This is a genomic window from Kitasatospora sp. NPDC004289 (assembly GCF_053602875.1).
The window spans coordinates 1-56,271 of the sequence record NZ_JBSGEL010000005.1 but is presented as its reverse complement, the minus strand read 5'-3'; the positions used below and the strand labels follow the sequence as shown (position 1 = coordinate 56,271).

The window sequence follows — 56,271 nt, the reverse complement described above, 5'->3', positions numbered from 1 at the left end:
GCCGAAGTACGGCACCGGTGCCACCGATCGGCCCAACTCCTCCAGCACCACCGCCACTTCGCGCACCGAGGCGCCGGCGCCGCCGAGCGCCTCGGGTGCCTGGAGCCCGGCCACCCCGAGGCCGTCGGCCAGGCCGCGCCAGAGCCGCGGGTCGTAGGGCTCGGTGGTCTCGACGCGGCCGAGCACAGCGGCGGGCGGGCAGTGGTCGGTCAGGAAGTCCCGGACGGCGGAGCGGAGTTCCTCCTCCACCTCGGAGTAGAGCAGATCGCTCATCGGCGCAGGTCCTTCCACGGCAGGTCCTTGTCGGTACGCGGCTCCGAGGGCAGGCCGAGCACCCGCTCGGCGATCACGTTGCGCAGGATCTCGGAGGAGCCGCCCTCGATCGAGTTCCCCTTGGCCCGCAGATAGCGGTACCCGGCGTCACGGCCGGTGAAGTCGACCACCTCGGGGCGGGTCATCGCCCAGTCCTGGTAGACGAGCCCGTCCTCGCCGAGCAACTCCAGCTCCAGGCCGCTGAGTTCCTGGGCCAGCCGGGCGAAGGCCAGCTTCATCGCCGCGCCCTCCGGGCCGGGCTGCCCGGCCGCCAGTTGCTGGCGCAGCCGCTCACCGGTCAGCCGCAGCAGCTCCGCGTCCGCCCAGCCCTTGAGCAGCCGCTGGTGCAGTTCGTGGGTGCGCAGCTCGGGCCGCTCGCGCCAGGTCCCGGCCACGACGCCGATCATCCCGCCCTCGCGCGGGGTGGCCTGGCCGCCGATCGCCACCCGCTCGTTGTTGAGGGTGGTCTGGGCGATCCGCCAGCCCTCGCCCACCGCGCCGATCCGGTGTGCGTCGGGGATCCGCACCCCGGTCAGGAACACCTCGTTGAACTCGGCCTCCCCGGTGATCTGGCGCAGCGGCCGGACCTCCACCCCGGGGTCGGTCATGTCGCAGACGAAGTAGGTGATCCCCTGGTGCTTGGGCAGGTCCGGATCGGTGCGGGCGAGCAGGATGGCCCAGCGCGCGGCGTGCGCGATCGAGGTCCACACCTTCTGGCCGTCCACCACCCAGTGGTCGCCCTCGCGCACCGCCCGGGTAGCGAGCGAGGCGAGGTCGGAGCCGGCCCCGGGCTCGCTGAACAGCTGGCACCAGACCTCCTCGCCGGTCCAGAGCGGGCGCAGGAAGCGCCGCTTCTGCTCCTCGGTGCCGTGCCGCAGGACGGTCGGGGCGGCCATCCCGAGGCCGATGCCGATCCGGCGCGGATCGTTGTCCGGGGCTCCGGCGGCGGCCAACTCCTCGTCCACCGCCGCCTGTCCGGAGCGCGGCGCGCCGAGGCCGCCGAGCCCGGGCGGGAAGTGCACCCAGGCGAGGCCGGCGTCGAAGCGGGCCCGTAGGAAGGCGGTCCGTCCGGTCTCGGCGGGGTCGTGGGCGGCGAGGAACTCCCTCGTCCGTGCGCGCAGGTCCATGGTCAGCCCTCCTGGTGGCGCCGCAGCTCCCGGCGGGCCAGTGACCGCCGGTGCACCTCGTCCGGACCGTCGGCCAGCCGCAAGGTGCGGTTCCCCGCCCAGAGTTGGGCCAGCGGGGTGTCCTGGCTCACCCCGGCCGCGCCGTGCGCCTGGACGGCCTTGTCGAGCACCCACTCCGTCATGGCCGGGACGGCGATCTTGATGGCCTGGATCTCGGTGTGCGCGCCCCGGTTCCCGACGGTGTCCATCAGCCAGGCCGTCTTGAGCACCAGCAGCCGGGCCTGCTCGATCCGTACCCGGGACTCGGCGATCCACTCCTGGACCACACCCTGGGCGGCCAGCGGCTTGCCGAAGGCGACGCGTTCGCTCACCCGACGGCACATCAACTCCAGGGCCCGCTCGGCGATCCCGACCGCCCGCATGCAGTGGTGGATCCGTCCGGGGCCGAGCCGGGCCTGGGCGATGGCGAAGCCGGCGCCCTCCTCGCCGATCAGGTTGGCGGCCGGGACGCGGACGTCCTCGAACAGGATCTCGGCGTGCCCGCCGTGGTCCTCGTCCCGGTAGCCGAAGACCGTCATGCCCCGGCGGACCGTCACCCCGGGGGTGTCGCGCGGCACCAGGATCATGCTCTGCTGGCGGTGCGGGTCGGCCGTCGGATCGGTCTTGCCCATCACGATGAAGACCTTGCAGTCCGGGTTCATCGCCCCGGTGATGTACCACTTGCGGCCGTTGACCACGTACTCGTCGCCGCGGCGCTCGATGCTGGTGGTGATGTTGGTGGCGTCCGAGGAGGCCACCTCCGGCTCGGTCATCGCGAAGGCCGAGCGGATCTCGGCGCTCAGCAGCGGCTCCAGCCACTGCTTGCGCTGGGCCTCGTCGCCGAACTGGGCGAGCAGCTCCATGTTCCCGGTATCGGGCGCGGCGCAGTTGAGCGCGGCGGGGGCCAGCAGGATCGAACGGCCCGTCAGCTCGGCCAGCGGGGCGTACTGGAGGTTGGTCAGCCCGGCGCCGTGCTCGCCCGGCAGGAAGAGGTTCCACAGGCCGCGCGCCCGGGCCTCCTGCCGGAGCTCACGGATCACCGCCGGGACGGTCCACTCGGTCCGTTCAGGGTCGGCGAGTTGGGCGGCCAGCACCGGCTCCGCCGGGTACACCGCCTCGTCCAGGAAGGCGGCGAGCTGCCCGCGCAGCTGCTCGGTCCGGTCGTCGTAGGCGAAGTCCACGGTCAGCTCTCCTTGAGTGCGGTCAGGCCGAACTGCACGAACAGCGGCACCAGTTCGCCCACCCGGTCGAAGCCGGAGCCGACCGTGCGGCCCTGGGCGTGCCGGAAGTGGATGCCCTCCAGGACGACGGCGAGCTTGAACGAGGCGAAGCCGACGTACCAGCCGAGCGTCGAGACGTCCCGCCCCGAGCCCTCGGCGTAGCGGCCGACGAGCTCCGCGGCGGCGGGGAAGCCGGGGGCCAGGGCGGCGCCGGGCAGGATGCCGTCGTACCGGCGGGCCAGCTCGGTGTACATCACCAGCAGGCCGAGGTCGGTGAGCGGGTCGCCGAGGGTGGACATCTCCCAGTCCAGCACGGCGGTGATCCGGTCGTCCGGGCCGACCAACACGTTGTCGAGGCGGTAGTCGCCGTGGACCAGCGCCGGGGCGGGGGAGCCGGGGAGGGTGTCGGTCAGACCGGCCCGCAGCTCGGCGATGCCCGGCACCTCGCGGCTCCGCGAGCTCTCCAACTGCCGTTCCCAGCGCCGCAGCTGACGTTCCAGGAAGCCCTCCGGCCGCCCGAAGTCCGCCAGGCCGACGGCCGCCGGGTCGACGGCGTGCAGGGCGACCAGGGTGTCGGCCAGGTGCAGCCCGAGCGCGTGCACCCGCTGCTCGCCGAGCGCCGCCAGCGCGTCGGCGTCCCGGTGCGGCGTCCCGGCCACGTGCTCCATCAGGTACCAGGGAGCCCCCAGCACCTCCGGGTCCTCCACCAGCAGCAGCGTCTCCGGCACCGGCACGGCGGTCGGCGCCAGCGCCGTCATCACCCGGTACTCCCGGCCCATGTCGTGGGCCGTCGCCAGCACGTGCCCGAGCGGTGGCCGCCGCAGCACCCAGGTCGAACTGCCGTCCCCCACCCGGTAGGTGAGGTTCGACCGCCCGCCCTCGATCAGTTCTGCCCGTAGCGGTCCGGCGACCAGCCCGGGCCGCTCGGCGTCGAGGTGCTCCCGCAGCCGGGCGAGGTCCAGGCCGGGCGGATCGGGGAAGTCATCGCTCATGGGGCAGTCCTCACGGGTGGGTGACTAAGCGCTTGCTTAGCATCGCCGTGAGGTCTGCCCCTGTCAACGCCCCGCACGGGGCCCGGGCTCAGCCGCTGAAGGCCGCCGGGCCGAAGCGGCCCCAGGCCACGAAGGCGGCCAGCGCCAGGTAGGCCAGGTCCACGCCCACCAGCTTGATCTCCCCGCGCCGGTACCGGACCACCGCCGCGCCGGCCATCAGCAGCACCAGCCCGAGCGCGGCCAGCGGCGCCAGGACGGGTGCGACGCCCACCGCGGCGGGCAGCACCAGCCCGATCCCGGCCAGCGCCTCCAGGGCGCCGATCGCCTTCACCCCGCCCGAGCTGAAGTCCCCGACCCACTGCGAGCTGGGCCCGAACGCGGCGATCCGCGCCTTCGGCAGGACCAGCTTGAGGCCACCGCCCGCGAGGTAGGCGACCGCGAGGAAGCCGGCGACGATCCACAGGGCGATGTTCATGGGGTGCTCCTCCGGGGCAGTGGCGGCGCTGTTCGCCGTTCCACCCCTGGGACGAGAGGGCCGGCGCCCCTGTGACACCAGCCGACGTGACCCCGGTCACACCGGCCGCACGACGGCCGCCCCGGGAGGGCTCCCGGGGCGGCCGTGGGGCGGAGGGCGGGCGCTATCCGCCGTTGACCTTGGTGGCGATGCGGTCGCCGAGGTCCTTGTCGACGTTGCGCCAGTAGTCGAGGGCGCGGGCCAGGACCGGGGCGGAGACGCCGTTCAGGAGGTGGCCGCTGACGTTGGAGACCAGGCGGTCGCGGGCGGCGTCGTCGAGGACGGTGCGGACCAGGGTGCCGGCCTGGCCCCAGTCGTCGTCCTCGCGGTGCAGGGGGTAGGCCTCGCGGACCATCCGGCCGGCCACGTCCCAGCCGAGCGGGGAGCCCCAGAGTTCGGGCCGGGCCGCCGGGCCGCCGTAGGAGTTGGGGGCGTAGGGAACCTCGGCCCGGGAGGCCTCGAAGCGCATCGGGCCGTCCTTGGCGTAGGAGTGCACCGGCACGTGCGGCCGGTTGGGCGGCAGCTGCGCGTAGTTGGGGCCGATCCGGTACCGGTGGGTGTCCGGGTAGGAGAAGATCCGGCCGAGCAGCATCTTGTCCGGCGAGACGCCGATGCCGGGCACCAGGTTCGAGGGCTCGAAGGCGGCCTGCTCGATGTGCACGTGGTAGTTGTCGGGGTTGCGGTTGAGCGTCATCCGGCCGACCTCGATCAGCGGGTAGTCGCCGTGCGGCCAGACCTTGGTGAGGTCGAAGGGGTTGAACCGGTAGTCCCAGGCGTCCTCGAAGGGCATCACCTGGACGTGCAGCGTCCAGCTCGGGTGGTTGCCGTTCTTGACCGCGTCGTAGAGGTCGCGGATGTGGGCGTCCGGGTCCTGCCCGGCCAGCGCGTCCGCGTCCGACTGGGTGAGGAAGTCGATGCCCTGGTCGGTCTTGAAGTGGTACTTGACCCAGAAGCGCTCGCCGCCCGCGTTGACCCACTGGTAGGTGTGCGAGCCGTAGCCGTTCATCTGGCGCCAGGTCTTCGGGATGCCGCGGTCGCCCATCAGCCAGGTGACCTGGTGGGCGGTCTCGGGGTTGAGGGTCCAGAAGTCCCACTGCATGTCGTTGTCGCGCAGGTGGGTGTCGGGGCGGCGCTTCTGGGAGCGGATGAAGTCCTGGAACTTGATCGGGTCCCGGACGAAGAAGACCGGGGTGTTGTTGCCGACCAGGTCGTAGTTGCCCTGCTCGGTGTAGAACTTCACCGCGAAGCCGCGCGGGTCGCGCCAGCTGTCGGGGGTGCCGAGCTCGCCGGCCACCGTGGAGAAGCGGATCAGCAGCTCGGTCTTCTTGCCGGGCTGGAAGAGGTCCGCCTTGGTGAACTGGCTGACGTCGTTGGTGACTTGGAAGAAGCCGTAGGCCCCGCCGCCCTTGGCGTGCACCACCCGCTCGGGCACCCGTTCCCGGTTGAACTGGGCCATCTTCTCGATCAGGTAGTGGTCGTGCAGCAGGATCGGGCCCACCGGCCCGGCGGTCAGCGAATCCGAGTCGCTCTCGACCGGGACACCGGCGTTGTTGGTGGTGTACGGGACGTGTGCTTCGGACATGGGGTAGGGCCTCCTAGCGGTACGCGCGTACCTCTCGGCCGGCGGTCGGCCCGCGACGGCCGATACCCACTCGAACACCGACCGCGCCGTCCCACAACCGCAGCGCTACTCCTCGGGGGCCCACGCCGCGCGTCCGCCGCCGAGCCACTCGACCAGCTCGGGGTCGTCCAGGTCCGGGTCGTCCACCCCGGCCCGGCGGATGAACTCCGCCACGTCGGCCTCGCCGGTGGCCTTGCCCACCAGGCGCCCGTAGATCTCCACCCGCCGGTAGGGGCGGGCGCCCTTGGTGGGGGCCCGCACCACCACCGGGGGGTGGAAGATGTCACGGCTCATGGTTCCAGTGTCGCGCGGTCAGTCGCGGACCAGCAGGACGACGCCGGCCGTGATCACGGCCAGGGCCAGTGCGGCGAGGCCGTACACCAGGCGGTGGCGGTTCAGGACGGGCACGAAGGAGTCCGCCGAGTAGCGGCCGGGGCCGGTCAGGGTGAGCGCGGTGAAGGCGGCGAGCAGCATGATCACGTACTCGGGGCCGTCGGGGGAGAAGAAGGAGCCCGTCCAGGTGACGGCGAGGGCGTTGAGCATGGTGCCGACCACGGCGGCGCCGGCCAGCGGGGTGAGCAGGCCGAGGGCCACGCCGAGGCCGCCGAGGGTCTCGGTCAGGGCGGCGACCACGGCCATCGCGTCGGGGGCGGGGTAGCCGACGGAGGCGAAGAACTGGGAGGTGGCGTCGAGGCCGCTGCCGCCGAACCAGCCGAACAGCTTCTGCAGGCCGTGGCCGGCCATGGTCAGGCCGAGGCCGAGGCGCAGCACGAGCAGGCCGAGGTCGTAGGCGGGCAGGGTGGTGACGCCGGGGGCGTCGGCGGTGACGGGGGGCGTGGGGGAGGTGGTCGTCATGACGGCAGGTCTCCGGTCTCGGGCGGCCTGGGCAAGGGGAAGCGCGGTTCGAATTTGAACCACTTGGGTGACCGTACCTGACATTTCCAATTTGAACAACGAGCGCGAACTTGCCTGATGAACTGTCAAGTCCCTTGGCCCTCGCGGAAGGACTCGCGGACCACCTCGTGCGCCTCCTTGTCCTCCCGCAGTCCGAGGAAGCGCGGGTGGCGCAGCCTTCCCTCCCTGGTCCAGCCGGTAAAGGCGCACTGGGCGACCAGGACCGGCTCCACCCAGTGCGGCCTCCGCTCCGGCACCGGGCCGTCGAACGGCGAGCCGGGCCGGACCAGGTCGTCCAGCCGGGCCCGCAGTCCGTGCAGCACGGCGGTGGAGAAGCCGGTGCCGACCTTGCCCGCGTACCGCAGCGGCCCGCCGCCCTCCGTCAGGTGGGTGCCGAGCAGCAGGGCGCCGAAGCCCGCCCGGGAGCCGGCCGGGTCGGTGAAGCCGCCGATCACCAGCTCCTGGCCGGCGGTGCACTTGAGCTTCAGCCAGTCCGAGGAGCGGCGCTGCTGGTAGGCGCCGTCCGCGCGTTTGGCGATCAGGCCCTCCCAGCCCCGGGCGCAGGCCTCGGCCAGCGGCACCGGCCCGTCCGCCACCCGGTGCTCGGTGTAGCGCAGCGGGCCGTCGTACCGGAGGGCCCGGGCGAGGACCTGCTTGCGCTCGGAGAGCGGGAGGCGGGTGGTGTCGTACTGCTCCAGCTGGAGCAGGTCGAAGAGGTGGTACGTGACCGCCACGCCGGTGGCCAGGGCGCGGCGCGGATCGCGCAGCTGCATGCGCTGCTGGAGCCGTTCGAAGCTGGTCGCGCCGTGCTCGTCGAGGGCGACGATCTCGCCGTCCAGCACGAAGCGCTGCACCGGCTGGGCGGCCAGGGCCTCGGTCAACTCGGGGAATCCGGGCGCCAGTTGCTTGCCCGTGCGGGACTCCAGCCGGACGGTCGGGCCGTCCCGGTAGGCCAGTGCCCGGATGCCGTCGAGCTTGCGCTCCAGCAGCCAGCCCGGGCCGAACTCCCGGCGCTCGCTGGAGCTCGCCAGCATCGGCGAGAAGCGGAGCAGTGTCACCCCTCCAGGGTGGCACCGGGAGGGGGACCGGGCCCGGGGTCCGCGGCGGGGGCTCAGGCCAGGCGGCCGCCGCCGTCGACGTGCAGGACGGTGCCGGTGACGTACGGGTTCCCGATCGCGTACAGCACCGCGCGGACCAGGTCGGCGGGGGCGCCGACCCGGCGGGCCGGGTTCTTCGCGGCCACGCCGGCCAGGAAGGCGTCCTTGCGCTCGGCCAGGCCGTCCCAGGCGCCGGAGTCGACGATGCCCGGGGAGACGGCGTTGACCCGGACGGGTGCCAGCTCCACCGCGAGGGCCTCGACCAGGAAGGCCAGGGCGCCGTTGGTGGTGGCCATCACCACCCGCTCGGGGGCGGGGCGCCAGGCGGCCACGCCGGAGAAGAAGGTGAACGAGCCGCCGGGCCCGGCCTGCCCCGCCAGGTGCTTGGCGAGCAGCAGCGGACCGAACACCTTGGCGGCGAACGCCCGCTGCACGTCGGCCAGTTCGAGGTCGCGCACCGGCCCGTTGGCCGGCATGGCCGCGGTCGAGACCAGGTGGTCGAAGCGGCCCGTGCGCGCGGCCAGCGCGGCGATCGAGGCCTCGTCGGCCAGGTCGACCGGCTGCACCAGGGCCGGGCCGGGCAGCTCGGCGGCGGTGGCCGCCAGCCGGGCCCCGTCCGGCCCGGCCAGCACCAGCTCGGCCCCGGCCGCCGAGGCCGTCCGGGCCAGCTCGCGGCCGATGCCCGAGCCCGCGCCGATCACGACCAGGCGGCGGCCGTCGAGGGTGTCGTCGCTCATCTGTCTGCTCCTCCAGGGGGAAGTGGATCTCTCTCGACGAGCCTCCGTCGGCCGGACACCCCCTGTCCAAGACATGCTTCCTCCGCCGGCCATAAACTCCGTGCATGGCTACGCTCCGTCAGTACGAGTACCTGGTCACCGTGGTGGAGACCGGCTCCTTCACCCGGGCGGCCGAGCTGCTGCACGTCTCCCAGCCGGCCCTCTCGCACCAGGTGCGGGCGTTGGAGCGGGAGTGCGGCGGGCCGCTGCTGGAGCGGCTGCCGCGCTCGGTGCGGCTCACCCCGATGGGCCGCGAGGTGGAGCCGCACGCCCGGGCCGCGCTGGCCGGAGCGGAGCGGGCCAGGGCCGCCGCCCGGCGGGCCGCCGGGCTGGACGGCGGGGAGCTCCAGCTGGCCGTGGTGTACTCCGTCGCGCTCGGCGTGCTGCCGCCGGTGCTGCGGGCCTGGCGGGCCCGCCATCCGCAGGTGCGGGTGCGACTGCGCGAGTACCCGCACGCCGGGGCGCTGGCCGCCGCGATGGCCGAGGGCCGGGCGGATCTGGCGGTCGGTCCCCGTCCCGCCGAATGGGCGGGCCCGGTACGGGAGTTGGGGCAGGAGGAGTTCGTCGTGGTGCTGGCCGGGGACGACCCGGCCGAGGCGCCCGGCGGGCGGATCGCACTGGCCTCGCTGGCGGGGCGGGAGTGGGTGCACTACGCGCCCGGCAACGGCCTCGCCGAGGTGCTCGACGCGGCCTGCGCGGCGGCCGGATTCCGCCCGGAGGCGGGCGTGCGGACCGAGCAGACCGCCGCCGCCCCGCTGCTGGCCGCCGCCGGGCTGGGCCCGGCCCTGGTGCCGGGGAACCTGCTGCCGCCCGGCTTCGCCGCCCGGGTGCTGCGCCCCGACCCGCCGGTCCGCCGGACCCTGGCCGGCTACACCCGCCCCGGGCCGGACCGGATCACCGCCGCCTTCCTGGACGTGCTGGCCGGGCACGCCAGGGTGGGCGAACCTGGAGGGCAAGGGGACGCAGGCGTCGGCTGAGGAGGCCCGGATGGCCAGGGCGATGTGGTCGGGGACGTTGAGCTTCGGGCTGGTCACCGTGCCGGTGGCGCTGTACTCGGCCACCGAGGACCACAGCGTGCGGTTCCGCCAGCTCCAGCGCGGGACCTCCGACCGGGTGCGCAACCAGCGGGTCAACGAGCGCACCGGCGAGGAGGTGCCCTACGCCGACGTGGTGAAGGGCTTCGAGCTCGCCGAGGGCGAGTACGTGGTGGTGGAGCCGCAGGAGCTGGAGGAGATCTCCCCCGGACGGTCGAAGACCATCGAGATCCTCGGCTTCGTGGAGCTGGAGCAGGTCGAGCCGATCCTCTTCGACAAGACCTACTACCTGGGCCCGAAGGGCAAGGAGTACACCAAGGTCTACGCCCTGCTCAGGGAGGCGCTCAGCCGCACCGGCAAGGCCGGGATCGCCAAGTTCGCCATGCGCGGCCGCGAGTACCTGACGGCGGTGCACGTCGAGGGCGACACCCTCACCCTGCACACCATGCACTTCGCCGACGAGGTCCGGGATCCGCACAGCGAGGTGGACAACCTGCCGGAGGCCGACGTCACGCTCCAGGAGCGGGAGTTGAAGGCGGCCGAGCAGCTGATCGGGATGCTCGCGATGGACTGGAACCCGGAGGACTACCGGGACGACTACGAGGACCGGGTGCGCGAACTGGTGGAGGCCAAGGTCGAGGGCCGCGAGATGGTCCGCTCCGAGGAGCCGGCCGTGGCCACCAACGTGGTGGACCTGATGGAGGTGCTCAACCGCTCGATGGCGGCGGTGGGCAAGACCCCCGCGCCGGTGCGGCCCGAGGCTCCGGCGAAGGAGGACCTCACCGCCATGACGAAGGCGCAACTCTACGAGCGCGCGACCGAGTTGGACATCAAGGGTCGCTCATCGATGACCAGGGACGAGCTGCTGAAGGCGGTCACCAAGGCCGTGAAGCCGAAGCGCCGCCTCAAGTCGGTCTCCTGAGCAGCGGTCAGGGGTTCCCCAGCCAGACGGTGGTGACGTTGCAGAACTCCCGGATGCCGTGGCCCGCCAACTCCCGTCCGTAGCCGGAGTTCTTGACCCCGCCGAAGGGCAGGGCCGGGTGCGAGGCGGTCATCCCGTTGAAGAACAGCCCGCCGGCCACCAGCTCCCGCAGGCAGTACTCGCGCTCCTCGGGGTCCTTGGTCCAGATGTTCGAACTCAGGCCGTACGGCGTGGCGTTGGCCAGCTCCACGGCCTCCGCGAGGTCGTGCACCCGGTAGAGGGTGGCGACCGGGCCGAAGGTCTCGGCGGTGTGGACCAGCATCTCGGGGGAGACCTCGGTGAGCACGGTCGGCGGGTAGTACCAGCCCCGTTCCGGGACGCCGGCCCGGTCGCCTCCGGTGTCGGCGGTGGCGCCGTGCCGCAGCGCGTCCGCCACCAGGGCGGCCAGGTCGTCGCGGCCCTGACGGGTCGCCAGCGGGCCGAGGTCGGTGTCGGCGTCCATCGGGTCGCCGACCTTCAGCGCGCGCATCGCCTGGGTGAAGGCGGCGGCGAAGCGCGGGTAGACCGCCTCGTGCACGATGAACCGCTTGGCGGCGATGCAGGACTGGCCGTTGTTCTGGATCCGGGCCTTCACGGCGGTGGCCACCGCGGCATCGACGTCGGCGCTGGGCAGCACCAGGAACGGGTCGCTGCCGCCGAGCTCCAGCACGGTCTTCTTCAGCGCGTCCCCGGCCGCCGCGCCGACCGCCCGTCCGGCGCCCTCGCTGCCCGTCAGCGTCACCGCCGCCACCCGGGGGTCGCGGATCACCTGCTCGACCTGGTCCGAGCCGATCAGCAGGGCCTGGAAGACCCCGGGCGCCGCGCCGGCCCGGCGGAACAGGTCGGCCAGGGTGAGGGCGGTGCGCGGCACGTTGGAGGCGTGCTTGAGCAGTGCGACGTTCCCGGCCATCAGGGCCGGGGCCAGGAAGCGGACCACCTGCCAGAGCGGGAAGTTCCACGGCATCACCGCGAGCACCACCCCGAGCGGGCGGTAGCGGACGTACGCGAAGGCGGCCCCGGAGTCCGCCACGTCCTCGTCGGCGGGGCGCTCGTCGGCGATCAGCGCCGCGCCGTGGTCGGCGTACCAGCGCAGTGCCTTGGCGCACTTGGCGGCCTCGGCGCGGGCCTGGGCGAGCGGCTTGCCCATCTCGGTGGTGACGGTGACCGCGATCCGGTCGCGTTCGGCGTCCAGCAGCGCGGCGGCCCGGCGCAGCAGGCCGGAGCGCTCCTCGAAGCCGGTGGCCCGCTGGAGCACCGCCGCCTCGGCGGCCCGGCCGAGGGCCAGTTCGAGCGCGTCCCGGCCCAGCGGCTCGAAGGTCTCCAGGGTCTCGCCGGTGGCCGGGTTCACGGTCGCGATCACCATCGCGCACCTCCGTGGGGCGTCAGGGGGATCAGGGGGCTCAGGCCGGGTGGTCGGCGATCCGCTCGGCGGCCTCCCGGGCGCGGGCGCCGCTGCGGGTGCGGCCGGGGGCCACGTGGCGGTACGGGAAGCGGCGGACGTACTCGGCCTCCAGCTGGCCGCAGCGGAGCGTGTGGCGGCTGAGCGCCTCCTCGGAGCCGTACAGGAAGGTCTCGTGGCGGGTGCGGTGCAGCTGCTGGAGCTCGCGCAGCAGCAGGCCGGTCTCCAGCTCCGCGGCCGGGACGCCGAGCGGGCGGGGTTCCCGGGCGGCGTGGGGGTGGTGGGCGTCGGGGCGGGTGTCGGGGTGCAGCATGGACGGCCTCCTCGGCGTTCGGCCCCCCTGGGTACCGACTGCCCCCGTCCCACACCGGGAAACCGGGCAAGTGGGTGCAGAAGGTGCAGAACCAGTTTCCCCGCCAGCCCCGGAGGGCACCAGCAGCCACATGGATCCCGTGCGGGCGCTGGAGCGGATCGCCTACCTGCTGGAGGTCGAGCAGGGCGAGGCCTACCGGGTGCGCGCCTTCCGCCAGGCCGCCGAGGCGGCCCGGGCCTTCCTCGCGCAGACCCCCGACCCGGCCGCGCTGGCCGCGAAGGGGAGCGGGCTGCCCGGCATCGGGACCACCAGTGCCCGGGTGATCGCCGAGGCGGTGGCCGGGCGGACGCCGACCTACCTCGACGGGCTGGAGCGCCGGGTGACGCCGCCCCGGGCAGCGGACGGGGCGGCCGCCGATCTGGCCGCCGCGCTGCGCGGGGACTGCCACCTGCACTCCGACTGGTCCGACGGCACCGTGCCGATCGAGCGGATGGCCCGGGCCGCGATCGAGCTCGGCCACGAGTGGGCGGTGCTCACCGACCACTCGCCGCGGCTCACCGTCGCGCACGGCCTGAGCGCCGAGCGGCTGCGCCGACAGCTGGACGTGGTCGCCGAGTTGAACGAGACGTTGGCGCCGTTCCGGCTGCTCACCGGCATCGAGTGCGACATCCTCGACGACGGCTCGCTGGACCAGGAGGACGAACTCCTGGACCGGCTGGACGTGGTGGTCGGCTCGGTGCACTCCAAGCTGCGGATGGACCCGCTGCCGATGACCCGGCGCCTGCTGGCCGCCGTGCGCAACCCCCGGATGGACGTCCTCGGGCACTGCACCGGACGGCTGATCGGGGCCAAGCCGCGGCCGGAGTCCCGCTTCGACGCCGAGAAGGTCTTCGCCGCCTGCGCCGAGAGCGGCACCGCCGTCGAGATCAACTGCCGCCCCGAGCGCCGGGATCCGCCGTCGCGGCTGATCGCGCTCGCGGTCGAGGCCGGGTGCCTCTTCTCGATCGACACCGACGCGCACGCCCCCGGCCAGCTCGCCTGGCAGCCCTACGGCTGCGACCGGGCGGCCGCCGCCGGGATCACCGCCGAACGGGTCGTCACCACCTGGACGGAGCGTCAACTGCTGGACTGGACCGGGGATGCCTGAGCAGCCCGAGGTGGTGCACACCGAAGTCGACGGGCGGCGGCTGCGGTTGACCCACCTGGAGAAGGTGCTCTACCCGGCGGTCGGGTGGACCAAGGCCGAGGCGGTGCACTACTACGCCTCGGTGGCGCCGAGGGCGCTGCCGCACCTGGCCGGGCGGCCGGCCTCCTTCCTGCGCTTCCCCGAGGGCGTCACCGGGCAGCGGTTCTGGGCCAAGCGGGTGCCCGGCGGGGCACCGGACTGGCTCACCACGCTGGACGTCGAGCACCGGGAGGGGACGTTCCGTCAGGTGGTGGTCGCCGACCTGCCGACGCTGGTCTGGGCGGCCAACCTCGGGGCGCTGGAGCTGCACGTCCCGCAGTGGCGGGGCGGGCCCGACCGGCACGACCGGCTGGTCATCGACCTGGACCCGGGGCCGGGGATGACGGTGGTGGAGTGCTGCGTGGTCGCCCTGGCGGCCCGACGGCTGCTCGCCGCCGACGGGTTGACGGCCTTTCCGAAGACCTCCGGCTCCAAGGGGCTGCACCTGCTCGTCCCGCTGCACCCCGCGCCCGAACGGGCCGCCACCGACTACGCCCGGCGCCTGGCAGGGCAGCTGCGGGCGGCCGCGCCGGGGCTGGTGGTGGATCGGATGGAGAAGTCGCTGCGCCGCGGCCGGATCTTCGTCGACTGGTCCCAGAACACCAGCGCCAAGACCACCGTCGCGCCCTACTCCCTCCGGGCCGGCGAGCGTCCTCTGGTCTCCACCCCCGTCCCCTGGACCGCCGTCGAGTCCTGCCGCCACCCCACTGAGCTCGAGTTCACCCCCGAGCAGGTCCTCGCCCTCCCCGAGGACCCGATGGCCGCCCTCACCGCCCCTCGCCACCTGGGCCGACTGCCCGGTGCGTAGCGCGGCTTGTGTGAGGGGACGAACGCGCGTCGGTCGGCTGGTGGGGCGGGGCCGGCTGGTGGACTGAGGGGATGTCAGAGCGACGGGCGACGTGGATGTTTCCGGAGGGGCACGCGAAGGCGCGGCTCGGGCCGGTGCTGTTGGTGCTGACCTTCGCCGGGGGGCTGGTGGACGCGGTGAGCTTCCTGGACCTCGGGAAGGTGTTCGTGGCCAACATGACCGGGAACGTGGCGTTCCTGGGGCTGGCGCTGGCCGGGGTGTCGGAGCTGTCGGCGCCCGCGTCGGGGACGGCCTTGGGCGGGTTCCTGGTGGGGGCGGCGGTGGCGGGCCGGTGGGGCGGGGAGCGGCTGGCGCTGGTGGTGTGGGTGCAGGCGGGGTTGGTGGCGGTGTCGCTGGGTGGGCTGTGGCTGGACGGCGGGCGGTACGCGGTGCTGGTGCCGCTGGCCCTCGGGATGGGCCTGCAGAACGGCGTGGTGCACAAACTCGCCGTGCCGGACCTGGCGACCACGGTGGTGACCAGGACGCTGGCCGGGCTGGCCGCCGACGGCGCCGGGGCGGCGGCCCGGCGGCGGGTGCTGAGCGTGGTCGCGCTCTTCCTCGGGGCCCTGGCCGGCGGCCTGCTGCACCTGTGGGTGGACCCGCGGGCGGCGCTCGGCGGGGTGCTGGTGCTGCTGGTGGGAGTGGCCGCCTGGGAGACGACCGCGCCCCGGCGGACCGGGAGGTCGGCCGGGGCGGCGGGCGGGACGACGGCGCGTCAGAGCAGGGTGGACCAGTAGTACCAGAACCTGTCGAGGATCAGCAGGGCGATCACCGCGTACCAGAGGGCCGGGACGGCCCAGTGGTAGCGGGCGGCCTCGCGGACCACCGGCTTCAGGGACTTCGGGACGGGGATCACGCCGCTGCGCAGGTTGTGCAGGGTGGTGTACCAGAACAGCGGGATCATCGCGGCCCAGACCACCATGCAGTACGGGCAGAGCGCGCCGATGGAGTAGAGCGTCTGCGTCATCAGCCAGGTGACGAAGCCGATCCCGAACAGCACCCCGGCCTGGAGCCCGAGCCAGAACCAGCGCCGGTAGGCCGCGCCGGCCAGGATGCCCGCGCCGACGGCGGTGACCACCGCGAAGGCGGCCAGGCCGATCAGGGAGTTGGGGAAGCCGAAGACCGAGGCCTGGTCACTGGTCATCACCGAGCCGCAGCTGATGATCGGGTTGATCGAGCAGCTGGGGACGTAGGACGGGTCCTGGAGGATCTTGATCTTGTCCAGGGTCAGTACCGCGGAGGCGGCCAGCCCGAGCAGTCCGGTGACGACGAACAGCCAGGCGAGCTTCCGGCCCGCCGCGACCGGGGCCGTCACTTGGCCGCCGTGGTCTGCTCGACCAGGGCCTTGAAGGCGTCGCCGGTGATCACCTTGTTGTCCGGGAAGACGTTCAGCTGCTTGCCGTCCAGCAGCACCGAGGGGGTGCCGGAGACGCCGGAGTCGTCGAAGGCCTTGGAGACCTTGGCGACCCACGGCAGGTAGGTGCCCTCGTTGACCGCCTTCACGAAGGCGTCGGTCTTCAGGCCGGGCACCTTGTCGGCCAGGTTGAGCATCGCCTCGGCGGAGCCGAAGCCGTCCTTGCTCTCGTCGGGCTGGTTGGCGTAGAGCACGTCGTGGAAGGCCTTGAACTTGTCCACGCCCTCGTTCAGGGCGGCGGCCGTCGCGTTGAGCGCGGTCTTGGAGCCCTTGCCGCCGAGGTTGCGGTCCAGGAACGTGGCGAAGTGGTACTCGATCTTGTAGGTGCCGTCGTCGGCCAGCTGCTGGATGGTCTTCCCGGCGCTGGTCTCCAGCTTCTCGCAGATCGGGCAGCGGAAGTCCTCGTAGACCGCGAGGGTGTGCGGGGCGTCGGCCTTGCCGTAGGTCACCACGGTGCCGTCGCCGGTCGCGTTGGCGGGGACCACCAGCGGGCCGCTCGCAGCGGAGGTGTCGGAGGAGCCGCCGGTGGAGGCGACGGCGGCGGCGATGCCGCCGACCAGGGCGAGCACGAGGGCGGTGGAGACGCCGACCACGACGCGGCGGCGGGTCTTCGCGGCCTTCTGCTCGCGGGCGTGCTGCTCGCGCATGCGGGCGGTGGCGGACTGGTTCTGCTTCTTCTGCTGGTTGCTGCTCATGGCGGTGCGTCGGTTCCTGTCGCTGCGGAGGTCCTGGGGCGGGCGCGCCGGTCGTGCGGAAGGGCGCGCGGGGCGAGGGCCTGCGGGTGACGGGACGTCAGGGGTGACGGGTGGTCAGCAGGCCGGGGCGCACACCGGGGGGCCGCGGCGCAGCGCGGGCCTCAGCAGGACGTCCTCGGCCGGGATCCGTTCGCGGGTCGAGGAGGGGATGGGCAGCCGGAGCACCGGGCGGGCCGGGAGCGGCGTCACCAGGCGGAGGAACCGCCAGGCGCCGGCGAGCAGTTCGCCGAGGGTGCGGCCGGCGGCGGCCTGGCCGCGCAGGGCGGACTCGCCGAGGCGCAGCGCCCAGGCGGCCAGCACGGCCACCAGCAGGTGGCCCGCGAGCACCGGGATGCCGGCCAGCGGGGCGGGGGTGGAGCCGGGGGCGAGCAGGAACTCGCCGATCGAACCGCCGGAGCAGACCAGCGGCTTGAGGCCGCCGAGCGGCGGTGCGCCGGGGCCGGTACAGGCCTGCTGTCCGAGGTCGAAGACGGCGCCGACGGCCAGCTGGGTGGGGAGCAGCACCGCGAGGATGCGCGCGAAGCTGCGGTTGGAGCCGATGAAGGCGTGGCCCACGGCGTAGACGGCGGCCGCGGCCACCGCGACGGTGGTCACCGGCAGGGCCCGGCCGGTCAACAGGACCTGGCCGAGGGCGGCGAGGGGCACCACGAGTGCGGTGAACACCGCGGCCCGCGTCGCCCTGGTCGCCTGACTGCCCTTCATGAAGATCGAGTCTGCCATGCGGCGGGGGCCTCGCGGGGCGTCTGTGAGTGGCTTCACGGTTGTTCGCTGCGTATAAGGACGGGCGGCGCTGACCTGCGGGAAGGTGCCCGGCCGGGCCGCGTAGGATGGCTCGATGCCGATTCCCAAAGCCGAACTGCACCTGCACGTCGAGGGCACCCTGGAGCCCGAGCTGGCCTTCCGGCTGGCCGAGCGGAACGGGGTCGAGCTCCCCTTCGACGGGGTCGAGGAGCTGCGGGCCGCCTACCGCTTCGACGACCTCCAGTCCTTCCTGGACCTCTACTACCGGCTGATGGACGTCCTGCGCACCGAGCGGGACTTCACCGAGCTGGCCGAGGCCTACCTGGAGCGGGCCGCCGCGCAGGGCGTGCGGCACGCGGAGATCTTCTTCGACCCGCAGGCGCACACCGCCCGGGGCGTGGACATCGGCACGGTGATCAGGGGGCTCGGCGCGGCGCTGGACCGCAGCGAGGGCCGGTACGGGATCACCACCCGGCTGATCCTCTGCTTCCTGCGCGACGAGAGCGCCGAGTCGGCGCTGGCCACGCTGGCCGCGGCCGAGCCGTACCTGGACCGGATCACCGCCGTCGGCCTGGACTCGGCCGAGGTGGGGCACCCGCCGGTGAAGTTCGTCGAGGTCTACCGCCGGGCCCGCGAGCTGGGCCTGCGGGCGGTCGCGCACGCGGGCGAGGAGGGCCCGGCCTCGTACGTGTGGGAGGCGCTGGACCTGCTGCGGGTGGAGCGGATCGACCACGGGCTGCGCTGCCTGGAGGACGAGGAGCTGGTGGAGCGGCTGGTGCGGGAGCGGATCCCGCTGACGGTCTGTCCGTTCTCCAACGTCCGGCTGCGCTGCGTGGACACGCTGGCCGACCATCCGCTGCGGCGGATGCTGGACGCCGGGCTGGTCGCCACCGTGAACTCGGACGACCCGGCCTACTTCGGCGGCTACGTGGACGAGAACCTGATCGCGACGGCGCAGGCGCTCGGTCTGACGGTGGACCAGCAGTACCTGCTGGCGCGCAACTCCTTCGAGGCGAGCTTCCTGGACGAGGAGACCAGGGGCCGCTACCTCGCCGAGCTGGAGGCCCACCGGAGCGCCTCGCGGTAGCGCTTGGGCCGAGCGGGTGAAGACCGCGCGCGGCGCGGGTGTCGCGCCCTCGGCGGTGCGGCGGGCCGGTCTACTGTGGGCGCATCGCCCGGTGGAGTGGCCGAGTGGCGAGGCGACGGCCCGCAAGGCCGTTCACAGGGGTTCGAATCCTTTCTCCACCTCGGACGCGTGATGGTGGGCCGCCGGCCGTGCGGCCCACCATCGGTGCGTCCGGGCTCAGTGCGGGACCACCTCAGTGCAGGACCAGCTCAGTACAGGACCACGGAGAGCCGGGCCGGGCCGGTCGGGGTGGTGGTGTCGCAGAAGTAGTTGACCGCGCGGTGGCTGTCCACGTACGCCTGGCCGGCCGCGTGGCAGGAGGCGGCGGTCGGGTAGACGCCGACGTAGGTGTAGCTGAACGCCTGGGCGGCCGGAGCGGTGAGCAGGGCGGTGCCGGTGGTCAGGATGCCGGCCACGGCGACGGTGGAGAGTGCCTTGCGGAGCGACATGAGTGGGTTTCCCTCCCTCGGGTGAGCGCCGGGGTCCTCGTCCCTGCGCTTCGTCGAGGAGCCTCCTCCGAATGTGAAGACGGAGCAATGGTAGAGACCAATTCCGACCGGAAGTATGCGGTGGTTCGGTGAAGGTGCAGGTCGCGGGGGTGCCTGACGGGAAGACGATCATTTTCCGGACAGTTCTTGCACTGTCCGGCACCTGACAGACCGTCAGCAAGGGCCCTCGGTTAAATCCGGTGCGCCGGGCCGGACGCGCTCGCTAGGCTCGCCGCACTGACCGGGCGTCAGCCCGCTCCGCGCGGGCGGCGCCAGACCGCACACGAGGGGAGCCACGGCCATGCGCGAGCACGCCGCCGTCCACGCTCCCCGGGTCCGGTCCACGGTGATCCTGGTGTCTCGCGCCGTCCGGTGCCGGCTGCGCGCCCCGCACCGCAGGCCCGGGACGACCCCGGCCCGCCCGCACGCCCGCTGAGGCCTGCGGCCGGCCGCGTCCGGGCGAATCGCGCCGTCCTGTCCGGGAACTCCCCGAAAGGCCAACGGCCGTGCGAACCGAGCGACTTCACCACACCGAGCATGACCTCACCACCGTCCGCAACCTGGGCATCCTGGCCCACGTGGACGCCGGGAAGACCACCGTCACCGAACGCGTCCTGTACGCCACCGGCACCACCCACCGGCGCGGCGAGGTCCACGACGGCACCACCGTCACCGACTTCGACCCGCAGGAGCGGGACCGCGGCATCACCATCTTCGCCGCCGCCGTCACCTGCACCTGGGCCGGCCACCGGATCAACCTGATCGACACCCCGGGCCACGTCGACTTCGCCGACGAGGTGGAGCGCTCGCTGCGCGTGCTGGACGGCGCCGTCGCCGTCTTCGACGCGGTGGCGGGCGTCGAGCCGCAGAGCGAGGCGGTCTGGCGGCAGGCCGACCGGCACGGCGTGCCCAGGATCGCCTTCGTCAACAAACTCGACCGCACCGGCGCCGACTTCGACGCCGCCGTGGCCTCCATCCGGGACCGGCTGCACACCGTCCCGTTGCCGGTGCAGCTGCCGATCGGCCGCGAGGGCGGCTTCGCCGGCGTGGTGGACCTGCTGCGGATGACGGCGCTGCTCTGGGCCGACGGGGCCGAGGCCGCCGCGCAGGTCGAGATCCCGGCGGAGCTGCGCGCGGAGGCGGAGCTGCGCCGCCGTCAACTGGACGAACGGGTGGCCGAGTTGCACCCCGGAGCGTTCGAGGAGTACTGCGTGGCGGGGGAGTTGGGCGTCGGGACGCTCACGGCCGCACTGCGCGACCTCACCCGTGAGGGCACCGCCGTGGTGGTGCTCGGCGGCTCGGCCTACAGGAACCGGGGCGTGGAGCCCCTGTTGGACGCGGTGGTGGCCTACCTGCCCTCACCGCTGGACGTCCCGCCGGTGCGCGGCACCGTCGACGGCCCGGACGGCCGCGGCACGGCCGTCCGGCCGCCCGATCCGGCGGCGCCGTTCGCCGGGCTGGTCTTCAAGGTGCAGGCGGCGCCGACCGGTCGGCTCAGCTACCTGCGGATCTACTCCGGCACCCTCAGGAAGGGGGACACCGTGCTCGACACCACCACCGGCCGCACCGAACGGGCCGCCCGCATCCTGCGGGTCCGCGCCGACCGGCACACCGACACCGCCGAGGCGGTGGCCGGGGACATCGTGGCGCTGATCGGCCCGAAGGCGGCCCGCCCCGGTGCGACCCTGGCCGCCCCGTCGGCGCCCCTGGTGCTCGAACCCCCGCGCACCGCCGAGCCGGTGGTCTCGGTGGCGGTCGAGGCGCGGCTCGGCGCCGACACCGACCGGCTGGCGGCCGCGCTGGCCAGGCTCACCGAGGAGGACCCGTCCCTGACGGCGCGCACCGACCCGGAGACCGGGCAGACGGTGCTCTCCGGCATGGGCGAGCTCCACCTCGAGGTCGCGGTGGAGACGCTCCGGCGGGTGCACACCCTGGACGTCACCGCCGGGCGGCCCCAGGTCGCGTACCGGGAGACGGTCGGACGGGGCGTCAGCGGCCAGGTGCACCGGCACGTCAAACAGGACGGCGGATCGGGGCAGTTCGCGCACGTGGTCCTGGACGTCGAACCGCTGCCGGCGGGGGAGGGGCCGGGCTTCGAGTTCCGCTCCACCGTCACCGGAGGGCGGGTGCCGGCCGAGTACGTCCGGGCGGTGGAGGCCGGCTGCCGGGACGCCCTGGTGGACGGACCGCTCGGCGGCCACCCCGTCACCGGTCTGCGGGTCACCCTGACCGACGGGGCGACCCATGTGAAGGACTCCTCGGAGCCCGCCTTCCGCACCGCCGGGCGGAACGGGCTGCGGGAGGCCCTGCGGGCCTGCGCGATGGTCCTGCTGGAGCCGGTCGCCGAGGTCACCGTCACGGTGCCCGAGGAGGCCGTCGGCACGGTGATCGGCGACCTGTCCGCCCGGCGCGGCCGGGTCACCGGCTCCACCGCGCGGGCCGGGACGGCGGTGGTCACGGCCGCCGTGCCGCTGGTCGAACTCTTCGGCTACGCGACGCGGTTGCGCAGCCGGACGCAGGGCCGCGGCTCCTTCACCGCGCGTCCCGACGGCTACGCACCGGCCTGATCGGGGGCAGGGGCGCGAGGAACTGCGCGAATCGGAAGAAGTAGACCGTGTGCCGGGTGCGGAGATCCAGTTGCAAGTGGTTCGCCGCACCCGGCACACGGGTCCGTGACTCCCGCAGCGCGCAGTTCCTCGCGCCCCCGGGGGCAGCCACTTTCGCCGGCCCCGCCGCGTCAGGCCGGGCGGGGCACCCAGCCGGCCTCGTCCCAGGCGCGGAGCTGGGCGGCCTTGGGCGTGGCGGCGAGGGCGGCCACGGCCGGGCCGCCGAGCAGCAGGGTGCTCGGGGTGTCCGGGCGGAAGGCGGGCCAGGTGAGGGAGTTCGGGCTGCCCGGGTGGCCGTGCCGGGCGAAGGAGGCGATCAGGTCGATGAAGGTGTCCGAGACCCGGCGCTCCAGCGGGCCGTCGCCGAACTCCGGTGCGTTGGCCGGCGAGGCGAAGGTGCCGAACAGGAACGGCGAGGTCGCCTCGTGCGGGGTGCCGAACCACGGCGCCCGCACCGGGTGGGTGAACTCCAGCCGGTGGTGCGGGCGTTCGGAGCGCTGGGCACGGCGCTCGGCGAGACGGACGATCAGGTAGCGGAACAGGCCGTCGCCGTGGATCTCGGTGAGGAGCGCGAGCGGGTCGGCGGCCCGGCCCTCCGCCGTGGCGGCGGCCCGGTAGGCGGCGACCAGCTGCTCGGCCAGGCCGGCGGGCGGTCGGGCCGCACCGCGGAGCAGGTACCGCCGGACGGTGTCCAGCAGTTCGGCATCGGTGGTGGGCGTCGGCACCGGGGTCGGGGAGCCGGGGCCGGTGAAGAAGGAGCCCTCGGTGGCGGCGTTCACCGAGAGCACCGGCAGCCCCGGGTCCGGGAGCTGGTGGTCGTAGCCGCGCATCCAGCGGCCGTCCACCACCGGCCCCCGGTACTCCCGGCCGCTGGCCAGCGCCCGGGAGTCGGCCGGACCGGCGAACAGGCCGTCCCAGGCGTCCCGCAGGGCCGCGGCCGGCACCTCCCGCAGCCCGGGAACGGTGGTGCCCAGCTCGGCGGCCACCGTCTCGAAGGCGGCCCGGGAGTCCTCGGGGGTGAGCGCCAGGGCCGGGGCCCAGACGTGCGCGGCGCTGATCGGCACGATCCGGCGCAGCAGCGGCCGGACCTCCGGCAGCAGGGCGAGCTGCCAGGTGGAGGACCCTCCGGCGGAGGTTCCGACCAGGGTGATGTTGCCCGGATCGCCGCCGAACGCACGGGCGTTGGCCGCCACCCAGCGCAGCAGGGCGGCCTGGTCCTGGAGGCCCCAGTTGGCGAACGACCCGGTGCGCGGGTCGTCGAGCCGCTCGTGCAGGCCGAAGCCGAAGACGCCCAGGCGGTAGTTGAAGGTCACCACCACCAGATCGCCGCGCTCGGCCAGCCGCGCCCCGTCGTAGGTCGGCAGGCTGCCGGACCCCAACTTCCAGCCGCCGCCGTGCACGTAGACCAGCACCGGGCGGGCGCCGGTGACCCCGGGGGTCCAGACGTTGGCGTACAGCGAGTCCTCGCTGCTGCCCGGCAGCACGGTCTGGAAGGAGGGCGCCGAGAACGCGGTCGCCTCCCGCACGCCGTCCCAGGGCTGCGGCGGGCGGGGCGAGGCGAACCGCAGCGGCCCGACCGGGGGTTGCGCGTACGGGACGCCGCGGAAGACCGCCACGGCGCCGGCCGCCGCGCCGCGCACCCAGCCGGCGGTGGTGCGGGCCAGCGGGACCGCGGTGGCGGTGGCCAGCTCCTCCTCGGACTCGGCGGCCGCGGGCTGCGAGGTCACCGTCGCGACGGCCGTCGTGGCGGCGGCGGTGGCGAGGGCGCCGGCGGACAGGAAGGTGCGGCGGGACGGGCCGGGCGATCGCATCACGGGCTCCTCGGGCGACACGGTGACCCGGCCGAGTCTGCGACGCCTCCGGCGGGAGCTCCATCGGCACCGGGGCACTCCGTCAGATCCCGCGGGCCGCCCCGTCCACGAGGCGGCCCCGGGGGAGAGAGCGAGGGCTCACGGCACCGCCGGGGCGGTGACGCCCGCGTGCCGGGCGTACCCGTCGTCGCCGTCGCTGTCGGAGTTGACGCTGGTGGTGATCGAGGAGGCGCCGTAGGCGACGATGCCCAGGATGATGAAGACCACCAGCAGGGCCCGGCCCGAACTGCCCATCACCAGCGGGCGGGTGGCCGAGACCGGGCCGCTCCCGGGCACCGTGTCGAGGGCGTCCTCGCCGAACAGGCCCTTCGGGTAGGCGGAGCTGAGCATCAGGAAGTAGGCCTGATAGCGGAACCGGTAGCGGGTGATGGCCGCGGTGGCCTCGAAGAGCGGCCGCGGCATCCGGCCGAGGACCAGCACCACCAGCCAGCTGATGAAGCCGACCGCCCACCAGCCGCTCATCAGCACGCCCTGGATGATCGCGGCCGGGATCACCAGGACGATGCGGAAGAAGACCGCCAGCCGGTTCAGCTCACCGGGCCGCACCTCCGTCCGGACGGGGTGCTCCGGCGCGTCGAAGCGGAACGGCGGGTAGGAGTCCACCAGCAGCATCAGGTACGACTCCAGCCGGACGCCGTACGCCACGTACCCGGAGAGGAAGCCCGCCGCGAACTCCGGCAGCCGGCCGGTGAACAGGGCGCCGAACCAGCCCAGCACGGCGACCACGAAGGCCACGATCGACAGCAGCCAGTACACGATGAACTGCGGGATCAGCAGCAGCATCCGGAAGAACACGGTGAGCCGGCTCTGCCGCCCGGGCTCCGGCACGTCCATCGCGGGCAGCCACTCCCGGCCGCCCGCGGGCAGTGTCGCGGATGCGTCCCACATGCTGTCTCCCTGAGGCCTCGTCAGCTTCCCCCTGCTCCGAACATCGCAGGAGCGGAGGCCGCCCGCCCGCCGGACTGGCCCGAACGGGCTCGGCGGGGCGAGGCGGTGCGGGGCCGGGTGGGGCCGGATGGGGCCGGGCCGGGTGGGGCCGGACCCGGTGGGCCTCAGGAGTGCCCGGCCTCCAGGTCCAGCAGCTGCCGCTTGCGGTCGAGCCCGCCCGCGTAGCCGGTGAGCGAGCCGTCCGCGCCCACCACCCGGTGGCAGGGGCGGACCACCAGCAGCGGGTTGGCGCCGATGGCCGCGCCGAGCGCGCGGACGGCGGCCCGGGGGAGGCCGGCCTGATCGGCCAGCGCGCCGTAGCTGGTGGTGGAGCCGTACGGCAGCCGCTCCAGCGCGGCCCAGACCCGGCGCTGGAACTCGGTGCCCCGGGAGGTGAACTCCAGGTCGAAGCCGTCCGACCCGCCCGCGAAGTACGCCCGCAGCTGGGTCGCCACCTCCCGGAAGGCGGCGGCGTCCTCGACCCAGTCGGGCTGGACCACGGCCGCGTTCCGCTGGCCGGTCATCGAGACCGAGGCGAGCGCCAGACCGCCCCTCGCGGTGGCGGAGTCCTCGCCGACCAGCAGCAGCGGGCCACAGGGGCTGTCGAGGGTGGTGTAACGGGTGGTCACGTTCTCTCCCGGGGACGGGTCCTTGCCTACGCTCCCCACTCTGCCCGGGGCGGACCCGCCCGACCGGCGGAAATGCGACATCGCGTCAGGAGCCGGCGCCGCCGCGGAAGAGGTGGCGCAGGCGCTCGGCGAACTCCTCGTTCTCCTGCCGGCGGTGCTCCTGGTGCTCGGCCTTCACCGCCTCCTCGGCCCTGTGCTGGGCCATCCGGACCTCGGCCTCGACCTCCTCAGAGGGGATCCGGGCCACCTCGCCGCCCAGCCGGGCGGCGATCTCGTCGGCGGCGGCGGGGTCGGTCTCCTTGACCGAGGCGACCAGCAGGTTGCCGCCGTCGTCGACCAGGGCGCTGATCACCGTCAGGCCCTCCAGCGCGTCCTGCGCGTCCTTGCTCTCGGAGGCCGAGCCCAGCACCGCCCCGGCGCCCAGCCCGAGGGCCAGCCCGACCGGGCCGCCGAGCAGGCCGAGCAGCGCCCCGACCGCGCTGAACGCCATGGTCCGGCGCCCGGTGTCCGGCGTGAAGCTGTCGGCGATGTCGAGGTACCCCTCGGCGGAGCGCTGGAGGATCGCGGCCCCGGCGACCCCCGGCAGGCGGGTGACGTCGTGGAAGGCCTCGAAGGTGTGGGTCGGGTCCTTGAAGGTGTAGAAGAGGACGTTGTCGTCACCGGACATGTTCTGACTGCCCCTCACGGCTGGACGCGGGTCACCCCGTTACCGCTCCGACGCTAGCCGGGCCGCGCCCACCGCGCCCCCTCAGGGAGCGGGCGGCTGCACCGGACGGCCCTGACGGACGCTCACCACCATGGCGTAGGTGCCGCCGACGGCGGAGACCAGCCCGGCGAAGGCGGTGATCAGCTCGGCCACGGAGGGGCCGTCGTCCGGGGCGGCCGTGGCGGCGGCGGGGGCGGGCAGCACCACGAAGACCGTGGTGGCCGGTGCCGGCGTGACGGGTGCGGCCGTCGGTGTGGTCGGCCCGCTCGTGACCGCCGACGTCGTGACCGCCGGCGTCGTGGGCGGCTGGGTGGACGGCGGCTGGGAGAGCGGGGGCTGGGTGAGCGGCGGCTGCGTCGCGGGAGTCGCCGGCAGGGCGGTCTGCGGTACGCCGCTGGTGCTGGGGCCGGGGACGGCGCCCGAGGGCCCGCCCGAGCCACCCGGCAGCAGGCCGAGCAGCCCGACCGCCAGTGCGGCCAGCCCGGCCGCGAGCAGCAGCGCTCCGACGGCCATCAGGCCCCGTCCCGACGGCTTGCCGATGCTGCGCATGGTCGTCCCCCGTCCCCCGTGCCCCTCGGCGGTCACCCGACCCCCGGCGGCGCGCCGGGCAAGGCCGGTGGTCTGTCTATCCCATGAGGGAGCGTCAGGTCCACCACGATCTCGCGCCCCGGGCGGCGTCACACGGCTGCCCCCTCGGCGGTCGCGGATCCGCCGCCGGGTCGGGAGAGTGGAGGAAGCGGTCGAGGAGAGGAGCGCAGCCGTGGTCACCCGTCAGGGCCTGTCCAACCGCGCCCTCGCGCTCTGGCTGCTCGGCGTCACGGCCCTGGTGCTGTACCTGGGCGAGTTCACCGGCACCTCGATCCGGATGGTCGGCCTGCTGGCCTTCCTCCCCGCCCTGGCCGCCGCCTTCTGCACCGTCCCGCAGACCGCCTTCACCGCCTGCTGGACCCTGGCCACCGTGGCCGCGGCGCTGTTCGGGTACAATCCGCGCGAGCTCGGCGACTCGCTCCTGATGATCGGACTCACCGCCGCGATCGGCGGCCTGTCGGTGACCGGCAGCTGGTACCGGATCCGCCGCGAGGAGGAGCTGCTGCGGCTGCGCTCCACCGCCACCGCCATGCAGCAGCGCATCCTGCGCCCGCTCCCGCAGCGCACCGCCGACCTGTTGGCGGAGGGGGTCTACGAGCCCGTCCAGGAGGACAAGCTGGTCGGCGGGGACATCTACGACGTGGCCGCCTCCGCGCACGGCACCCGGGTGCTGATCGGCGACGTCCAGGGCAAGGGCCTGGCCGCGATCGGGGTGGCCTTCGCGGTGATCGGCGCCTTCCGGGAGGCCGCGCACCGGGAGCCGACGCTGGCGGGGGTGGCCGAGGCGCTGGAGGCGGCGGTGGTGCGGCACAACGCCTACGCGGCCGAGCTCGGCGAGAGCGAGCGCTTCGCCACCGCCCTGGTGCTCGGCTTCGACGGCACCGACACCGCCGAGGTGGTCGGCTGCGGGCACGAGGCGCCGTACCTGCTGCGGCCCGAGCGCGCGCCGCTGGCCGTCCCGCTGGCCGAACCGGGGCTGCCGCTCGGCCTCGGCGAGCTGGCGGACGGGCCGCGTCCGGTGGGCCGCTTCGGCTTCCCGCCCGACGCCACCCTGGTGCTCTGCACCGACGGCCTCACCGAGGCCCGCTCCGCCGACGGCACCTTCTTCCCGCTGGCCGAACGGCTGGCCGCGGCCCGTGGCCTGCAGCCGGGCCGGCTCGCCGACCACCTGCTGGCCCAGGCCCAGGCGTACACGGCGGGCCGCCAGCAGGACGACATCGCGATCCTGACGATCCGTCGGCCCTGACGCCCCGTCCGGTCCGCGCGGTCACCGGTCTGGACCAGCTGCTGATGGCGTACGCTCACGCTTCAGCGCTGCCATCGAGGGGGTGGTGGGCACCCGTACGAGCAGTCAGGAGACAGCACCGTGAGCGCGATCTCGGACACGGACCTCGACGAGCACCCGGAGCGGGCCGGGACGCCGCCGGAGGGCGCACGGCAGGAGCCGCCGCCCGGGGAGTCGCCGACCGCCTGGATCCGTCGCGCCGCCCACGAGTACGGTCCGGCCCTGGCCGTCTACGGCACGGTGAAGCTGACCGGCTTCACGGTCTTCATGTGGCTGCTCGGCTGGTCCGGCGACTACCTCGCGAACAACCCCCGGTTCGGCGGCGGCGCCAAGCCCTGGGACGTGGTGGGCGGCTGGGACGGCTGGTGGTACCAGCAGATCGCCGCCAACGGCTACCACCCCGCTCCGATCAAGGTGATCGGCCCGCCGCCGTTCGAGTTCGAGCAGAACTCGGTGGCCTTCTTCCCGCTCTACCCCGGCGCCATGAAGCTGGTCTCCGCCGTCACCGGCCTCGGCCCGTACGGGGCCGGCATGGTGGTCTCGATCCTCGCCTCCTTCGTCGCGGCCGCCGGGATCTACGCCCTGACGGCCCGTCTGTTCGACCGCCGCACCGGCGTCATCGCCGCCGCCGTCTGGGGGTTCTTCCCCGGCTCCGGCGTCGAGTGGGCGGTCTACTCCGACTCGCTGTTCGTCGCGCTCGCCGCCTGGTCCTGCTACCTGATCGTGGAGCGCCGCTGGCTGGCCGCCGGGGTCACCGTCTTCGTCGCCGGGCTCAACCGGCCGACCGCCGCCGCCCTGGTCGCCGCGCTCGGGGTGGCCGCGCTGATCGCCCTCTACCAGCGTCGGGACGGCTGGCTCGGGCCGGTCAGCGCCCTGGTCATCGCCCCGCTCGGCTTCGTCGGCTACCTGGCCTGGGTGAACTGGCGGATGGGTGACTGGGGCGGCTACTTCAAGCTCCAGAAGGGCGCCTGGCTGCACTTCTTCGACTACGGTGACCACACCTTCACGGTGCTGAAGACCCTCCTCCTCGGCAAGGGCGTCTACGCCTTCACCTATCCGACCGAGGACATGATCGCGCTCTTCCTGGTGCTCCTGCTGCCGCCGCTGCTCTTCCTCCTCGTCCGGCTCAAGGTCCCGGTCTTCCTGCTCGTCTACACCGCGGTCACCATCGTCCTGGTGCTCGGCAGCTCCCAGATCTTCGGCAACACCTCCCGCTACCTGCTGCCGGTCTTCCCGCTCTTCCTGCCGATCGCGGTGGCGCTGCGCCGCCTCTCCCTCCCGGCCCTCGGGGCCCTGGTGGGATGGGCGGCGATCGCCTCCGGCTGGTACGCGGGCTACGTCCTCTTCGAGCTGGGCATCCCGTAGACCGGACGGCTCAGCGGCCCAGGAAGACCGGGTTGGTGAGGGCGGCCATCGGGCCCCAGGGCAGGTCGGGGCCCATGGCGTTGCCCCGGCCCGGGGAGCCGTCGGGCCTGGGGTGGCGGACCTCGGCGCGGACGTAGGCGGCGAGCGAGGCGGTGGTGCGCCAGACGAGGACGCCCGTGCCGCTCGCGGGGAGGGTCTCCTGGCGGAGCTGGCCCTCGTCGGTGATCAGGCGCAGGGTGCCGTTCGGGACGCCCGAGACGGACAGCCGGACGTCCACCGGGGCGTCCGGGGCGACCGCCAGGCGCTCGCCGATGCCGGCCGTGCGGCCCGCGCCGACGGCCGTCAGGTCGAGCTGCACGGCGCTGGAGCCGGCGATCCAGCTGCGGCCCGCCCGGAGCCCGGCCAGCACGTGGTCCCGGGTCAGGTCCTCGGCGAGCACCACGGTGTGCGGGGCGCCGATCGGCTGCGGCGCGCTGTGGGCGTCGCTGTTGCCGATCGCCGGGAGCCAGCGGCCGCCGCCCCGGGCGGCCCGGGCCAGTTGGGCGTCCCAGGTGTCGAGCGCGGACTCGTCGTCGTAGGTCCAGGGCCCGTTCCAGACCTCGACCGCGTCGGCCTCCTCGTAGCCGAACTTCCAGGCGCAGGCCACGTACGGGCAGTACGGGTGGGCGGGCACCACCAGGCCGCCGCCGCGCCGCACCTCGCGGGCGAACCGCGGGTGCACCCCGTCCCGGGCCCGGTAGCGCCAGTCCACCCACTGGCCCGGGCGGGTGCCGAGGGCCAGCCAGTGGCCGTTGCGGGTGGTCACCTCCTCGCCCGGGACCACCAGCAGGTCGGGGCCGGCCAGCGGGCCCCAACTACCGTGCGAGGAGGAGGTGTTGTGGTCGGTGGAGACGATGAAGTCCAGCCCCGCCGCGCGGGCCCCGGCGGCCACCTCCTCGGGGGTGCGGCGCCCGTCCGAGTGCACGGTGTGCAGGTGGCAGTCGCCCCGGTACCAGGCCCGGCCGCGCCCGGCCGCCCGCTCCGGCGGGTAGGAGGGCATGTACGCCGGGCCGGCCGGGCCGAACCGGAAGGTCACCTCCACCCGGTACTCCAGCCCCTGCGGCGCCACCTGGTACGGGCCGAGCACCACGTGCCAGCGGCCCGGGCGGACCGGGCCCGGCAGGTAGCCCGGGGTGGCCTGCGCCCGGCTGATCGCGAACTCGGTGCGGAAGCCGCCGGACCAGCCCCGGAAGCCCGGGCCGCCCAGCTCGGTGCCGCGCTCGTCGAAGATCCCGATGTCGCAGGAGTTGCCCGGGGTGCCGGGCGGCACCGCCGGGCGGTCGTAGGAGTAACGGACCGCCAGCTCGCGCACGCCCGGTGGGACCTCCACCGGCAGGTGCACGAAGTCGGGCGCGCCGGTCTCCAGGCGGCCCGTCAGGACCACCGTCCGCTCGCTGCCGTCGGCGGGCACCCCGCCTGAGGGGGACTGTTCGCCGTCCGCCGCCGCGGCCGGTGCGGCGCCCGCGGCCGCGACGGTGAACCCGACCGCCGCCGCCCCGGCCAGCAGGCCGCGCCGTCCGATCCCGTCCGTGCCCGGTTCCCTGTGCTCGTCCATCCGTCCGTCCTCCCGTCGGTGGCTCCAGTGCCGCGCGGGCTCCTTCCCCCGCCCGGTGAACCGGCGGTGATACGGGCCCCTCGGACCGCGGGCGGGTCGGTGGCGGGCGGGTACGGCGGGCGTGGTTCGATGGGCGGTCGCTGTCCGAACGAACCACCGAACTGCTGGGACGTCCCCGTGAACCACACCGCCGCGACACTGCTCTCCGTCGCGCTGCTGCTCATCGTCCTGGTCTGCGCCGTGGTCCGACCGCGCGGCTGGCCCGAGGCGGTGGCCGCGGTCCCGGCCGCGGCGCTGCTGGTGGTCACCGGCGTGGTGCCCTGGCACACCGCGGCGGCCGAGCTGGAGCGGCTCGGCCCGGTCACCGCCTTCCTGGCCGCCGTCCTGGTGCTCGCCCAACTCTGCGACGGGGAAGGCCTGTTCCGCGCCTGCGGGGCCTGGATGGCGCGGACTGCGGGGACGCCCAGGCGCCTGCTGGCCCAGGTCTTCCTGCTCTGCTCGGTGGTCACCGCCGTGCTCAGCCTGGACGCCACCGTGGTGCTGCTCACCCCCGTGGTCTTCGCCACCGCCACCCGCCTCGGGGTCCGGGCCCGGCCCCACTCGTACGCCGCCGCCCACCTCTCCAACACCGCCTCGCTGCTGCTGCCCGTCTCCAACCTCACCAACCTGCTGGTCTTCACCGCGAGCGGCCTGGCCTTCACCCGCTTCGCCGCCCTGATGGCGCTGCCCTGGGTGGTCGCCATCGCCGCCGAGTACGTCGTCCTGCGGTGGTTCTTCGCCGCCGACCTGACCGCCTCGGCCCGCCCGCAGCACGACGCGGAGCCGGCCGAGCGGCCGGTCTTCGCCCTGGTGGTGCTGGCCGCCACCCTGGGCGGCTTCGTGCTGGCCTCCGCGCTCGGCGCCGAACCGGTCTGGGCGGCCGCCGCCGGGGCGCTGGTGCTGGCCGTCCGGGCGCTGCGCCGCCGCACCGTGACGCCGGGCGGGCTGGTGCGGGCCGCCAACATCCCCTTCCTGGCCTTCGTGCTCGCCCTCGGCGTGGTGGTCAAGGCCGTGGTCGACCACGGCCTGGCCGACGCGCTCGGCCACCTCACCCCGGCCGGGGACTCGCTGGGCGCGCTCTTCGCGCTCGCGGCCCTGGCCGCCGTCCTGGCCAACGTGATCAACAACCTGCCCGCCGTGCTGGTGCTCCTCCCGCTGGCCCTGCCGTCCGGCCCGGGCGCGGTGCTGGCCGTCCTGCTCGGGGTGAACATCGGGCCGAACCTCAGCTACGCGGGCTCGCTGGCCACCCTGCTCTGGCGGCGGATCGTGCAGGAGCGGGGCGGGGAGCCGGTGCGGCTGGGGGAGTTCACCCGGCTCTCGCTGCTGACCGTGCCGCTCGCGCTGGGGCTCGCGGTGCCCGCGCTCTGGCTCTCGCTGCGCCTGATCGGGGTCTGATCCGGGTCCGAACCGGGCCTGGTCGGGGTCTGGTCGGGTTCTGAACGGGGTCTGACGGCACGTCGGGCGGCCGGGACGGGGGCTGCCCGCGGCGCGGGCCCGGGTCAGAACACGCCGGTCCCGTTCACCTCGCGGAACCAGGCGGCGGTCAGCGCCGCCACCTGCTCCAGCGACCCCAGCTCCTCGAAGAGGTGCCCGGCCCCCGGGACCACCGCGATCCGGTGCGGCGCGGTGATCCGGGCGGCGGCCTCCCGGTTGAGCGCGAGCACCGTCCCGTCCCGGCCGCCGACGATCATCAGCACCGGCGCCCGCACCTGTTCGAGGGCCGCCCCGGCCAGGTCCGGCCGCCCGCCCCGGCTGACCACCGCGCGCACCCGTTCCGGCCGCTGCGCGGCCGCCTGCAGGGCGGCCGCCGCGCCGGTGCTGGCACCGAACAGGCCGACCGCGAGCCGGGCGGTGGCCGGGTGCTCGCCCAGCCAGTCCACGGCGGTCACCAGGCGGCGGCCCAGCATCGGGACGTCGAAGCGGTAGGCGGCGGAGAGCGCGTCGGCCCGCTCCTCCTGACGGGTCAACAGGTCCAGCAGAAGGGTGCCGAGACCGTGGTCCTGGAGGGTCCGCGCGATGGCGCGGTTGCGCGGGCTGTGCCGCGAGCTGCCGCTGCCGTGGGCGAACAGGACCACCGTCGCCGCCGTGCGGGGCACCACGAGATCACAGGCCAGGGTCGCCGGGCCGACCGGCAGCTCCACCCGCTGGGTGAGCATCGCCTCGCCTCCCGTTCGTCCCCCGCTCGTCCCCCCGCTCGGTCTCGCGCCTGTCTCCCGCGTCGGTTCCGTCCTCCGCTCCCGTGTCCTGCTGCGCGACTGCCCGGGAGCGTCGTCCCGAAACGTGCGCGTCGTCGCGCTCCGAGGGGTGCGGGGGCTCATCGGGGGCGTACACGAGTACGACGGAGCGTGACCACGAAGCATCCGCCCCGCAGACGGCCGAGAGCCCCCTCCGGACGACAATCGGTACACGGAGCAGTGCAGTTGTGTCCTATCATCCTCCCGGCCCGGAACCGGGTCGCGTCGAACCGCGTCACTCTCGGTGGCCACGGAACGGCACAGCCCCGGCGGCCACGGGCCGGGCGGACGGACACCCCTGGGGGACGAGATGGGCGAGACGCGCTGGGAACTGCCGGAGTACGAGCACCTGCGCGAACTCGGCGCGGGCGCGGCCGGCCGGGTGGTGCTGGCCAGGCACCGGGCCACCGGCACGCCGGTGGCGGTCAAGTACCTCACCGGCAGCGCCGCCGACCACCAGGGCTTCCGCGCCGAGGCCGAACTGCTCGGCGCCCTGCGCTCCCCGCACGTCGCCCAGCTCTACGAGTACGTCGAGGGTCCGCAGGGCGCCGCGATCGTGATGGAGCTGATCGACGGCATCTCGCTGCGCGAGCTCATCAAGGCCGAGGGCGCCACCGGCCCGGAGGCCGCCCTCGCCGTCCTCAAGGGCTCGCTGCTCGGCCTGGCCGCCGCCCACGCGGCCGGCGTGGTGCACCGCGACTACAAGCCCGCCAACGTGCTGGTCGCGGCCGACGGATCGTCCAAGCTGGTCGACTTCGGCATCGCCCTGCGCGACGGCAGCACCGGCACGGTGGCCGGGACCCCCGCCTACATGGCCCCCGAGCAGTGGGCCGGCAAGCCCGCCGCCCCCACCACCGACGTCTACGCCGCCACCGCGACCTTCTTCGAGTGCCTCACCGGCGCCAAGCCGTACGCCGGCACCACCCTGATGGAACTGGCCGTCCAGCACACCGAGGCCGACATCCCGGCCGAGCAGGCCCCCGAGGCGCTGCGCCCGCTGATCCTGGCCGGCCTCGCCAAGACCCCCGGGGACCGGCCCGACGGCGCCGCGCTGCTGGTCGAGCAGTTGGAGGAGGTGGCCGGCGCCGCCTACGGGCCCGACTGGGAGCAGCGCGGGCGGCACCGCCTCGCCGCGCTGGTCGCGCTGCTGCCGTTCCTGCTGCCCTCGGCGGGCGGCGAGGTCGGCGGCACCTCCTTCGCCACCACCACGCTCGGGCCCACGGGCGGGGGCGGTGCCGGTGGTGCCGGCGGGGCGGTGCCGCGGACCGTGCGGCGGGTACGGGTCGTCGGTGCGGCGGCGGGCGCGCTGCTGGTCGCCACGGCCGTGGCGGGCGTCGCGGTCGCGGGCGTCTCCGACCCCGCCAACGCGGGCACCGTCGCCGAACCCAAGATCACCACCACCCTCGGCGCACCGGGCCCCGGGGCCCCCTCCGCGGACCCGACCGCCTCGGCGGACCCGTCCGCCTCCGACTCCCCGTCCCCTTCGGCCTCTCCGTCGCCCTCGGCGAGCGAGTCCTCCGCCGTCCCGAGCGGCACGGCCACCACCCCCGGTGCCACCCTCGCACCCCCGCCCACCAAGGCCCCGCCCACCACCAAGGCCCCGGCCTCCCCGGTCCTCACCACGGCCCCGACCACGCCGCCGACCAGTGCCCCGAGCTCCCCGTCGGTGCCCGCCACCCCGACGGTCACCCCGCCCGCGCCCCCGCTCCGGGTGGTCGCCATCAACGGGACGGCCTCCTGCAGCACCACGCAGATGACGGTCTCGGGCACCGTGCAGACCGACGGTGCGGCGGACGGCACCCTCACCCTGAGCTGGACGAGCAGCGCCTCCCGCCTCCCCGTCACGCACACGGTGGCGCTCCCGAAGGGGCAGAGGACGGTGAAGTTCAGCGACTCGATGCCCTTCGGCACCGCCTTCTCCCGTACGGTCCGGCTGAACACCACCCCGGCGGCGGCGAGCGGCCAGGGCAGCACGTTCACCAAGGACACCATCACCTGCAACCCGCCCCGCTGAGACCGCTGAGACCGCTGAGAGCAGGACGACCGGCATGACCACCCCGCCCACCTCCGCCCCCGAGCCCGACCCCACCGTCCGCCTCGGCAAGCAGGACACGCCCCTGCCCCTCGGCCCCGTCCGCCCCGCCGAGGACGGCACCGTCCGACTCCGGCAGTCCGCCGACGAGTTGCCCGACGAGACGGTCCGCCTGGCACCGGACGCGGCCGAGGCCACCGTCAAGCTCTCTCCGGCGGCCGCGCCCGATGCGACCGTGAAGCTGACTCCGGCCGCAGCTCCGGACGCGACCGTGAAGCTCGGGCAGGGCGCCGTTTCCGATGCCACGGTCAAGCTCTCCCCGGCCGCCGTCCCCGACGCCGAGGCCACCGTCAAGCTCCCGCCGGGCGGTGTCGTGCTCGACGCCACCACCGAGATGACCGCGACGGCCCTGACGGAACGCCTGGACCGGACCCCTCCGCCGTCCGCGGTCCCCGGTCCCGTGCCGGTCCCCGCTCCCGAGGCCGCCGCGCCGGACGGCGGGCTGCGCCGCTTCGGTCCGGGTGTCCCGCCGCAGGCCGCCGCCGTCTGGCACGGAGCCGTTCAGCAGGAGCCCGCGCCCCGTCCGCGCCGACGTGGCCGCTGGGCCCTCTTCCTGCTGATCCTCCTACTGGTCCTCGCCCTGCTCGGCTGGTTCGCCTGGCAGCGCTACGGCCGCCCGGTGGCCGTCAACTCGGTCTCCGTGCAGACCGGTTCGGCCGACCTAGCCTGCGACGGGACCCAGACCATCACCGCCGCCCTGGAGACGGACGGCGGGGCCGGCGACGTCTCCTACCGCTGGCTGCGCAGTGACGGCACCGACTCCGGCCCGCTCACCCAGAGCGTCCAGCCCGGTCACCACACCACCCAGCTCACGCTCCGCTGGTCCTTCCACGGCCGGGGCACCCTCGACGCCACCGCCACCCTCCAGGTCGACGCCCCGACCGCTCACACCTCCGCCGTCTCCTTCCGGTACACCTGCCCCTGACGCACCGTCGGGCCCCCTCCTCGGAGGGGGCACCGCTGGCAGCCCCGCTGCCAGCGCGGCGACCTCCCGCCGATGGGCCTGCTCGGTCTCCACGAACCGGCGGGCGACCGTCCTGGTGCCCTCGCCCGTCTGCCGGTACAGGTCCGCCACGGCATGGCCGGCCTCCCGCCCCAACCGCCGGCCGATCCTGCGGGCGGCCTCCTCCAGGGCCTGCACGATCCGATCGCTCATCCGAACGACACCCCCGCTGCCGTCGACTCGAACTCCCGTGCGCGGGAGGTCACTTGGTCGGCGTGCTCCTGGAGCAGCTCGGCGTGCCGCACCAGCTCTCCCGGAACCACCCGGAAGCCGCCGACCGCCTCGCCGTCACCATCCGCGGCCGTGGCCGCCGCTCCCCGGGCCCCGGGGAAGACCAGGCCGGTCAACACGCCTTCCACCACCCGCTCCAGGGGCTCCACCGCCTGTGCCAGGAGCTCGGCGACGATCCGCTCCTCCAGCTCCCGCAGGATCCCGTCGACCACCCGCCGGGTCGCCTCCACCAGTGCCGCCTCGGCTGCCGCCGCCGCGCCGAAGGTCGCCGCGGTCGCCGCCGTGGCGGCGGCGAACTCAACGGCTGCGAAGGTGAGTTGGGCGATCACCGCCACCTTCGCGGCCACCACCGCATCGGCCGCCACCTCGATCGTGGTCGCCACCACGCCGCAGATCCCCACCAGTTCGTCCACGTGCTCGACGGTCATGCCGCGCCAGCGTGACGCCAGCACCCGGTAGGAGTCCGCCTCGTAGTGCTCCGCCATCCCCCGGACGGTCGCCGTCGCGGCCTGATGGCTCCCGTCGAGGCCGGACGCGAACTCCCGCACCCGCCCGGCGAACTCCCGGACCCGGTCCTCGTCCACTGCCGGCCAGCGGAACCCGAGGAGGTCCATCACCCAGACCAGCTCACCGGGCAGCTCGATGGCCAAACTTCCTCCGGTGTGACGTGCAGTCAGGGGTCCATCACTCTCGGTGCATCATAGTCGCTCCCGTCGGATCCCGGCCGCCGCGCCGGTCGCGGTGGGGGCGCAGTGGCGGCAGGCACCTGACTGGCCGTCAGATCCGTTCCTGAAAGGGCGAGGACGGCACTGATCACCTCTTGTCGCGGTGGCTGCTTGGCGCGAGCATGGGCGGGCGGTCATGTGGTTCGGGAGGGGATTCCGTCGAGGCGCGGTGGAGAACGGAGTCCCGCGATCCGCGTGCCGCGGTACGGATGTGACGACAACGGTGGAGGGGAACATGGTCTTTGACGCCCTGGTGGCGCTCCGGCGGGCGGGGAATCCGGTCGGTCCGCGTTCCACCGGCCTTGAGCCGGCCTGATGGCCCTCGGTCTGGGCATCCTCGGTCCCTTGCGGGTGCTGGTGGACGGCCGCCCGGTCGATCCGGGGCCGCGCAAGCAGCAGATCATGCTGGCCTCGCTGCTGTGCCACGCCAACGCGCGGGTCTCCGCCGACGAACTGGCCGAGGCGCTGTGGGGCGACGCGCCGCCCCGGACGGCGCGCAAGAACCTCCAGGTGTACGTGTGTGCGCTGCGCAGGCTGCTGGGTGCGGACTCCGAGACCCGGATCGACCACCAGAGCGGCGGGTACGTGCTGCACACGGTGGCCGAGGAGTTCGACGTGCTCGGCTTCGAGCAGCGGGCGTGGACCGGTGCGCCGGCCGCCGCCCTGGAGCTGTGGCGGGGGCCGGTGCTGGACGGGCTCCGGGACGTGCCGCTGATCGACACCGTGGCGCAGCGGCTGGACCAGCGGGTGCTGGTGGTCTTCGAGGACTGGGTGGAGGCGACGCTGGCCGCCGGTGACGGTGCGTCGGCGGTCGCGCGGGTCTCCGAGATCGCGCAGCGGCACCCGTTCCGGGAGCGGCTTCGGATGCTCCAGATGAACGCGCTGAGCCAGGCCGGGCGGCGCTCCGAGGCGCTGGCGGTCTACGAGGAGCTGCGTCAGGCGCTGGCCCACGAACTGGGACTGCCGCCCAGCCCGGCGCTGGAGCGGTGCTACCGCTCGCTGCTGGAGGCCCAGGCCGCCGAGCGGCAGCGGCCGGTGGCGGCCCGTCAGGAACGGGGAGCCGGGCCGAACCTGCTGCCCTCCGATCCGCTGGCCTTCACCGGCCGGGCCGCCGCCGCCCGGGAGCTGACCGAGGTCCTGCTCGGCGGCGAGGGCCGGCCGGCCGTGGTGAGCGGCCCGCTCGGCGCGGGCAAGACCGCGCTCGCCGCGCACGTGGCGCACCGGCTCGGCGAGCACTTCCCGGACGGCAGGCTGTTCGTCCGGCTGCGCGGCGAGGACGGGCGGGCGCGGCCGGTGGAGGACGTGCTGCGCCAACTGCTGGCGGCCGTCGCCCCCGCCCGGGCGGCGGCAGCCGATCCGCGCTGGGAGTGGCAGCTGTGGCTGACGGGGCGCCGGGCGCTGCTGGTGGTCGACGACGCCCGGTGCGAGAGCGAGGTCCGGCCGCTGCTGCCGGAGGCGGGGGAGAGCTCGGTCCTGGTGACGGCGCGCCCCGGGCTGATCGGTCTGGACGGTGCGCACCGGCTCTGGCTGGCCGCCTTCGAGCCGGCCGAGGCGGTCGAGTTCCTGGGCCGGGTGGTCGGCGCGGGGCGGGTCGAGGCGGACCGCGAGTCGGCGGGGCGGATCGTCCGTGCCGCCGGTCTGCTGCCGCTCGGGGTCCGCCTGGTGGCCGACCGGCTGGCCTTCCTCCGCCACGTCCCGCTGGGGGAGTACGCCGCGCGGTTGGCGGGTGACCGGGGGCTGCTGGACGAGCTGTGCGGGGCGGACCCGGCGGTCCGGGCCCGGTTGGCGGAGTCGGTCCGGCACCTGCCCGAGGACGGGTACCGGACGGTGCTGGGCCTGGGCCTGGGCGTGGAGCGGGTGTTCACCCCGGAGCAGGCCGCCGCCGTGCTCGGGAGCGACCCGCGGACGGCGGTGCGCGCGCTGGAACGGCTGCTGGAGGACGGCCTGCTGACGGTGGCCCACCCGGAGGAGGGCGAGGGGCTCCCCGAGCGGTGGACCCACGGCGTGCGCTACGAGATGCCCGCGCTGCTCCACGCCTACGCGCGCGAGACGGCCGGGCGGACGGCGGGGCGGCCGCCGGGGCAGGGAACGGGACCGGCGGCCGGGCGGGCGGCGGGCGCCCCGGGGGCCGGCCATCGGGTGACCGACCGTCAGGACACCGCCGGCACGACCGTGGACCTGACATTGTTCGCGCCCGCGCCGAGCCGCTGACCAGCCGTCATACCGCTGTCGAACCGGCGACCAGTCGTCGCCATACCGGGGATCCCTAGCTTTTCTCCCGGGGCGGTCGTCACCAGACGGCGCCACGACAGAGGAGGACACCATGTCGCAGAACATCAACCCGGAGCAGCACGACGCCGAGAACGAGGACGTCGACGTCGTCGCGCACGGTCAGGACGCGGAGGCCGTGTCCGAGGACATCTGTGTCATCAACAACAAGCACGACCTGGCCTGAGCAGTCGAGCCGTGCCGACCGGGCCGGCCCTCCGGGAGACGGCGCTCGTCGCCGCACTCCGGACGGCCCGCTCGGCGGCCGGCCGCCCCTGACCGGGAGATGCCGTGAACATCCTGCTCTGCCCGCTCAGTGACGGCGGCTACCTCTACCCGGCGATCGCCGCCGGACGGGAACTGGCCCGCCGGGGCCACCGGGTCAGCCTGCTGGGCCGGTCCACCGCGGCGCCGTTCGCGGCCGAGGCGGGACTGCCGTTCGCGGCGGCGGAGGAGTTCGGCGGTCGGCAGGCGTTCTCGGCGGCCCGGTGGGGCACCACCGGGGCCGCGCAGTACCGGGCGACCGTACGGGCCGCCCGGCAGGCCCGGGCCGACCTGCTGGTCACCTCCGTGCTGTGCAACGGCGCCCTGCTCGCGGCCGAGGCACTGGACCTCCCGGTGGTGGTCATCGGCCTCTCGGTCCACCTGTGGACCTACCGCAGCGGTGGCGCGGACGAGCCGCAGTGGGGCCGGACCAGGCAGAACCGGACCGAGGAGTGCCTGGAGCTGTACGCGGCGGTCCGGGACGAGGCCGGACTGGCCGGACGGGCGCCCCGGTGGGCGGAGAACCCCCTGCACGGTGACGCCCTGCTGCTCCGTGGCATCCCCGAACTGGAGTACCCCGGCGCCGAGTTGCCCGAGCGGGCGCACCAGGTCGGCCCGCTGGACTGGGAGCCGGCCGCCGACCGGGCCGAACTCGCCGAGCTCACCGCCACCTTGGACCGGTGCGGCAAACCGGTGGTCTACGTCCACCTGGGCCGCTTCTTCGGCGGTGGCAGCCCGTGGCCCCGGCTGAACACCACCTTCACCGGCGGGAACTTCCAGGCGGTGGTGGAACAGGGACGGTCGACCGACCCGCAGCCCGCCCCCGGGGCGGACATCCAGCTGGTCCGCAGGCCGTGGCTGGGGCCGATGCTCGACCGGGCCGGGCTGGTGCTGACCAACGGCACCTCCGCCCCGGTGCTGGCCGCCCTGCAGCGCGGCCTCCCGCTCGGTGTCTCACCCAACGGCTCCGAGCAGCCGGTGCTCGCCGCCGCCTGCATCCGGGCCGGCGCCGCCGTGCACGTCCCGAACACCCCGGAGCCCGACCAGCGGACCCGGCTCGACGCGGCCTGGCAGGACGACCGGCTGCGCGAGAACGCCCGCCGCCTCGGCCGCCGGCTCGCCGCAACGGCCGGCACGGCCCGCGCGGCCGACCTCGTCGAGCTGGTGCCCGTCCGACCGTTCGCGCCGAGGCCGGCCCGCCCGGCCCGCACCGGACGCACCGCACGCACCGAACACCCGGCCTGATCCGACGCGAACCGTCGGGCGGGCCCTGGCCCAGCAGAGCGCAACCCCAGGGAGAACCATGATGACGCGATCGGTCGGTCCGGGCACCGCGACGGTGCGGCGGCTGTCGGCGGGCGTGCTGCGATGGGTCCGGCTGCACGCCGAGTTCCTCGACTCCCCGTCGGGACGGGCCGAACTGCCGGTGGCCCCGCGGGTGAAGGCCCTGTTGCAGCTCGCCCTGCTGCGCCGCTCCTGGGAGCGGGCCGCCCCGGCCGACCCCGGCCTGGACGAGGTGACCGCCGTCCTCGGCCGGGTCTGGCGCGACCCGGACCACCTCCGGCTGCTCGCCCTCGACCCGAGCTACGCCGGCGGCTTCCAGCTGATGTACGGCGCGCTCGCACCCGCCGGCGTCGTCCACGACTCCTACCGCCAGGTGCTGGCCGGGCTCACCGCCGGTGGCGCCCTGGCGCCCGGTCGGCGGTCGCCCTTCGGGCAGCTGGAGACCAGGTACTACGCCGATCTCCTCGGGCTCGCCCACCGGTTCGGCGGCTACCCGGAGCTGTACCGCGCGAGCCTGCTGGCCCGCCACGGCGACGGGCAGCCGGTGACCGACCTGGAGGTGTGCGACGTGACCCACACGATCTTCCACCTGACCGACTTCGGCGGGCACGCCCCGGAGTTGACGGACGCCGAGCTGGCGCACGCCCGCGACCGGGTGGAGCGGCTGACCGGACTCACCGTGGAGCGCCAGGAGTGGGAGCTCGGCGCGAAGCTGGTGCTGGCGCAGCACTGCCTCGGCCTCGACCCGCTGCACACCCCCTCGGGCGCGGCCGCACTGCGGATGCTGGTCGAGGTCCAGACCCCGGGCGGCGCGATCCCCGGACGGTCCGCCGGCGACCGGGCGGCCCGGGCCGAGACCACCGTCGAGTTCTTCCGGAAGTCCTACCAGGCCACGGTGGTCGCGGCGTTGGCCACCGTGACCGTGCTGCACAGCCGGGTCGGCGAGCCGGTCCTGGGCGGTGCCCGATGACCCGGACCCTGAGCGACGGCGCACGCATCCTCCAGGGCGAGCGGACCTGGTGGTTCCTCGGTCCCGGCGGCGGCCTGGCCCGGCTGCGCGACACCCAACTGACCGCCGAGGGCGGCCTGAAGGCGGCCACCGAGAACCGGCTGCGCGAGCTGGGGATGTACACCACCACCCTGCCGCGCGCCTACGAGCTGACGGTGCTCACCAGCACGAACTGCAACCTGGGCTGCGGCTACTGCTTCCAGAACACCGCCCAGGACCTGACCGGCGGAGCCCGTCCGCCCCGGATCGCCCGGACCCGGCTCACCTCGCGGACCATCACCGACATCCTCGACTTCACCCGGCGTCAGATGGCCGCCGCCGAGCTGGAGAAGATGAACATCCTGCTGTTCGGCGGCGAGCCGCTGCTCAACCCGCGCGGCTGCCTGGAACTGCTGGAGCGGGCGGCGGACCACGGGCTCGGCCACGCCCGGATGATCTCCAACGCCACGCTGCTCAAGCCGAGGCTGGCTGCGCAGCTCGCGGAGCGCGGGCTGCGCAGCGTGCAGATCACCTTCGACGGCGACCGCCCCGACCACGACCGGATCCGGATCGGGCGCGCGGACGGCAGCGGCACCTTCGACACCATCGTGCGCAACGTGGTCCGGGCCTCGGAGGTCTCCGAACTCCGCTGGCAGCTGCGGGTCAACGTCTCCCAGGAGACCCACCTGGGCGTCGACGCGCTGATCGACCGCCTGGCCGACACGCTCGACCCGGCCCGCTGCAGCCTCTACTTCGCCCAGGTCGGCGACGTCGGCATCGGCTACGGCAACGACCTGCTGCACACCGGGGAGCTGTCCGCCCGCTTCTCCGGCTGGCAGCGGAGGGCCCTGGAGCTCGGCTTCGCCGTCGCCCGCCCGCGGGCCTACCGCCCCTGCGTCACCTGCGGCTACGGAGACGGCCGCTACGGCGCGGTGGTCAGCGCGGACGGCACGCTGGCCAGTTGCTGGGAGACGGCGGGTAAGGACGAGTGGGAGGTCGGCTCCGTCACCGCCGGCTACCTGCCGAGCGAGGTCACCCGGGAGCGCTGGGTCGGCTGCGAGGACCTGTACCGGCACGACGAGGACCAGCGGACCCTGGCCGCCTTCCGCGACTCGGTGGACGCGGCACTGCTCGACTACCTGGACCTGACAGGACGTCTGTGACCATGGCCACCGACACCGTCGCTCCGCTCCGGGCCGCCGCGCGGGCCGAACTCCGGTCCGCGCTGCGGGGACTGGGTGACGGCGCGCTCGACTGGCTGGAGCGGCACCTCGCCTGGTTCGATCCGTTCTCGCCCGAGGCCCGCGCCTCGGCCCACGGAAGGTCGGCGCACGGCAGGGCCAAGGCGGCCCTGGAGCTGGCGCTGCTCCGGCACTGCTGGGCCCGGACGGCCGCCGAGGGCGACCGCCGACTGGGCCGGGTGACCGAGCACGTCCGCACCCTCTGGCGGCAGCCCGAGGTCCGCGGGCTGGTCACCGCCGTTCCGGCCCACGCGACCTACTACGGGCTGGTCCACGCCGCGCTGGATCCGGACGGTCCGCCGGCCGGAACGGTGCTGGACCGGGCCGCCGTTGACGGCCTGTCACCGTACGCCCGGCTGGAGCTGCGCTACTACGCCGACCAGGCGCGGGCCCGCCACACCATCGAGCCGTACGCCGCACTGGCCGAACGGATCGAGCTGGTCACGCTGCCCGCGGCCGTGCGGGAGCGGGCGGTGCCGGACGGCGAGCCGCCGGTCTCCGTCCCGGACGCGTACGGCATCACGCACTCCAGCTACTACCTGACCGACTTCGGCCGGACCGCCGCACCGCTCTCCGCCGAGCAGCTGGCGGACGCGCGGGACCTGGTCCGGACGGTGCTGGAGCACTGCGTGCGGCGGAGCTGGTGGGACCTGGCGGCCGAGCTGATGATGGCCCAGGTCTGCCTGGGGGAGCGGCCGTTGGACACCTCGTGGGGCAGGGCCGCCCTCGACCTCCTGGTCCGGGCCCAGCGGCCGGACGGCGCGATCCCCGGACGCTCGGCCAACACCGCGGCGGCGCCGTCCGCCCCGGCGGACGAGTTCTTCGCGGCGGCGTACCACACCACCCTGGTCACCGCCCTGATGGTGCTGCTGCTCTCCTCGGCGGACGCCCCGGCGGTCGGTCCGGCGGTCGGTGCGGGAGCCGCCTCGTGAGCCGTCGCCGTCGATGGGTGCTGATCAGCCCCGAGTACACCCGGCTCTGGTTCGGCCAGGCGCTCTCCACCGTCGGGGACGCGGTGTTCTCCACCTCCCTGGTGCTCTGGGTGGCCACCGACCTGGCGGCGGGCCGCCCCTGGGCGCCGCAGGCGGTCAGCGGCGTGGTGCTGGCGACCAGCCTCTCCGTGCTGGTCGTCGGCCCACTGGCGGGTGTCTTCGTCGACCGCTGGGACCGGCGGCGCACCATGCTCGGCACCGAGGTGCTGCGCGGCGGTCTGGCCGGCGTGCTGACCGCCGTCTCCTTCCTCCCGGCGGACGCCCTCCCGATCGGACTCTGGCTCGGCCTGATCTACCTGACGGTCGCGTCGCTCAACGCCGTCGGCCAGTTCTTCACCCCGGCCCGGATGTCCGTCATCGCCGACATGGTCACCGGGGAGGGCGACCGGGCCCGTGCGGCCGGCATCGCCCAGGCGACCGCCACCACCGCCTGGATCATCGGGCCGCCGCTGGCCGCGCCGCTGCTGTTCACCGTCGGCATCCAGTGGGCGCTGCTCTTCAACGCGCTGTCCTACGTGGTGTCCTGGTTCGCCGTCCGCTCGGTGCGCCCTGACCCCTCGACGGAACCCGCGCGGACCCGGCCGAAGGCCGAACGGCCGAGCCTCGTCCGGGACTTCGTGGACGGCCTGCAGTTCTACAGCGGCAACCGGTTCCTGGTCGCGCTGCTGCTGATGTCCGTGATCGGCCAGATCGGCGCGGGCGCGCTGAGCGCCCTGAACGTCTTCTTCGTCACCGACAACCTGCACGTCTCCGCCCAGCTGTACGGCTACCTCGGCACGGCGACCGGGATCGGCGGCATCCTCGGCGCGCTGGCCTCCGGCCGCGTGGTCGAGCGGATCGGGGCACGGCGCGCCGCCTGGGCCGCGCTGCTGGTGAGCGGCGTCCTGCTGGTGGTGTACTCGCGGCAGAGCGCGTTCCTGCCCGCCATGGCCCTGCTCTTCGTCGTCGCGCTCCCGCTCACCGTGCTGAACAGCGCGCTCTCGCCGCTCCTGCTGGACGCCGCCCCGGCGGAGTTCCGGGCCCGGGTGATGGCGGTGTTCTACCCCGCCACCCGGCTCGCGTCGATGCTCGGCGCGGTGCTCGCCGGCTGGATCGCCGGCACCGGACTGGACGGCTTCCGGGCCACGCTGCTCGGGATGCGGTTCGGGCCGATCGACACCGTCCTGGTGGCTGCCGGGATCGTGATCGTGCTCGCCGGGGTCTACGCCCGGAGCGCACTTCCCGTCCTGGACAGGGGAGATGGCGGCGCGGCAGAGCCGAGCCCCGACCGGCCGGCCGAGGTCGCCGATACGGTCGAGGCCGCCGATGCCGTCGAGGTCGCCGAGACCGTCCGGGCCGGGGGCGCCGTCGAGGTCGGGGCGGAGGCCGAACCCCGGGCCGGGGCCGGGCGGAGGCCCGCTCCGGAGGGCAGGCCGTGACCTGCACCGGCTGCGGGTGGAGCGTCGCCGACGCGGACCGCTTCTGCGCCGGGTGCGGCCGGCCGCTGACGGCCGGCCCGCAGCGCGAGACGCGTCGCAAGGTCTCCGCGCTCTTCCTCGACCTGGTGGACTCCACCGTCATGGCCGAACGGCTCGACCCGGAGCCGCTGCGCCGGGTGATGGACCGTTGGTTCGCCGGCTGCGTCGACGCCGTCGCCGAACACGGCGGTGCGGTCGAGAAGTTCATCGGCGATGCCGTCCTCGCCGTCTTCGGTGCCACCGAGGCCCACGAGGACGACGCGCTGCGGGCGGTGCGGGCCGGGGTCGGGGCGCTGACCGCCCTGGCCGAACTCACCGCCGAGCTCCGCGCCGAGTACCAGGTGGCACCGGAGGCGCGGGCCGGAGTCTGCACCGGTGACGTCGTGGTGCTCACCCGGGCCGGGGAGGACTTCCGCGTCATCGGTGATGCGGTCAACACCGCCGCCCGTCTCCAGACCGCCGCCCGTCCCGGCGAGGTGCTGGTCTGCGCCGACACCGCCGTGATGGTGCGCGGCCAGGTCGGCCTTGCGCCGGTCGCGCCGCTCAGCTTGAAGGGCAAGGCGCGGCCGGTCCCCGCCTGGCGGGTCGGCGGATCCGAGCCGACTGCCGGACCGTCCGCGCCGAGCGTCCCCTTCATCGGGCGGGAGGGCGAACTCTCGGTGCTGGAAGACGGTCTGCGGAAGGCCCGGCGGCGGCGCCGGGTGCAGCTCGTCACCGTGGTCGGGGCGCCGGGCATCGGCAAGTCCCGGCTGGTGCGGGAGTTTCTGGCCGGGCTCCCGGCGGACGAGGTGGCGGTACTGACCGGCCGCTGCTCCGCCTACGGCCGGGGCATCACCTTCCGGCCGCTCGCCGAGATGGTCGGCGCACTGCCCGGTGGCCTGCCGGCGCTGGCGCGGGCCGGGGCGCCTGACGGTCCGTCGGAGGCGCGGCGCGCGGCGCAGGTGCTCGACCTGGTGGAGAAGGGCGGTTGCACCGGCCTGGTCGGTGTCGAGGACATCACCTGGGCGACCGGCCGGCTGCTCGAAGTGCTCGGCCGCAGCCGCGCGGTGGTGATGCTCTGGGACGACCTGCACCGGTCCGAGCCGAGCCTGCTGGACCTCATCGAGGAGCTGGCGGTCCGGCTCCGGGACACCCCGGTCCTGCTGCTCTGCCTGGCCCGTCCCTCACTGCTGGAGCGCCGGGTCGGCTGGGGCGAAGGCCGGGAGGACACCACCGTCCTCGAACTCGGCCCGATGACGGAGAGCCAGACCACCGAACTCCTCGGCCACCTGGCGCTCCGCGAGGAGGTCCAGGCGCACCAGCTGCCGGTGGACTCCGGCCGGGTCGCCACGCTGTGCGACGGCAACCCGCTCTTCGCCGAGCAGCTGATGGACGTGCTCGCCGAGGGCGCCCCGGGTGCCCGGGTCCCGGTCGGCATCCAGGCCCTGCTGGGAGCCCGGCTCGACCAACTGTCGGAGAACGAACGGCGGTCGGTGGAGCTGGCGGCGGTCATCGGCCGTGAGTTCGGGCGTGCTCCGCTGGTGCTGATGGCCGAGGCGGAGGCCCTCGCGGCCCCCGCCCTGGACGAGGCGACCGCCCGGCTGGTCCGGCGGCGGATCCTGGAGCCGGGCCCGGGCGGCAGCCTGCGCTTCGCCCAGGAGCTGATGCGCGACACCGCCTACGAGTTCACCCCCAAGGCGCGCCGCGAGCGTCGGCACGAGCTGCTGGCCCAGTGGTTCGCCGAGCAGCCGGAACCGGACCCGCTGGTGGTCGCGCACCACGTCGAGGCCGCCCACCGGCTGCGCCGGCAACTGCGGCCGGGCGACACCGGTCTGCCGGCGCTGGCGAGCACGGCGGCCGACACCCTGACCGGCCAGGGCAGGCACGCCCTGGCCCGCCGGGACCTGCCGGCCGCCGTCCAACTCCTCTCACGTGCACGCGACTTGCTCTCCACCGGCGACCACCGCCACACCGCGCTCGCGCTACGCCTGTGCGATGCCGGGATCGCGCTCCGGGACGCGGAGCTGTGCAGCACGGCCCTGGCCCGCGCCGCGGCCACCGGGCCGGACGACCCGGCGGCCGCGGCCGTCCTCGCGATCCAGCGCGGGATCGTCGAGCTCCGGCTCGGCCTCGCCCCGAGCTCTGCGGTGGAGCCGGCCCTCGACCCCGGGGACCACCTCGGCTGGTGCCGCCTGCACCAACTCCGGTGCCACCGGCACCTGCTGGCAGAGCGCACCGGCGCTGCCGAGGCCGAGCTGCGGCTCGCGCTGGAGCGCGCCCGGGCGATGGCGGACGACGACGAGGAGGACCGACTGCTGGGCGCCGCAGGCGAGTTGGCGCGGCGTTCGCCCACCGCGGTGGCGGCCGGGCTCGCCCTCTGCGCGGAGCTGGGCGAGCGGTTCGCGGACGGCTGGGCCCTGCTCGTCCCGGTCCTGCTGACCAGGGCCCACCTGACGGCACTCGGCGGGGACATCGACGCCGCCCGCCGCATCCTGGGCGACCTGCTGAGCTCGGCCCGCGAGAACCGCTCCGACCCGGGCGACGCGGCGGTGCTCGCGGCCGCCGGGTACGTCGAATCCCTGGCCGGGGCGCACCCGGTGGCCGAGGCCCGGTACCGGCAGAGCCTGGCCGCACGGTACGCCGGTCCGCACGCCCCCGACGTCCGGGACGCCGAAGTGGCCATCGCCCGGGCGCTGTTCGACCAGGGACGGATCGCCGAGGCGGCGGCCTCCCTCCCGGAGGACGGAGCCGCCCCGCTCCGGGCCCTGATCGGCGCGGCCGCGCTGCGCGGCCGGATCGCCTCGGCGCTCGGCCGGCACCAGGAGGCGCTCGCCGCCGCCGACGCCGCGCGGGTGCTGGCCACCGGGGCGGACGACCCCTGCCTGGTCGGTGGAGTGCTCTTCGACCTGGCCGTCGTGCGGCGGGCGGCGGGCCGGGCTCAGCCCGCCCGGGACGCGGGTACGGCGGCCGTACGGGCCTTCGAGGCGAAGGGCGCCGTGCTGCCGGCCGACCGCGTCCGCGCGTGGCTGGGCACCCTCGGAGGTCCGGATGTCTGAAGCCCTGCCGTCACCGCCTTGGCGCAGGCCGCCGCGTGACCAGTTCCCCGGCGTGCCCGCCTGGAGCATGCCCGTCACGACGGTGCCCCAGGAACCCTTCGACGTCAGCCCGTCGGGCCCCACCCCCGTCACCCGGGACTGGGCCTGGGGCGGCGCCGACGGCTCCGGCATCCGGGTCTGCGTGCTCGACAGCGGAGTCGAGGCCGACCACCCCCTGATCGGTGGCCTCGACCGCGCCATGGACGTACGCCCGGACGGGTCGGGAGCGCTCGCCGTCCACGCCGCCGACCCCGGCGAACCCGGCGACACCGCCGGTCACGGCACCGCCTGCGCCAGCATCATCCGCGCGCTCGCCCCCGGCGCGGCGATCACCTCGGTCCGGGTCCTCGCCAACGGCCCGCGCGGCGGCGGTGCGCACGGCAGCGGCGCGGCGCTGCTCACCGGTCTGAGCTGGGCCATCGACGAGGGCTACGACGTCATCAACACGAGCCTGTCGACCACCAAGCCCGAGTTCCGGGACGCGCTGCGCGACCTCGCGGACCGCGCCTACTTCCGACGCAGCGTCATCGTCGCGGCCGCCCACAACATGCCGGTGCGCAGCTACCCCTGGCTGTTCCCCTCGGTCATCTCGGTGGCGAGCCACGACGGCCCGGACCCGAGGTCGTTCTACTACAACCCCGCCCCGCCGGTGGAGTTCTACGCGAGGGGCGTCCGGGTCCCGGTGGCCGGGCTGGGTGGCGGGCGCCTGCTGTCCACCGGCAACAGCTTCGCCACCCCGCACATCGCCGGCATCTGTGCGCTGATCCTCGGCAAGCACCCCGCGCTGACGCCGTTCCAGCTCAAGTCCGTGCTGTACCTGACCGCCGAGAACGTGACCGCCATGTCCGACGACGCCGACACCGCCGCCCGCACCGCCGCCCACACCGATGCCGAAGGGGGCCACCGTGCCGACCGAACCGCCCCGGACCGCTGACCTCCCGCAGCGCCGACTCCTCCAGTCCATCGTCGAGGTGGCCCGCAGCGTCTTCGGCGCCGCCGCCACCTCCGTGATGCTGATCGACCCGGACAACGGCGACCTGGTCTTCGAAGCCGTCGCCGGCGAGGGCGAGCACCACCTCGTCGGCACCCGCCTCCCCGGCGGCACCGGCATCGCCGGCTGGGCCGTCCTCTCCGGCCAACCCGTCGTCGTCGACGAGGTCACCGAGAGCCCCCTGTTCGCCCGCGCGGCAGCCGAGTCGACCGGCTACGTCCCCCGCACCATCATGGCCGCCCCCCTGATCTGCGACGGCGACCGCGTCGGCGTCCTCTCCGTCCTGGACCGCGACACCCACCCCCGCTGCGACCTCGGCGACCTCGGCTCCCTCGGCCTCCTGGCGACCGAGATGGCGACCGTCCTCGAACTCCTCACCCACCTCCGCACCCGCGACACCTTCGACCACCCCCTCCTCCAGCGCCTCGCCGAGCGCCTCCCCACGGCCTCCGACCACGTGAGCGCGACGGTCACCAAGCTCCTCCTGATGGCCGACGACCTGCTGGCCGCCGACGACCGCCCCTGACCGGTCCGAGCCACCTGCCCGTCGTCAGATGGAGTAGAGCGACGTGACGACCTCGCCGTATCCGAGACCCAGGTCGGCCAGCATCTCGGCGAGTCGGGGCGGGGCTCCGTTCGCGCGCGGGGCGGGCCGTCCGACCAGCCCGGGGACGGCGGAGAGGTCGCCGCCCGAGAACCGCGAAGCGGGAGTGGCCGGTCGGGCCACCCGGTAGGTCCGCCAGCTGGCGACCTGCTGGGTGAGCATGACCAGGTCGGGGCTCCGCCAGGCGATGAAGGTCCAGCGGGAGCCGTTGCGGGCCCGGACGAGCAGTGGCTCGTCCGGGTCGGTGTGCTCGCCCAGCCGGGTGACGGCCCTCGCGGCGATCGGGGTGGCGTTGGAGAACGGGCCGGCGATCTCCCAGATCCGGTCGCGGAGTTCGACCTCCCAGCCGGAGGCCTCGAACTCCGCCCGGACCGCCGCGTGGGGATCGGTGTCCCGGGCGAGGGAGAGGAGACCCTCCAGGTCCCAGCGGTCGACCACACGTGCGCGGGCGCGCTTCGAGGGCAGCAGCAGGTCCTCGGCCAGCTCGGGGTCGGCGTCCGCGACCAGCGTCCGCGCGTGCGTCCACGCGCGGGCCGCGGTGATGTCGCGGCCGCGGTCGCCGGTGAGGGTGGCGTCCTGGCAGATCAGCGCCATGAGGACCGCGGTCACGGCGCGGAGGCGCTCCTCGGCCTGTGCGGGTGGGGAGTCCGTCTCCTGACGGGCACTCAGAGCGACCAGCAGGTCGGTGAGCCGTTGGCGCCAGCTCTCGTCGTCATCGTCCCAGATGCCTGCGGCGAGCAGCTGGACGCAGAGGCTCGCCACGACGAGCCGGGCGGCGAGCGGCGCGGACGTGACGCCGTCCGACCCGTCCGAGGCACTGGACACCGCGTCGATCCATCGTCCGGCCCAACGGCGGTAGCGTCCGCGGAGGTCGTTCGGGATGTCCGGTACGAGGTCGGGGTCGGGGTCCTCGGTCGAGGCGGACAGCGTGCCCTCGTCGGTCGTCCGATCGAGGTCGGCGTCCTCCTCGGTGTCCCCGGCCGCCGAGACGGTCCAGGAGAGTCGGCCGGGCGCGGCGGGGAGCCGGGTGAGCAGCGGGCCGTAGGCGAGTGACGTCGGCCAGTGGCCCAGCGCCTCCTGGCACTGGCTCTGGTAGCTCTCCCACTGGTCCGAGCTGCTCGTGGTGGCGACGTCCTGGCGGCTGACGGTCGTCGCGGCGGGAGAGCCGGCCGGCCTGCCGATCTGGCGGAGCCGGTTGAGGTCCTGCTCGAACCGGCGGGCGGCCAGCTCGTCCTCGAACAGGCTGCCGGCGGTGTACTCGTGGGTGACCCTCGGGCCGGACCGCGACTCGCTGGGCCGTGCGCAGCGCACCAGGTTGTTGGCGAAGACCGCTGCCGACTCGACGAGTTCGCCGTCCGAGCCGCGGTAGGAGGCCCGCACCGCCGCCCCGGGTGCCTCCGGGACGGTGAAGGAGAAACAGGTCTCCCCGGGCGGGACGTGGCCGACCGGCTGCCAGGAGGCCGGGGAGCCGTCGGGTGAGGTGCTGATCTCGACCGTGACGGTCTGTGGTTGACCGAGCGTCACGTGCAGCCCCGCGCCGTCCACCTTGGCACCGAGGAGTACCAGGGAGTGGCGGCGGGGGAGGACGGGGCGGATGGTGCCGCGACCGCGGAGGGCGTCGGCCGGAGCGGGCCTGCCCTCCTCGGGCAGGAGCGGGCCGGTGGTGGAGCTCAGGGTCGCGAGCTCGCAGTTCCCGCCCGCCGAGGTGGCGGTGGTCAGGGCGCTGCGGGTGAGATTGGGGCTGCCGGTCAGGGCGTGCCAGTGCGGTCCGGTGCGCCACTCGATCAACTTCCCGTGACGGAGCCTGGATTCCTCCAGGAGCCGTAGCTCGGCCTGGTGGCCGTCGAGGGCACGGTGGAGGGCGTCGCCGTCGTAACTGGACCAGCGTTGCTGGACGGCGACGGTGACCCGGGCGGGGGAGAAGTGATCGAGCAGGCGGCGGACGGCGGTGCCGGACGGGTCGAAGAACGGCGCGTACAGGTGGAGTTCGTCGACCGGCCCGGGCGGAAGCTGGTCGAGGATGGCCTGGTCCAGGTTGTGCAGGAGCCGGAGATCCGAGGTGGCGGCGGGCGTGAGGCCGGCCAACCGCTCGGCGGTCAGCCGGAGTTGGGCGGCGATGGTGCGATCGAGCCGGACGTGTCGGGGGAGCCCTTGCAGCCAGTCGGCCAGCTCCCCGAGGACGGGGTGCGCGGGGGTGTGTGCCGACTTCACGACCGTCCACAACTCGTCGTTGGCTCCCCAGCCGGAGAGGGTCGGATTGCCGGAGCCCACGGCGATCCAGGTCTCCTCCTCCCCGCTCAGCAGCGCGAGCTTGGGGTGGAACGCGCCGCTGCAGGAGGCCAGGCCGTTGAGGTAGCTGCGGCCGGCCAGCCGTACGTCGACCGGGTCGTACAGGCCCTGCGCCGCGTCGCCGACGACGGTGATGCGGGCGTCGAGCGCGCGGGCACGCGGGACGGCGGTCTTCTCGAGGAACGGGAGGTCGACGGTGAAGCCGAGCAGGAGCAGCTCGTGCAGCTCGGCCTGGTCGATCCGCTCGCTCCACTCGCGCAGCAGCGACAGCGGCGAGGCGAAGGCCCATCGGGTGTCGGTGCTCACTGCCGGACCTCCAGAACGGTGCTGCCCTTCGGGGTGATCTGCCAACTGCCGTCCTCATCCCGCTCGAAGAGCCCCAGTTGGATGCCGAACGAGCCCAACTGCCGCAGACGGGTGCCGATTTCCGCGTCCCCTTCGTCGCCCGTCTTGTAGTAGCGCTCGTTGCGCTGGTGGAGGCGGGAGAAGGTCCGTACGGTCCCGGTGCTGCTGTCGATCTTCAGCTTGGACAGCGCCACCCGGCGGGACTGCGCCAGCATGTCGTCCGCCAGCTGGGCGGCGAGGTCGCGGACGGGGCGGTCCCAGTGGTCCTGCAGCCGGGCGAGCACCCAGGTCGGATCGAGGAACTCCCCACCGCGGCGGCGGTGCCCGAGGAAGATCGACCGCACCTCGTCCGACAACCGACCCGGCTCGCCGCGTTGGGCGCCCACCAGCAGCAGCTTCAGGTTGGTGACCGGATCGCGGGGGTCGGCGTCCTGCAGTAGCGCACGTTCGGCGGGGGCCGGGTGTCCGTGGGCGTCCCACGGGTCGGGCAGGTCCTGGACGAAGGCCCGTACGGAGCGGTCCTGGGGTACCTGGTCGGCCAGCCAGGCCCGCAGTTCCTCACGGGAGCGGTCCGCTTCGCCGTGCTCGCTGCCGATGCCGGAGACCAGCCCGGCCCAGAGCCGGCGCCAGGCGTTGACCGAGTAGTTCCGCAGCAGGACACCGCGCCACCCGGCCGCCTGCGGGACGGTGAGCAGGACCTGATCGTCCGTCAGCGCCGGGCCGAAGGCGACCGCCGATCCGACCAGGTACTCGACGGACCAGGGCTCCGCCGCCCCGTGCAGGGCGATCGCGCGGGCGATGACCCGTAGCGACGCCCGGCGGGTACGGTCCGCCGGCTCCCAGTCGCCCGGGTCGTGGGCACCGGACCGGGTCGCGGTCATCAGGTCGGTGAGCCAGCCGGTCTCGGGCTGTTCGGGATGCTGGAGTGCCGCCGGCCGGGCGGACTCCAACTGGTCGGGGGTGATCGAGTCGTGCTCCGCCAAGTCCAGTACCGGAGCGAACAGTTGCCGGACCCCGGGAGGACACGGCCGGGCGCCGGGGCGGAGCGCGCCCTTCACCAGCCGGGCGGTGCCGAGCACCGCGCTCGGTCCTCCGTACTGTGCCCAGAAGCCCCACTCCCGTGGCGAGTAGGTCTTCTGCAGCTGCTTCTGGGCAGCGGCCCGGGCGAGTTCCAGGCCACCGTCGGAGCAGAACGAGCGGACCCGGTCGACGCCGTGGGCGGGGCCGGGCGCGGTCTCCGCCGGGGTGTCCAGTGACAGCGCGGCCAGGATGACCTCGGCACGTCGCACCAGACGCCGCGAACCCTGGGAGTCGAGGTCGTGGTGTTCGGCGTGGGCGGCGAGCGCGGCGTAGAGGGCGTAGTAGCGCGTGTAGCGGGTGACGCTCGACAGGCCGGGTGCCAGACGCTCGACCGCCCGCATGACCGGCCCTTCGACCGACAGCGGCAGGCGACCACCACTCGAGTCGAGCCCGTTGACCGCCCAGTCCGGACCGAGCACCTGAGTCATGGACCGTCCCTTCCGTAGACACCGTCACCCTAATGACCCGTCAGGTGGCACATCGTGGTGGGTGACGGCACCGAAACGCGAAAGTGCCGGTCGAGATCAATCTCGACCGGCACTTTCGCGAGCCCCGAGGGGCTACTGCTGGTGTCCGAGGGGGGACTTGAACCCCCACGCCCGATAAAGGGCACTAGCACCTCAAGCTAGCGCGTCTGCCATTCCGCCACCCGGACTAGGTGTCTGTCTCGGCGGTGTGTTCCCCGCTCCGACACAGAGAACATTACCAGGCTCCGAGGGTGGTTCTCGACCACGTTTGCGCCGGTCACAGGGTGCGCGGGGGTATATGGGGGCACATCATCACAGAACGGACAGGTTGGCGGCTGGAGGTGGCTGTGGTGGGTGCGGTCGGCGGGCGGAACGAGGGCCGGGGCGGGGACGGGGAGGCGGCGGAGCGGGGGCTGGCGCGGGGGTTCGGGGCCTTGGTGGTGCTGGGGGTGGTGCTGATCGGGGCGGCGGTGTTCGGGCTGCTGTACACGGCGTTCGCGACGCTGACGGGCGTGCTGCTGTTCGGGTGGCTGCTGCTGATCGGCGGGGCGGCCGGGCTCGCGCACGCGGTGCTGGCGCGGAACGCGAACTACTTCTGGCTGGGGGCCTCGGTCGCGGCGCTGAACATCGCGGCGGGTGCGGTGATGATCGTCCGGCCGGACGCGGCGGCGGAGGGGCTGACGCTGTTCGCGGCGCTGCTGTTCCTGAGCGCGGGGACCTTCCGGCTGGTCGGGGGGCTGGCGGTGCGGGGGCCGCAGTTCGGGTGGACGCTGCTGCTCGGGGTGCTGGACGTGATCATCGGCCTGCTGGCGCTGGCGCAGTGGCCGAGCGATTCGCTGTACACGCTGGGCCTGCTGTTCTCGCTCTCGCTGCTCTTCGACGGCCTGGGGCTGGTGAGCATCGGGGTGGGGGCCCGCCGCGTGATCGGGATGCTGGGGGACGCACGGCGGGAGGCGGAGCCCTCGCCGCTGCCCGAGCCGCTGCCCGAGGCGACGGCTGAGGTTGACGCGGCGGCGCAGGCGCAGACGCGGACGCCGCCCGACGCACCCGAGGTGGAGAAGGCGGCGGTGGATGTGGAGAAGCCGTCCAGTCCGTGAATGTTCCGTCGGCTGCCGGGCGGATTCGGAGCGGGAAGCGTCAGGAGGGGAGGGGAAACGGTCGGGACACGCCACGGCACGTCAAGTTGTAGTCGCTGAGCCGGTGCTGACTGCCGTTCTCCTAGCCTCGGTGGTCCAGCGCGAAGGGCGGCTAGACGTGGAGCAGACCAGAAGACCGGCCGAGCCCGTGACGAGGACGAGACCGGTGGCGCCGGTCGGGGCGGTGCGCGTGGCGCACGGCACGCACGGCCGGCGCGAGGAGGGCGGCCCCGGTGAGGGGGTCTGGCGGTTCTCGGCGGTGGCGCACGAGGCCTCGGTGCCGCAGACCAGGCACGCGGTGCGGGACCGGTTGTTGGCGCAGGGGATGGCGGGTGAGGCGTACCAGGAGCTGATCGACGACGTGCTGCTGATCGTCTCGGAGCTGGTGGGCAACGCGGTCACGCACGCCGCGGTGCTCTCGCCCCACCTGACCACCGAGCTGGCGATCGAGGGCGGCTGGGTGCGGGTCTCGGTGGAGGACGGGCACCCGTACCGGCCGAAGGCCCTGGAGAGCGACATCGGGCAGCTGGGCGGGCGCGGGTTGCTGCTGGTGAAAAGCGTGACCCTGCAGGCGGGCGGGGTCTGCGACGTGGAGCGGACGGGGGAGGGCGGCAAGGTGATCTGGGCCTCGCTGCCGCTGCCGGAGGTGTTCGCGGAGCCGGACGAGGCGGCCGGGCTGCCCGAGGCCGTGCTGCCGGGTGTGCTGCGGCCGGGCGTCGGGCACCAGGCGGTGCGGCCGGCCGCCGCCGTGCCGGGCCCGGTGCGGCCCGAGGTCTGACCCCGAGGTCTGACAGGTCCCGAGGCCCGACCGCCCAGGGACGGCGCGAGCGGCGGAAGAGCGCTGGACGAGCACGAGGGGGCGCCGGGACGGGGAGTGGTGCTCCCCGTCCCATGGGTGGCGACCAGCCATCTGCAGCAGCGCGACCGGCCGGGTCCAGTCCAGCGCGGAGCGCACGGCCTCGTCGCTCAGCAGGGCCTCCGGCTCGAAGATGTCCGCCTCG

49 protein-coding genes, 2 tRNA genes and 1 pseudogene (1 of these 52 only partly in view) are annotated in these 56,271 nt (G+C 74.4%); 25 read left to right on the top strand and 27 right to left on the bottom strand.

From position 1 onward, the window contains the following. The 10 genes from ACWEPF_RS04670 to ACWEPF_RS04625 all read right to left on the bottom strand — a co-directional run. A protein-coding gene (locus ACWEPF_RS04670) for an acyl-CoA dehydrogenase family protein (RefSeq protein ID WP_452171406.1) crosses the window boundary here: on the bottom strand, window positions 1-273 show its 5' portion. Its footprint begins 798 nt before the window's first position; the window shows 273 of its 1,071 coding nt (coding positions 1-273); it begins with the start codon at window positions 271-273; its stop codon lies off the left edge, out of view. After that, window positions 270-1,439: an acyl-CoA dehydrogenase family protein gene (locus ACWEPF_RS04665; RefSeq protein ID WP_452171405.1), complete on the bottom strand. Its 1,170-nt coding sequence runs from the start codon at window positions 1,437-1,439 to the stop codon at window positions 270-272. The genes ACWEPF_RS04670 and ACWEPF_RS04665 overlap by 4 nt, the downstream gene beginning before the upstream one ends. A gap of 2 nt (window positions 1,440-1,441) precedes the next feature. After that, window positions 1,442-2,659 (bottom strand): acyl-CoA dehydrogenase family protein, encoded by a 1,218-nt coding sequence (locus ACWEPF_RS04660; protein ID WP_452171404.1) that lies wholly within the window; start codon window positions 2,657-2,659, stop codon window positions 1,442-1,444. A gap of 2 nt (window positions 2,660-2,661) precedes the next feature. Beyond that, window positions 2,662-3,690: a phosphotransferase family protein gene (locus ACWEPF_RS04655; RefSeq protein ID WP_452171403.1), complete on the bottom strand. Its 1,029-nt coding sequence runs from the start codon at window positions 3,688-3,690 to the stop codon at window positions 2,662-2,664. A gap of 88 nt (window positions 3,691-3,778) precedes the next feature. Beyond that, window positions 3,779-4,165, bottom strand: coding sequence for a DoxX family protein (locus ACWEPF_RS04650; RefSeq protein WP_452171402.1), 387 nt, complete (start codon window positions 4,163-4,165; stop codon window positions 3,779-3,781). 163 nt (window positions 4,166-4,328) lie between these two features. Further along, on the bottom strand, window positions 4,329-5,786 hold the full coding sequence (locus ACWEPF_RS04645) for a catalase (RefSeq protein ID WP_452171401.1): 1,458 nt from the start codon (window positions 5,784-5,786) through the stop codon (window positions 4,329-4,331). Window positions 5,787-5,891: 105 nt separating this feature from the next. After that, window positions 5,892-6,119, bottom strand: a complete 228-nt coding sequence (locus tag ACWEPF_RS04640; protein WP_452171400.1) for a hypothetical protein — start codon at window positions 6,117-6,119, stop codon at window positions 5,892-5,894. An 18-nt stretch (window positions 6,120-6,137) separates the two neighbouring features. Next, window positions 6,138-6,680, bottom strand: coding sequence for a DoxX family protein (locus ACWEPF_RS04635; protein WP_452171399.1), 543 nt, complete (start codon window positions 6,678-6,680; stop codon window positions 6,138-6,140). A 125-nt stretch (window positions 6,681-6,805) separates the two neighbouring features. Beyond that, window positions 6,806-7,777, bottom strand: a complete 972-nt coding sequence (gene ligD / locus ACWEPF_RS04630) for a non-homologous end-joining DNA ligase (protein WP_452171398.1) — start codon at window positions 7,775-7,777, stop codon at window positions 6,806-6,808. Window positions 7,778-7,830: 53 nt separating this feature from the next. Continuing rightward, window positions 7,831-8,553 (bottom strand): SDR family oxidoreductase, encoded by a 723-nt coding sequence (locus ACWEPF_RS04625; protein WP_452171397.1) that lies wholly within the window; start codon window positions 8,551-8,553, stop codon window positions 7,831-7,833. A 104-nt stretch (window positions 8,554-8,657) separates the two neighbouring features. On the opposite strand from ACWEPF_RS04625, the gene ACWEPF_RS04620 reads away from it, so the two are divergent. Together ACWEPF_RS04620 and ku are read left to right on the top strand one after the other, a co-directional pair. Continuing rightward, on the top strand, window positions 8,658-9,569 hold the full coding sequence (locus ACWEPF_RS04620; RefSeq protein WP_452171396.1) for a LysR family transcriptional regulator: 912 nt from the start codon (window positions 8,658-8,660) through the stop codon (window positions 9,567-9,569). Between the two features lie 10 nt (window positions 9,570-9,579). Continuing rightward, entirely contained in the window at window positions 9,580-10,548 is a 969-nt protein-coding gene (ku, locus tag ACWEPF_RS04615; RefSeq protein WP_452171395.1) for a non-homologous end joining protein Ku, read from the top strand. 7 nt (window positions 10,549-10,555) lie between these two features. Here the strand turns inward: ku and ACWEPF_RS04610 are convergent, their stop codons facing one another. Next, complete coding sequence (locus tag ACWEPF_RS04610) at window positions 10,556-11,950, bottom strand: aldehyde dehydrogenase family protein (RefSeq protein ID WP_452171394.1); 1,395 nt, start codon at window positions 11,948-11,950, stop codon at window positions 10,556-10,558. Between the two features lie 37 nt (window positions 11,951-11,987). Beyond that, window positions 11,988-12,299: a DUF6158 family protein gene (locus ACWEPF_RS04605; protein ID WP_380150099.1), complete on the bottom strand. Its 312-nt coding sequence runs from the start codon at window positions 12,297-12,299 to the stop codon at window positions 11,988-11,990. Window positions 12,300-12,429: 130 nt separating this feature from the next. Here ACWEPF_RS04605 and ACWEPF_RS04600 point away from each other — a divergent pair, with 130 nt between their 5' ends. From ACWEPF_RS04600 to ACWEPF_RS04590, 3 genes are all read left to right on the top strand, one after another. Continuing rightward, complete coding sequence (locus ACWEPF_RS04600; RefSeq protein ID WP_452171393.1) at window positions 12,430-13,446, top strand: PHP domain-containing protein; 1,017 nt, start codon at window positions 12,430-12,432, stop codon at window positions 13,444-13,446. Beyond that, on the top strand, window positions 13,439-14,332 hold the full coding sequence (gene ligD, locus ACWEPF_RS04595) for a non-homologous end-joining DNA ligase (RefSeq protein WP_452171392.1): 894 nt from the start codon (window positions 13,439-13,441) through the stop codon (window positions 14,330-14,332). Before ACWEPF_RS04600 ends, ligD (ACWEPF_RS04595) begins: the two co-directional genes overlap by 8 nt. A 71-nt stretch (window positions 14,333-14,403) precedes the next feature. Beyond that, window positions 14,404-15,108 (top strand): YoaK family protein, encoded by a 705-nt coding sequence (locus ACWEPF_RS04590; RefSeq protein ID WP_452171391.1) that lies wholly within the window; start codon window positions 14,404-14,406, stop codon window positions 15,106-15,108. Here ACWEPF_RS04590 and ACWEPF_RS04585 read toward each other — a convergent pair. The 3 genes from ACWEPF_RS04585 to ACWEPF_RS04575 form a co-directional block, all read right to left on the bottom strand. Further along, entirely contained in the window at window positions 15,087-15,686 is a 600-nt protein-coding gene (locus ACWEPF_RS04585; RefSeq protein ID WP_452171390.1) for a vitamin K epoxide reductase family protein, read from the bottom strand. The genes ACWEPF_RS04590 and ACWEPF_RS04585 overlap by 22 nt on opposite strands. Further along, window positions 15,683-16,480 (bottom strand): DsbA family protein, encoded by a 798-nt coding sequence (locus ACWEPF_RS04580; protein ID WP_380150104.1) that lies wholly within the window; start codon window positions 16,478-16,480, stop codon window positions 15,683-15,685. The genes ACWEPF_RS04585 and ACWEPF_RS04580 overlap by 4 nt, the downstream gene beginning before the upstream one ends. 114 nt (window positions 16,481-16,594) lie before the next feature. After that, window positions 16,595-17,260, bottom strand: coding sequence for a hypothetical protein (locus ACWEPF_RS04575; RefSeq protein WP_452171389.1), 666 nt, complete (start codon window positions 17,258-17,260; stop codon window positions 16,595-16,597). A gap of 115 nt (window positions 17,261-17,375) precedes the next feature. Here ACWEPF_RS04575 and ACWEPF_RS04570 point away from each other — a divergent pair, with 115 nt between their 5' ends. Both ACWEPF_RS04570 and ACWEPF_RS04565 read left to right on the top strand, forming a co-directional pair. After that, window positions 17,376-18,368, top strand: coding sequence for an adenosine deaminase (locus tag ACWEPF_RS04570; protein ID WP_452171388.1), 993 nt, complete (start codon window positions 17,376-17,378; stop codon window positions 18,366-18,368). 90 nt (window positions 18,369-18,458) lie between these two features. Next, window positions 18,459-18,529 (top strand) — tRNA-Cys (locus ACWEPF_RS04565). A gap of 87 nt (window positions 18,530-18,616) precedes the next feature. On the opposite strand, the gene ACWEPF_RS04560 is transcribed toward ACWEPF_RS04565, so the two are convergent. Then, window positions 18,617-18,856 carry a hypothetical protein gene (locus tag ACWEPF_RS04560; protein ID WP_452171387.1) on the bottom strand — a complete coding sequence of 80 codons (240 nt, stop codon included), beginning with the start codon at window positions 18,854-18,856 and terminating at the stop codon, window positions 18,617-18,619. A gap of 545 nt (window positions 18,857-19,401) precedes the next feature. Between ACWEPF_RS04560 and fusA the strand changes: the two genes are divergently transcribed. Then, complete coding sequence (fusA, locus tag ACWEPF_RS04555; RefSeq protein WP_452171386.1) at window positions 19,402-21,462, top strand: elongation factor G; 2,061 nt, start codon at window positions 19,402-19,404, stop codon at window positions 21,460-21,462. 170 nt (window positions 21,463-21,632) lie between these two features. Here fusA and ACWEPF_RS04550 read toward each other — a convergent pair whose 3' ends face one another. The 5 genes from ACWEPF_RS04550 to ACWEPF_RS04530 form a co-directional block, all read right to left on the bottom strand. Further along, window positions 21,633-23,312 carry a carboxylesterase family protein gene (locus ACWEPF_RS04550; RefSeq protein ID WP_452171385.1) on the bottom strand — a complete coding sequence of 560 codons (1,680 nt, stop codon included), beginning with the start codon at window positions 23,310-23,312 and terminating at the stop codon, window positions 21,633-21,635. 138 nt (window positions 23,313-23,450) lie between these two features. Beyond that, window positions 23,451-24,260, bottom strand: coding sequence for a DUF4389 domain-containing protein (locus tag ACWEPF_RS04545; protein WP_452171384.1), 810 nt, complete (start codon window positions 24,258-24,260; stop codon window positions 23,451-23,453). A 164-nt stretch (window positions 24,261-24,424) separates the two neighbouring features. Continuing rightward, window positions 24,425-24,928 (bottom strand): methylated-DNA--[protein]-cysteine S-methyltransferase, encoded by a 504-nt coding sequence (locus ACWEPF_RS04540; RefSeq protein ID WP_452171383.1) that lies wholly within the window; start codon window positions 24,926-24,928, stop codon window positions 24,425-24,427. Between the two features lie 85 nt (window positions 24,929-25,013). Next, on the bottom strand, window positions 25,014-25,595 hold the full coding sequence (locus tag ACWEPF_RS04535) for a histidine kinase (protein ID WP_380150106.1): 582 nt from the start codon (window positions 25,593-25,595) through the stop codon (window positions 25,014-25,016). Between the two features lie 81 nt (window positions 25,596-25,676). Next, complete coding sequence (locus tag ACWEPF_RS04530; RefSeq protein ID WP_452171382.1) at window positions 25,677-26,183, bottom strand: hypothetical protein; 507 nt, start codon at window positions 26,181-26,183, stop codon at window positions 25,677-25,679. A gap of 211 nt (window positions 26,184-26,394) precedes the next feature. Here ACWEPF_RS04530 and ACWEPF_RS04525 point away from each other — a divergent pair, with 211 nt between their 5' ends. Beyond that, a complete protein-coding gene (locus tag ACWEPF_RS04525; RefSeq protein WP_452171381.1) occupies window positions 26,395-27,468 on the top strand; it encodes a PP2C family protein-serine/threonine phosphatase in 1,074 nt (357 codons plus the stop codon). A gap of 120 nt (window positions 27,469-27,588) precedes the next feature. Continuing rightward, window positions 27,589-28,872, top strand: a complete 1,284-nt coding sequence (locus ACWEPF_RS04520; RefSeq protein WP_452171380.1) for a glycosyltransferase family 39 protein — start codon at window positions 27,589-27,591, stop codon at window positions 28,870-28,872. A 10-nt stretch (window positions 28,873-28,882) separates the two neighbouring features. Here the strand turns inward: ACWEPF_RS04520 and ACWEPF_RS04515 are convergent, their stop codons facing one another. Then, on the bottom strand, window positions 28,883-30,466 hold the full coding sequence (locus ACWEPF_RS04515; protein WP_452171379.1) for a CehA/McbA family metallohydrolase: 1,584 nt from the start codon (window positions 30,464-30,466) through the stop codon (window positions 28,883-28,885). A gap of 177 nt (window positions 30,467-30,643) precedes the next feature. Between ACWEPF_RS04515 and ACWEPF_RS04510 the strand changes: the two genes are divergently transcribed. Beyond that, on the top strand, window positions 30,644-31,900 hold the full coding sequence (locus ACWEPF_RS04510) for an SLC13 family permease (protein ID WP_452171378.1): 1,257 nt from the start codon (window positions 30,644-30,646) through the stop codon (window positions 31,898-31,900). Window positions 31,901-32,004: 104 nt separating this feature from the next. On the opposite strand, the gene ACWEPF_RS04505 is transcribed toward ACWEPF_RS04510, so the two are convergent. Beyond that, window positions 32,005-32,661 (bottom strand): dienelactone hydrolase family protein, encoded by a 657-nt coding sequence (locus ACWEPF_RS04505; protein ID WP_452171377.1) that lies wholly within the window; start codon window positions 32,659-32,661, stop codon window positions 32,005-32,007. 388 nt (window positions 32,662-33,049) lie between these two features. Here ACWEPF_RS04505 and ACWEPF_RS04500 point away from each other — a divergent pair, with 388 nt between their 5' ends. Then, complete coding sequence (locus tag ACWEPF_RS04500; protein ID WP_452171376.1) at window positions 33,050-34,753, top strand: serine/threonine-protein kinase; 1,704 nt, start codon at window positions 33,050-33,052, stop codon at window positions 34,751-34,753. 34 nt (window positions 34,754-34,787) lie between these two features. Beyond that, window positions 34,788-35,756, top strand: coding sequence for a hypothetical protein (locus ACWEPF_RS04495; RefSeq protein ID WP_452171375.1), 969 nt, complete (start codon window positions 34,788-34,790; stop codon window positions 35,754-35,756). A gap of 227 nt (window positions 35,757-35,983) precedes the next feature. On the opposite strand, the gene ACWEPF_RS04490 is transcribed toward ACWEPF_RS04495, so the two are convergent. After that, window positions 35,984-36,715, bottom strand: coding sequence for a WXG100-like domain-containing protein (locus tag ACWEPF_RS04490; protein ID WP_452171374.1), 732 nt, complete (start codon window positions 36,713-36,715; stop codon window positions 35,984-35,986). Between the two features lie 390 nt (window positions 36,716-37,105). On the opposite strand from ACWEPF_RS04490, the gene ACWEPF_RS04485 reads away from it, so the two are divergent. The 10 genes from ACWEPF_RS04485 (at window position 37,106) to ACWEPF_RS04440 (ending at window position 49,875) form a co-directional block, all read left to right on the top strand. Continuing rightward, window positions 37,106-39,001: a BTAD domain-containing putative transcriptional regulator gene (locus ACWEPF_RS04485; RefSeq protein ID WP_452171373.1), complete on the top strand. Its 1,896-nt coding sequence runs from the start codon at window positions 37,106-37,108 to the stop codon at window positions 38,999-39,001. Between the two features lie 112 nt (window positions 39,002-39,113). Then, complete coding sequence (locus ACWEPF_RS04480; RefSeq protein WP_345283202.1) at window positions 39,114-39,245, top strand: hypothetical protein; 132 nt, start codon at window positions 39,114-39,116, stop codon at window positions 39,243-39,245. Between the two features lie 104 nt (window positions 39,246-39,349). Continuing rightward, the gene (locus ACWEPF_RS04475) at window positions 39,350-40,567 is read left to right on the top strand and encodes a glycosyltransferase (protein WP_452171372.1); all 1,218 of its coding nucleotides are present in this window, start codon (window positions 39,350-39,352) and stop codon (window positions 40,565-40,567) included. Window positions 40,568-40,628: 61 nt separating this feature from the next. Continuing rightward, window positions 40,629-41,576 (top strand): DUF6895 family protein, encoded by a 948-nt coding sequence (locus ACWEPF_RS04470; RefSeq protein WP_452171371.1) that lies wholly within the window; start codon window positions 40,629-40,631, stop codon window positions 41,574-41,576. Then, entirely contained in the window at window positions 41,573-42,757 is a 1,185-nt protein-coding gene (locus tag ACWEPF_RS04465; protein ID WP_452171370.1) for a radical SAM protein, read from the top strand. Before ACWEPF_RS04470 ends, ACWEPF_RS04465 begins: the two co-directional genes overlap by 4 nt. Window positions 42,758-42,759: 2 nt before the next feature. Further along, a complete protein-coding gene (locus ACWEPF_RS04460) occupies window positions 42,760-43,767 on the top strand; it encodes a DUF6895 family protein (protein WP_452171369.1) in 1,008 nt (335 codons plus the stop codon). Then, window positions 43,764-45,245, top strand: a complete 1,482-nt coding sequence (locus ACWEPF_RS04455; RefSeq protein ID WP_452171368.1) for an MFS transporter — start codon at window positions 43,764-43,766, stop codon at window positions 45,243-45,245. The genes ACWEPF_RS04460 and ACWEPF_RS04455 overlap by 4 nt, the downstream gene beginning before the upstream one ends. After that, the gene (locus tag ACWEPF_RS04450) at window positions 45,242-48,319 is read left to right on the top strand and encodes an AAA family ATPase (RefSeq protein ID WP_452171367.1); all 3,078 of its coding nucleotides are present in this window, start codon (window positions 45,242-45,244) and stop codon (window positions 48,317-48,319) included. Before ACWEPF_RS04455 ends, ACWEPF_RS04450 begins: the two co-directional genes overlap by 4 nt. Window positions 48,320-48,401: 82 nt before the next feature. Next, a complete protein-coding gene (locus tag ACWEPF_RS04445) occupies window positions 48,402-49,292 on the top strand; it encodes a S8 family serine peptidase (protein WP_452171366.1) in 891 nt (296 codons plus the stop codon). Further along, window positions 49,264-49,875, top strand: a complete 612-nt coding sequence (locus ACWEPF_RS04440; RefSeq protein WP_345280807.1) for a GAF domain-containing protein — start codon at window positions 49,264-49,266, stop codon at window positions 49,873-49,875. Before ACWEPF_RS04445 ends, ACWEPF_RS04440 begins: the two co-directional genes overlap by 29 nt. Before the next feature lie 24 nt (window positions 49,876-49,899). Here ACWEPF_RS04440 and ACWEPF_RS04435 read toward each other — a convergent pair whose 3' ends face one another. The 3 genes from ACWEPF_RS04435 to ACWEPF_RS04425 form a co-directional block, all read right to left on the bottom strand. Continuing rightward, window positions 49,900-52,548: a hypothetical protein gene (locus ACWEPF_RS04435; protein ID WP_452171365.1), complete on the bottom strand. Its 2,649-nt coding sequence runs from the start codon at window positions 52,546-52,548 to the stop codon at window positions 49,900-49,902. After that, window positions 52,545-54,095, bottom strand: coding sequence for a hypothetical protein (locus ACWEPF_RS04430; RefSeq protein ID WP_452171364.1), 1,551 nt, complete (start codon window positions 54,093-54,095; stop codon window positions 52,545-52,547). Before ACWEPF_RS04430 ends, ACWEPF_RS04435 begins: the two co-directional genes overlap by 4 nt. A 139-nt stretch (window positions 54,096-54,234) precedes the next feature. Continuing rightward, window positions 54,235-54,322, bottom strand: a tRNA-Leu gene (locus ACWEPF_RS04425). A gap of 162 nt (window positions 54,323-54,484) precedes the next feature. Here ACWEPF_RS04425 and ACWEPF_RS04420 point away from each other — a divergent pair. Next, the gene (locus ACWEPF_RS04420; protein WP_452171517.1) at window positions 54,485-55,231 is read left to right on the top strand and encodes an HdeD family acid-resistance protein; all 747 of its coding nucleotides are present in this window, start codon (window positions 54,485-54,487) and stop codon (window positions 55,229-55,231) included. Window positions 55,232-55,460: 229 nt separating this feature from the next. Further along, a pseudogene (locus tag ACWEPF_RS04415) lies at window positions 55,461-55,910 on the top strand (ATP-binding protein); the annotation flags it as partial. Window positions 55,911-56,271: the final 361 nt, after the last annotated feature.

Bases quoted from the DNA above. Each gene is read 5' to 3' on its own strand.
- ACWEPF_RS04665 (WP_452171405.1), bottom strand. From the start codon at position 1,439: ATGGACCTGCGCGCACGGACGAGGGAGTTCCTCGCCGCCCACGACCCC.
- ACWEPF_RS04650 (WP_452171402.1), bottom strand. From the start codon at position 4,165: ATGAACATCGCCCTGTGGATCGTCGCCGGCTTCCTCGCGGTCGCCTAC.
- ACWEPF_RS04590 (WP_452171391.1), top strand. From the start codon at position 14,404: ATGTCAGAGCGACGGGCGACGTGGATGTTTCCGGAGGGGCACGCGAAG.
- ACWEPF_RS04545 (WP_452171384.1), bottom strand. From the start codon at position 24,260: ATGTGGGACGCATCCGCGACACTGCCCGCGGGCGGCCGGGAGTGGCTG.
- ku (WP_452171395.1), top strand. From the start codon at position 9,580: ATGGCCAGGGCGATGTGGTCGGGGACGTTGAGCTTCGGGCTGGTCACC.
- ACWEPF_RS04575 (WP_452171389.1), bottom strand. From the start codon at position 17,260: ATGGCAGACTCGATCTTCATGAAGGGCAGTCAGGCGACCAGGGCGACG.
- ligD (WP_452171392.1), top strand. From the start codon at position 13,439: ATGCCTGAGCAGCCCGAGGTGGTGCACACCGAAGTCGACGGGCGGCGG.
- ACWEPF_RS04485 (WP_452171373.1), top strand. From the start codon at position 37,106: ATGGCCCTCGGTCTGGGCATCCTCGGTCCCTTGCGGGTGCTGGTGGAC.
- ACWEPF_RS04605 (WP_380150099.1), bottom strand. From the start codon at position 12,299: ATGCTGCACCCCGACACCCGCCCCGACGCCCACCACCCCCACGCCGCC.
- ACWEPF_RS04635 (WP_452171399.1), bottom strand. From the start codon at position 6,680: ATGACGACCACCTCCCCCACGCCCCCCGTCACCGCCGACGCCCCCGGC.
- ACWEPF_RS04640 (WP_452171400.1), bottom strand. From the start codon at position 6,119: ATGAGCCGTGACATCTTCCACCCCCCGGTGGTGGTGCGGGCCCCCACC.
- ACWEPF_RS04625 (WP_452171397.1), bottom strand. From the start codon at position 8,553: ATGAGCGACGACACCCTCGACGGCCGCCGCCTGGTCGTGATCGGCGCG.
- ACWEPF_RS04500 (WP_452171376.1), top strand. From the start codon at position 33,050: ATGGGCGAGACGCGCTGGGAACTGCCGGAGTACGAGCACCTGCGCGAA.
- ACWEPF_RS04535 (WP_380150106.1), bottom strand. From the start codon at position 25,595: ATGTCCGGTGACGACAACGTCCTCTTCTACACCTTCAAGGACCCGACC.
- ACWEPF_RS04645 (WP_452171401.1), bottom strand. From the start codon at position 5,786: ATGTCCGAAGCACACGTCCCGTACACCACCAACAACGCCGGTGTCCCG.
- ACWEPF_RS04515 (WP_452171379.1), bottom strand. From the start codon at position 30,466: ATGGACGAGCACAGGGAACCGGGCACGGACGGGATCGGACGGCGCGGC.
- ACWEPF_RS04570 (WP_452171388.1), top strand. From the start codon at position 17,376: ATGCCGATTCCCAAAGCCGAACTGCACCTGCACGTCGAGGGCACCCTG.
- ACWEPF_RS04610 (WP_452171394.1), bottom strand. From the start codon at position 11,950: ATGGTGATCGCGACCGTGAACCCGGCCACCGGCGAGACCCTGGAGACC.
- ACWEPF_RS04470 (WP_452171371.1), top strand. From the start codon at position 40,629: ATGACGCGATCGGTCGGTCCGGGCACCGCGACGGTGCGGCGGCTGTCG.
- ACWEPF_RS04530 (WP_452171382.1), bottom strand. From the start codon at position 26,183: ATGCGCAGCATCGGCAAGCCGTCGGGACGGGGCCTGATGGCCGTCGGA.
- ACWEPF_RS04550 (WP_452171385.1), bottom strand. From the start codon at position 23,312: ATGCGATCGCCCGGCCCGTCCCGCCGCACCTTCCTGTCCGCCGGCGCC.
- ACWEPF_RS04460 (WP_452171369.1), top strand. From the start codon at position 42,760: ATGGCCACCGACACCGTCGCTCCGCTCCGGGCCGCCGCGCGGGCCGAA.
- ACWEPF_RS04480 (WP_345283202.1), top strand. From the start codon at position 39,114: ATGTCGCAGAACATCAACCCGGAGCAGCACGACGCCGAGAACGAGGAC.
- ACWEPF_RS04655 (WP_452171403.1), bottom strand. From the start codon at position 3,690: ATGAGCGATGACTTCCCCGATCCGCCCGGCCTGGACCTCGCCCGGCTG.
- ACWEPF_RS04495 (WP_452171375.1), top strand. From the start codon at position 34,788: ATGACCACCCCGCCCACCTCCGCCCCCGAGCCCGACCCCACCGTCCGC.
- ACWEPF_RS04505 (WP_452171377.1), bottom strand. From the start codon at position 32,661: ATGCTCACCCAGCGGGTGGAGCTGCCGGTCGGCCCGGCGACCCTGGCC.
- ACWEPF_RS04430 (WP_452171364.1), bottom strand. From the start codon at position 54,095: ATGACTCAGGTGCTCGGTCCGGACTGGGCGGTCAACGGGCTCGACTCG.
- ACWEPF_RS04620 (WP_452171396.1), top strand. From the start codon at position 8,658: ATGGCTACGCTCCGTCAGTACGAGTACCTGGTCACCGTGGTGGAGACC.
- ACWEPF_RS04560 (WP_452171387.1), bottom strand. From the start codon at position 18,856: ATGTCGCTCCGCAAGGCACTCTCCACCGTCGCCGTGGCCGGCATCCTG.
- ACWEPF_RS04580 (WP_380150104.1), bottom strand. From the start codon at position 16,480: ATGAGCAGCAACCAGCAGAAGAAGCAGAACCAGTCCGCCACCGCCCGC.
- ACWEPF_RS04600 (WP_452171393.1), top strand. From the start codon at position 12,430: ATGGATCCCGTGCGGGCGCTGGAGCGGATCGCCTACCTGCTGGAGGTC.
- ACWEPF_RS04465 (WP_452171370.1), top strand. From the start codon at position 41,573: ATGACCCGGACCCTGAGCGACGGCGCACGCATCCTCCAGGGCGAGCGG.